The following is a 57,243-nucleotide window of genomic DNA, read 5'->3' on the forward strand; positions in this document are numbered from 1 at the left end:
CGGAAAGGGTAGATTTCGAGTGCCCCCACGCAATGCCACCCCATCGCCGAATGGCCGCCTGGACACGGGCACGCCGCCGGCGGACGGCAGGTCCGGGTCAGGCGGCCACGGAGACGGCCTGGCGCAGACCCGGGGCGGCGACGTCCGCCCAGGCCCGCACGACGCTGTCGGGCCGGCCGGTCTCGTCGTCGGCCAGGATCAGGCCGGGCTCGGCCACCCAGGCGCCCAGGTCGGCGAGCAGGATCCGCAGGTCCTCCTCGATGCCGTGGCTGTTGCGCAGGTCGTCCACGACGGCCAGCGGAACCGCGACGGTGTGGCCCAGGCCCAGCTCGGGCAGGCGGTCGAGGAACACCTTCAGCAGGCCGGTGTAGGTGCCGTGCGCCTGCGGGGACGCGACGAGCAGGACGTCGCTCCGCCGCACCGTCTCCAGTGCGGCGTCCACGGCTTCGGAGGACTCGGCGAGCAGGTCGGGGCCCAGCTCCGCGAGGTCGATGACGTCGGGGACGGAGGCGACCCCCGCGCGGGAGGCCACCTCGGAGGCGGCGCGCAGGGCGGCGTCCCGGACGGCGGAACGGGAGCGGGGGGCGGCGACGAGCACGGTGAAGCGGGTCATGCGGAACTCCTGGGTTCGGTCAGAGCGAGCCGGGATCGACCGGAGGAAACGTCGGGGGGCGGCGATCGGGGTGCTGACACCGGAGAGGACGTCGTTCCTCTTACCGACACGGGGAGTGGACATCGTCGTCCGGGACTCGGTGCGTCGGGCCTGGCAGGGAGGCTCCGCGGGCCGGGGTACGACCCGGGCCCAGAACTGGGAGTGATGAGCGTCCGGTGTCTGCGGTAGGGCACGGTCACGGGAGTACACCCGTGGCGCGGGGCTGCGGCCCCGCAAGGCACTAGCTACGACAGAGCGCGCTCGCCTGCTGTCTCAGATCGACATGCAGGCGCTGGACAAGCAGCTCACCGGCGGACATGCCTCCATCATGAGGCGCGGCGGCCGCTATCGTCAATGCGTGCCGCCCCCCGCCTCGCGACGACAGGCCCCGACGACGTACGGTCCAGCCCTCGGACAGCCGTCCCAGGGTTCGGAACGCCCCAGTTCCGCAGGGGATACGTGGCGCAACGGCGGAAGGCACACCCCCTTCCACCCGGCGCCGACGCGGCGATGTAATTTGCGCCACACAACCTTCGCCCTCCCGTTCACCGGGCGCCGCAGACGCAGAGAGAGCTCGAACATGGCCCACACCCCCGTCACGCTCACCAACGCGCGCGTCGTGACCCCCGACGGAGTCCACGACGGCTGGCTGCGGGTCGAGAACGGCCGCGTGGCCGCGCTCGGCTCGGACGCCCCCTCCTCCGGAGCCTCTCCCGGCGAGGTCCGCGACCTCGCCGGCTCGTGGGTCGTCCCCGGCCTGGTCGACACCCACATCCACGGAGGGGCCGGACACGCCTTCCCCGAGGCCGATCCGGAGGGTGTCCGCGAGATCGTCGCCTTCAACCGCCGCCACGGGGTGACCTCCCTGGTGGGGGGCCTGGTGGCCGCCACCCCCGAGGACACGGTCCGCCAGGTGGCGGCGCTCGCCGAGCTCTGCGACGCCGGGGAGCTCGCGGGGATCTACCTGGAGGGGCCGTTCATCGCCCGCTCGAAGTGCGGGGCGCACGACCCGGAGCTGCTGCGCGACCCGGACACGGCCGAGTTCGACCGCTGGCTGAAGGCCGGCCGGGGGCACGTGCGCATGGTCACGGTGGCCCCCGAACTCCCGGGCGCCCTGGACCTGATCGGCGCGGCGGTGTCCTCGGGGGTGGTGGCCGCCGTGGGGCACACCGACGCCGGCTACGAGCAGACCCTGGCGGCCTTCGACGCCGGGGCGACGGTGGCCACCCACGTGTACAACGCGATGAGGCCGCTCAACCACAGGGACCCGGGACCGATCGCGGCCGCGCTGAACGACGGCCGGGTGACCCTCGAACTGATCATGGACAACGTGCACGTCCACCCCGGCGCGGCGGCCCTGGTGTTCGCGGCCGCGGGCGCGGACCGGGTGTCCCTGGTGACGGACGCGATGTCGGCGACCGGGCTGGGCGACGGCGAGTACACGCTGGGCGACCTGCGGGTGCGCGTGAGCGGCGGAGAGGCGCGGCTGGTGGAGAACGGGGCGATCGCCTCCAGCACCATCGTGCTGCCCCGGGCCGTGCGCAACGCGGTCGAGGGGCTGGGGGTCGGCGTGCCCGAGGCGGTGCGGTCCGCGTCGTCGGTCCCCGCGGCGGCGCTGGGCCTGGCCGGCGCGGGGCGGATCGAGGTCGGGGGCCACGCCGACCTCGTCGTCATGTCGGAGGGGCTCACCGTGTCCGACGTGATGTACCGGGGGGCCTGGACGGCATGACGGCGTGTCGCCATCCGGGTGCGTAACGGTATTATAACCTTGGGTCACAATGGCGGCAGGGCATCGAGGAGAGCACCCGCGCTCGACACGAAAGGATCTGCGCCATGGCCCAGTCGAGACAGACCGAGGACGAGCAGCCGACCCAGGAGGCCTCCGAGGAACACGGGCACCTCGGCAAACTCGCCGGCGAACTGTCCCGTTACTCCGTCCGGGCGGACGTGGTCGACGGCCGCTCGCCCTACCTTCGGGTGAGCAATCCGGCGTCCACCTGCGCGGTCGAGGACGTGATCTGTGAACGCAGGGAATTCGACTACGCGTTCCTCGCCTCGTTCGGGGTCCACCTCGGCAGCAGCGGGAGCCTCGGGGTCACGGCCCACAAGGTCGCCTGGCTGGTGGGGGCCACCGAGGCGTGAGGACCGCGCGTCCGCGCCGACGGGGGCGGCGCCGCTCGGCGCCGCCCCCGTCCGTGCCCGGGACCGGGCCGCCGGGAGGCGCCGCGGCGACGCGTCCGCGCCGCACGTGGGTACGCACCGGGACCGGCCGCCCCATCGGAACGGGGCATGGCATCCCCTGCGTCCTTTACGACGTAGATTCAGCAGGAGCGGACGGCTCGGGACGGCGGACAGCGGCCGCCGGGCCCCGGCGGCGCGGACAGGACCCCTGCCTCAGCCTGCCTCGGACCGGGGCCCACGGGCGGTGACGCGGATCTTGGACTGGCCGTGCGGCCGTTCCTCCCAGTCCTCCATGAAGCGCGCGTCGAGCCCGTGCTTCTCCGCCAGGGCGATCAGCGTGTCGGTGCGGTAGTAGAAGTCCTCGCGCAGCACCTGGTGCTCCTCGCCCTCGGTCCGGTCGAACGTGAAGTCGAAGAACCCGCCCGGCGCCAGGATCCTCTCCACGTTCGCCAGGGCCTCGTCGATCACCTCGATCGGCGAGTGGGAGAACACGCTGTGCGCGTGCACCACGTCGAAGCGGCCCTCGGGCAGGAACGAGAACGTCAGGTCCCGCGTGATCGCCAGGTGCGGCAGCTTGGACTGGAGCCCCCGCTCCACGAGGACCCCCTTGGCGGCGATGAGGATGTCCGGGGAGATGTCGATCCCGTAGTAGCCCCCCTCGTCCAGGTAGTCGATCAGCCGCCACCCCGCCCGCAGGTTGCCACAGCCGATGTCCAGCATCCGGTGCCCGGGTTCGAGGCCGTGCTCGACCAGGTAGTCGAACTGCATCCGCCCCAGGGCCAGCCAGCGTTCCTCGTTCCGGCTGCCCACCGCGGCCCTGGGGTCCCTGGCCGCGTCGGAGGCCATCACCGCCCGGTAGTAGTCCACGTGGTCGCGGTGGGTCATCCGCAGTCTCCAGTCCCGGACGGACCGGCGCACGTGGGGCACCACCCTCCCGGGGTTGCGCAACGCGTAGCGCACCTTGTGCGCCAGGGACGAACGGTTCGCGTTGAGGGACTCGGCTGTCTTGTTCGGCATCGGCAGAACTCTCGTGTCGAAGGCGCTCCGCCTGCCCGACGGGGCGCGGGCCAGGGGACCACGAGGCTACTTCTTCCGACCCGGCGGCGGAAGGGAGGCCGGGGCGCCGCGGGCACGCGCCCGGGAGCACCCTCAGCCTCCGGAGCGCTCCCGCCGGACCGCCGCCAGGCGGACGGCGCCCCAGAGCAGGAGGAGGACGGCGATCGCCCCCACCACGGCCCCGGTGGCGAACCCGGCCAGGTCCGCGGCGCCCTCCGCGTCGGCGACGCCGGACACCAGGTTCAGCACCGACCACCCGCCCGCGACGAGGGCGACCGTGAGGGAGGCTCCGATGACGAGCACCCCCTTGCGGCCGAAGAAGTAGCGGCGTCCGCCGGGCGCCGGCGGGGAGTCCAACTCCGCGCCGGGCCCCGCGGTGACCGCACCGGGACGCTTGAAGTAGGAGAGGACGGACCAGCGCCCGCACGGCTCCCAGCCCCCGGGCGCCAGCCGCTCCCCGAGGATTTCACGGTCCGCGCGCCCGGAGCCGACCTCCTGGCGGTACTCCCACGTCTGGGGCCGTTCCGCGGACCTCCGGCTGACGAAGCGGCCGAACCTGTCCACCCGCTCCACCTCCCATCCCTGGGCACCCATCTCGTTGAGCCGGGCGGGCGCCTCGAAGGCGTCTGCGGTCCACACGAGGGCCTCGTCCTCCGGGTCGGCCCCGGTACCGCCGGGGTCCACCTCGCCGGAGGCGCGGGTCAGCGCCGAGGCGAACTCCTCCACCGGGCCGAACTCCTCCTCGGGGTCCGCACCGCTCTCCGCCGCGTGGGCGGAGAGGTCGTCCAGCAGCGCCCGGGACCGCTCACCGTCCACGCCGTGCTCCCGCAGCCGTGCGGCGAGGGCTCCGAAGTAGTCGCTCATGCAGTCTCTCCGTCCACGAGTACCGAGCGCACCGAGGCGTCGAACTCCATCCAGGCCGCGCCCTGCTCCCGCAGGAAGGCGCGTCCACCGTCGGTCAGTGTGTAGTAGCGGCGGCCGGGCCCCTTCGGCGCGGCGCGATACTCCGCGACGACCAGCCCGGCCTCTTCCAACCGGTTGAGCACCGGGTAGAGCGTGCCTCCGCGGATCCTGCCGAACCCGCTCCCGTCCAAGCGCTTGGAGATCTCGTAGCCGTAGCTCTCCCCCTCGGTCAGGGTGGCCAGGACCAGGAGGTCCAGCACCCCCTTGAGCCAGCTCGCGCGGCGGTCCATGCGTGCGTCCTCCTTCGTCGGGAACCGCACGCACCGGTCACCCGGAACCTGCGGCCCCTCGCCTCCGCCACCAGCAGTGGCTCGACTTCACTACCTAGACAGTATCGCCACCTAGTCAGGATAGCAATCTAGGTGGCATCGCCGCACGGATACGGGTCCGGGCACACGAAGGGCCCCGGCCCGCCGACTGCGGCGGACCGGGGCCCGGAACGACGGACGGCCCCGCGAGCGCGATCACGCGCGGGCGGGGCCGTGCCGTCATGGAACAGGGGTGACGCGAACCGGCCGCGAACCGCGAGGCGAAGCCTCGCGCCGGGTCCGGGAAGGCGTCCACGGACACAACGACGGGACGGCCCCGCGCGGCGGCACGAGCCGTCGCACGGGACCGTCCCGTCATCGAGTGGAGGTGGCGGGAATCGAACCCGCGTCCTTCAGCACCGAGCCAGGGCTTCTCCGGGTGCAGTCTGCGCTGTCGTTCTACTCGGCCCCAGCGCTTGCACAGACACATCGCTGACAGGCCCAGCCACGAAAATGTCCCGCTCAGGCCCCGTGGCCTGATCTGAGCGGTAAGTCACCTTGTTGATGCCGAGTCCTGGGCCGATGACATGCTCAGGTCGACAGAGACGCTATCGCTTAGGCAGCGAGAGCGAACTCAGTGCGCTTAGAATTGGCACTTGTGTTTATGCGAATGCAGGATTAACGAGGTCACAAACGCAACCCTCGACCCGCTTCCCCTGGAACGACTACCGAAGTCGAAACCGATCACCCCCTGTGAAATTGTCAAAGCCTCCCGTCAGACGGTCGGCCGACACGCGAGCGTCGAACGCCCGTGCGTCCGTCACTCTACCCTTACAACGGCACGGGGGCCAAGCTGATTCCCGTCCGGGGCCCCGAATCCTCCCGGACGCGGAGAACCCCCGTGAGCGCGGACGCGAGAAGTGGTCGACGCGGCTCACGGGGGGCGGTCGGCAGGGTCCGGCCGACCTCGTGGGAACCGGCAGGATCTCCCCCGAGATGAGGTCCTGCCCCACGTACTGGTCCGCTACCCCCGTGGCGGTCCCAGTCACAGGGGAAGACGCGAGCGGTCCCCCCGGGAGTTGCCCGGGGGGACCGTTCTTTGCCGCTCCTTGGCCCGCGCGGACCCGCCGGCCGGCCGCGACAGGGCGGGGCCTGCGCCCCGCCGACCGCTACCAGCCGACCTGCTCCTCGCCGCCGGTGAGCTCGGCCCCGTCCAGCGGGACCGTCCCCTCCGCGGGAACGCCGGAGGCCAGGGTGTTGAGGAAGACGTTCGTGGCGTCCACCGCGTACTGCGACCACGCGGTCATGCTCGGGTCCACCTCGGCCAGGACCGCGAAGGCGATCCCGTCCTTGTAGCCCACGAACCAGTGCAGCGCGGTGCCGTCCTGCTCGGTGCGGGCGGCCTGCCCGTACACCTCTCCCCCGCCGGCGAGCAGTTCGGGCATCCGGTTGACGACGGCGTCGCGCATCCCCGTGCGCACCACCTCGAGGTGGGCCTCGTCCAGGGCCTCGGCCCCGGCCGGGGACGGGCCCTCCTGCCGGACCAGGGTGGGGGCGTGCCAGGTGCCGTCGGCGACGGCGCCCGCCGCGAGCGCCATGCTCAGCGGGCTCACCCGGACGCCGTGCTCGCCGATCATGGCGGAGGCGACGTCCTCGTCGGCGCCGCCGATGGAGACGGCACCGGAGGACGCGGGGACGGGCAGCTGCCACTCGGCGCCGATGCCCAGCTTCTGCGACGTCTCCGCCAGGGCGTCGGCCCCCACCTCGGAGCCGAGTTCCACGAACCCGACGTTGCAGATGAAGGCCAGGTTGCGGGCCAGGTCCGGTTCCCCGGACAGGAACCCGCTGCTGGGGTTGACGTAGGTCCGTCCGCCGACCTCGGCCGAGAAACCGCACGGCACGACGCCGTCGGGCGTGGTGGCGCCGGACTCCAGCGCCGCCAGGGCCGACACCATCGTGAAGGCTCCCCCTGGCTCGTAGGAGCCCGTGAGGGCCGCGTCGTCGGTGGTGTTGCCGGAGGCGTTGGCGGCTGCCAGGACCTCGCCGCTGGCGGCGTCCACGGCCACCAGGTAGCCGTTGTCGGGCAGGGTCTCCAGGGCCGTCTCCGCGGCGCGCTGCACGCCCGAGTCCAGGGTCGTGTCGATGACCCCGCTGAGCTCCCCCGCCCACGAGTCGAGGACGTCGGTGACCTCTCCGCCGTCGTCCAGGGAGACGACCTGGGTGGTGCCGGAGCCCGCCAGCTCGTGCTGGAAGATGTTCTGGAGGCCGCTCAGCCCGATCGTGTCGCCCGCCTGGTAGGGGCCCGGCACACGGGCGGACACCCGGTGCTCGGACGTGCCGGCGACCTCGCCCAGCAGGAACGGCGCCATCGACGGCGTCAGGTTGATCTCGACCTCCTGCGTGTCGACGCCGGAGATCCTCCCGGCCTCGCTCAGCAGGTTCTCGTCGACGCTGGAGCCGCGCATGAGCACGAGCGGCTGGAACTGCTCGGGCGGGGCGGAGCGCACGCGGTTGAGGAGCGGGTCGGGGTCCTCCTCCAGGAGTTCGGCGAGCTGGGTGACCCCGGCCTCCTTGTCCTCCATCTCGGCGGGGAACACGCCGAACGCGGTCACGCTGTCCGCGGAGACCAGCGGCTCGCCCTCGCGGTCGAGGATCTGCCCGCGCTCCTGGCTCTCGTAGCTGACCGCCAGCCGCTCGTTCTCGCTGAGGTCGGGGTGCAGGACGCTCGACGACCAGCTGATCTTCCAGCCGTCCGCGCCCCACACCAGGGGCATGCGGCCGGTGTAGTTCCATGTCGGGTCGCCGATGCCGAGGTCCGCGTGCACCTCGAACTCGGCGTCGGCCGCGTCGCCCTCACGGGTGATGGGGCCCAGGCCGAAGCGCAGGGACGCCAGGTCGAGCTGTTCGCGCATGTCCGTGAGCGCGCCCGCGACCTCTTCGGGGTCGCCGTCGGTGTACGCCGCGGCCCCCTCGTGGTCCCCGTCCTGCCAGGCGAGCAGGAAGGACCTGACCGCCACCTCCGGACTGGGGTTCGGTGTGCAGGCGGCCAGGGTGGCGGCGAGGATCAGTGCGCTGCCGACGGCCGTGAACCGGCCAAGGGGACGGGGGGACACCGTGTGTGTTCCTTTCGGGCGCCTCATCGGTTGCGGCGGCGGAGCGCGCGTTCCATGTCCCGCTTCGCCTCGCGCTCGGCGATGTCGTGGCGCTTGTCGTACTCACGCTTACCGCGGGCCAGAGCGATCTCGACCTTGGCCCGGCCGTCGCTGAAGTACAGGGAAAGCGGTACCAGCGTGTGACCGGGCTCCCGGGTCTTCCCGATGAGCCGGGAGATCTGCTCGCGGTGCAGGAGTAGCTTACGCGATCGCCGGGCCGCGTGGTTGGTCCAGGTTCCCTGCGAGTACTCCGGGATGTGCACGTTCTCCAGCCACACCTCGCCGTCGTTGATGTGGGCGAAGCCGTCGACGAGGGAGGCCCGGCCCTGCCGGAGCGACTTGACCTCGGTGCCTGTGAGGACCAGACCCGCCTCGTAGGTCTCGTCGATGTGGTAGTCGTGCCGGGCTCGCTTGTTCTGCGCGATGAGCTTGTGCCCGGTTTCCCGTGCCACAGGTCTGTCCCTTCATACGTCCGGGGGGCACGAGGCCCCCCGGTTGTGGTCTTTCCGCCCCCCGGCGGCCGCGTCAGACCTTCAGGTAGCGGCGCAGGGTGAGGAACGAGGTCACGGCGCACAGCAGCACACCGAGGATCATCGACACGCCGATGACGTACATCAGCGCGCCCGTGCCGAGGGCGACGTCGAACTGGAACCACTCCTCGATCCGGGTGAGCAGCGTGAACCGGGTGGCCACGATGAACCCGGAGGCGATCAGACCGCCGGCGAAACCGGCGATCGCGCCCTCGAGGAGGAACGGCAGCTGGATGTAGAAGTTGGACGCGCCGACCAGCCGCATGATGCCGGTCTCCCGGCGGCGGCTGTAGGCGGAGAGCCTGATCGTGTTGCCGATCAGCAGCGCGGCCGCGGCCAGCTGCACGAGGGCGACGACCAGGGCGGCCCACTTGAGGACGTCCAGCAGACCGAAGAACTGCTCCAGCAGGCCCCTGTCGTTGGAGACGCTGTCGACGCCGGGCGACCCCTGGACCGCCGCGCGCACCGTGTCGTAGTGCGACGGGTCGGTGAGCTGCACCCGGTAGTTGTCCGGGATGTCGCCCTCCTGGGCGGCGCCGGCCAGGGCCTCGTTGGAGGCGCCGAGCCGGTCCTGGAAGTCCTGCCAGGCCTGGGCCGGGGTCAGGTACTCGTAGCCGTCGACCTCGTTCATGCCGTCCAGCTTGGCGGCCAGCTCGGCGCGGTCCTCCTCCGTCGCCGCGCCGTTCTCCTCGCAGATGCTGGTCGGCGAGATGTCGGTGCACATGTAGACGGTCAGCGTGATCCGCTCGTCCCAGTAGGTGCGCATCTCGGAGACCTGCTGGTTGACCAGCAGACCGGCACCGAACAGGCTGAGGGAGATGGCCACCGTCGTGATGACGGCGATGGTCATCGTCAGGTTTCGACGCAGGCCGATCCACGTCTCGGAGAGAACGAATTGTGCTCGCATGATCTGTTAAAGGTCCATCCTTCGGGGCTTTGCCGCGCCGGTCCTCGCAGCAAGGAGGTCAGTACGCCTGGCCGTAGACGCCGCGCGTCTGGTCGCGCACTACCAGGCCCTCTTCAAGCTCGATCACGCGCTTGCGCATCGAGTCGACGATGGCGGCGTCGTGTGTCGCCATGACGACGGTGGTGCCCGTGCGGTTGATTCGGTCCAGCACCTTCATGATGCCGATGGAGGTCGCGGGGTCGATGTTTCCGGTGGGCTCGTCGGCCAGCAGGATCTGCGGGCGGTTGACGAAGGCGCGGGCGATGGCCACGCGCTGCTGCTCACCACCGGAGAGCTCGTTGGGCATGCGCCCGGCCTTGCCCTCCAGGCCGACGAGTTCGACGACCTCGGGCACGACCTTGCGGATGAAGCGCCGCGGCTTGCCGATGACCTCCAGGGCGAAGGCGACGTTCTCGAAGACGTTCTTGTTCGGCAGGAGTCGGAAGTCCTGGAAGACGCATCCGATGCGTCGGCGCAGGTGCGGGACCTTCCAGTTGGAAAGCCGCGCGAGGTCCTTGCCGGCGACGTGGACGCGTCCCTTGTCGGGCTTCTCCTCCTTGAGCACCAAGCGGAGAAAGGTCGACTTTCCGGAGCCGGACGGGCCCACCAGGAAGACGAACTCGCCCTTGTCCACGTCGATGGAAACACCGTCGAGCGCGGGACGCTTCTGGGTCGGGTACTGCTTGGTGACGTTCTCGAAGTGGATCACAGGCGCATCACAAGGCTCTCGAAGGTATGGGCGACCTGGCGGAGGATACTCCGCTCGGGTCGTACCGGCCACATGGCCAACCGACAGTGTAGAGGGGGGAGCGGCCCGGATTGTCCAGGTCGCGTCTCGCCCGCAACGTCAGTGCACTCTCGGACAGCAGCCACGAGCATATCGGAGGTGTCAACCGATGATAACGTTCACATATAGCAACTTCGGTAAAACTGCGGAGTCGTACTCATCACCATTGGGCTACGGTGCCCCCACCGGCCCCGCCCGGACACCCGCGGTACAGGTTCCGGGACCGGGCGTGTCCCCGCCGCGGGGCGCGGCCCCGGGGCCTCCCCGGGCGCGGACCGCGGGTGACGCGGTTCGGCCCGGCGGACGCGGGCCCGGAACGGCCCGCGGACCCCGGCCTAGCCGTCCTGGCGCTCGCGGCTGCGCATCCAGCGGATCTCCGCGTCGATGAAGTCGTCGATCTCACCGTCGAGGACCGCCGACGTGTTGCCGGTCTCCATGCCGGTGCGCACGTCCTTGACGCTCTGGTAGGGCTGGAGCACGTAGTTGCGCATCTGGGTCCCCCAGCTGCTCACCGAGTCGCCGCGGATCTCGTCCAGCGCCGCCTGCTCCTCCTCGCGCTTGCGTGCGAGGAGCTTGGACTGGAGCATCGACATGGCGGTCGCCTTGTTCTGCAGCTGCGAGCGCTCGTTCTGGCAGGACACCACGATCCCGGTCGGCAGGTGGGTGATACGCACCGCCGAGTCGGTGGTGTTGACGCCCTGGCCGCCCGGACCGCTGGAGCGGTACACGTCGATGCGCAGCTCGGTCTTCTCGTCGATGTCGATGTGGTCGCTCTTCTCGACCATCGGCACGACGTCGACGCCCGCGAAGGAGGTCTGGCGCCGGTTCTGGTTGTCGAACGGCGAGATGCGCACCAGGCGGTGCGTGCCGTGCTCGCCGCGCAGGGTGCCGTAGGCGAAGGCCGACTTGACCGCGAAGGACGTGGACTTGATGCCCGCCTCCTCGGCGTAGGAGGTCTCGTAGACCTCCGTCGGGTAGCCGTGCCGCTCCGCCCAGCGCAGGTACATGCGCTGGAGCATCTGCGCCCAGTCGGCGGCGTCCACGCCGCCGGCCTGGGAGTTGATGGTGACGATGGCCTCGCTCTCGTCGTGCGGGCCGTTGAGCAGGGTCCGCACCTCCAGCTCGCCGATCTCCTTGCGCAGCTGCTCGAGCTCGCGGTCGGCCTCGTCCTTGGTGTCCGCGTCGTCCTCGATCTCGGCCAGCTCGAAGAGGACGCCGAGGTCGTCGAGCCGCTGGCTGATGCCGTTGACCTTGTTGACCGTGGACTCCAGGACGGAGAGGCGGCGCGTCACCTTCTGCGCGTTGTCCTGGTCGGCCCACAGCTCGGGGTCCGCGGACTGCTCGCGCAGCTCGGCGATCTGGGTGCCCATCGCCTCCAGGTCCAACACTGCGGAGACGCTCGCCAGGGTCGCCGCGAGTTCTTTGATCTTCTCTGCTGGGTCCATGTCTGCCACGGTCCCCAGTGTAGGTCCCCGGGACGCGGCAGGGCCCCGCGCGGCGTCGCGCGGGACCCTCGGGCACTCCGGGACCGGGGCTCCCGCCCCGGGCCGGGTCCGGCTAGTCGACCAGGGAGCGGAAGGACCGCAGGGCCACCGACAGCGTGGCCAGGTCGAACCGCTCGTGCTCCTGGATCTCCGACAGGGTGATGCCTGCGCGCTCCACCGTCTCGCTGTTCTGCGCCAGCCAGGCGGCGATCAGCTCGTCGGCGTCCTCCGACGGCCCGCTCTCCAGGACCCGGCCGGTGAGGTCGGCGTGCGCGGCGTACAGGTCGTCGCGCAGCGCCGAACGCGCCATCGTGGCCCACCTGTCGTCGCGCGGCAGGTCGATGATGCGCTCGCGCCACCAGCTGATGTTGAGCCGGTCGGCCAGGGCGAAGTACAGCTCCGCGACCTTGGCGACCGGTCGGCCGGTGCGGCGCGCGGTCTCCACCAGGTCCAGGGTGGAGTACGCGGGCACCATGGCGGCGACCCTCTCGGCGAGGCCGGAGGACACCCCCATCGCCATGTAGCGGTCGCGGCGCTCGGTGAACGCCTCGCGGTCGCGTCCGCGGAGCATCTCGACCAGGCGCGGCAGCACCTCCCCGACGCCGTCCGCGAAGAAGCCGATCTCGCTGCGGATGTCGAAGGGGAAGGTGCGGTTGCGCAGCAGCCACCGGGCGGAGCGCTCGGCCAGCTTGCGCGTCTCCAGCAGGAGGGACAGCTGGCTGTCCACCGAGATCTCGTGGTCCAGCTCCTCGACCACGCCCCAGAACCTGCGGAGCTGGAGCACCTCCTGGACCACCAGGAACGCGCGGGCGATGTCCGCGGCGCCGGATCCCAGCTCCTCGTTGAGGCGGAACGCGAACGTCACCCCGGAGCGGTTGACGAGCTGGTTGACGACCTGGTTGACGATGATCTCCCGCCTCAGCGGGTGGAAGGCCACGCCCCGGGCGAAGCGCTCCGACCGCAGGGGCGTGGGGAAGTAACCGGTCAGGGTGTCGGCCAGGTACGGGTCCTCGGCCAGGTCGGACGCGGCGATCTGGTCCTTGAGGCTGATCTTGGTGTACGACAGCAGCGTCGCGAACTCCGGCCCGGTCAGGCCCTTGCCCGCGGCGCGCCGCTCCGCGAGGGTCTTGTCCGACGGCAGGTCCTCCTGCTTGCGCTTGAGGACCTTGGTGCGCTCCAGGTGCCGCATGTACCTGCCGTGCACGTGCAGCATCTGCCGGTCCTGCTTGCGCGCGGCTCCCAGGACCGTGTTCTGGGCGTAGTTGTTGTCCAGGACCAGGTCGGCGACCTCGTCCGTCATGTCGATGAACAGCTGGTCCCGGTCGCCCTTGCCGAGGCTGCCCGCCCGCACCTCGCGGTCGAGCATGATCTTGATGTTGACCTCGTGGTCGGAGGTGTCCACACCGGCGGAGTTGTCGATGAAGTCGGTGTTGACCCGGCCGCCCTCCCGGGCGAACTCGATGCGGGCGGGCTGGGTCAGGCCCAGGTTGCCGCCCTCGCCGACCACCTTGACGCGCAGTTCCGTGGCGTCGACGCGGACCTGGTCGTTGGCCTTGTCGCCGGCGTCGGCGTGCGTCTGGGTGCTGGCCTTGACGTAGGTGCCGATGCCGCCGTTCCAGAGCAGGTCGACCGGCGAGGTGAGGATGTGCCGGATCAGCTCGTCCGGGGTGAGCGAGTCGACGTCCTCGTCGATGCCCAGGACCTCGCGCACCTGCGGGGTGACCGGCACGGACTTGGCCGTGCGCGGGTGCACTCCGCCGCCCGCGGAGAGCAGGGCGGGGTCGTAGTCCTCCCAGGTGCTCCGCGGCAGGTCGAACAGCCGCTTGCGCTCCGCCCAGGAGGTGTGCGGGTCGGGGTCCGGGTCGAGGAAGACGTGGCGGTGGTCGAACGCGGCCACCAGCTTGGTCTGCTTGCTGAGGAGCATGCCGTTGCCGAACACGTCGCCGGACATGTCGCCGACGCCGACGGCGGTGAACGGCTCCTCCTGCACGTTGACGCCCATCTCGCGGAAGTGGTACTTGACCGACTCCCAGGCGCCGCGCGCGGTGATGCCCATGGCCTTGTGGTCGTAGCCGACCGAGCCGCCCGAGGCGAAGGCGTCGCCGAGCCAGAACCCGCGCTCGGTGGAGATGGCGTTCGCCGTGTCGGAGAAGGTCGCGGTGCCCTTGTCGGCGGCCACGACCAGGTAGGAGTCGTCCCCGTCGTGCAGGACGGTGCGCTCGGGGTGCACCACCCGGCCGTCGACGAGGTTGTCGGTGACGTCGAGCAGGCCGCTGATGAAGTCCTTGTAGCAGGAGACGACCTCGGCCGTGACCTGTTCGCGGGTGCCGTTCTCGGGCAGGCGCTTGCAGACGAACCCGCCCTTGGCCCCGCTGGGGACGATCACGGAGTTCTTCACCATCTGGGCCTTGACCAGGCCGAGGACCTCGGTGCGGAAGTCCTCGAAGCGGTCGGACCAGCGCAGTCCGCCACGCGCGACCGAGCCGAAGCGCAGGTGCACGCCCTCCACCCGGGGGGAGTACACGAACATCTCGAACCGCGGCCGCGGGTGGGGCAGCTCCGGGATCGCCTGCGGGTTGAGCTTGAGCACCAGGTAGGGGCGCCCCTGGTAGTGGTTGGTGCGCAGGGTGGCGCGGATGACCGCCAGGAAGGAGCGCAGGATGCGGTCGTGGTCCAGGCTGGCCACGGCCTCCAGCTCGCCCTCGACCTTGCGGATGATCGCGTCGGCGCGCTCGTCGCGGCCCGCGTCGGACTGGTCGGGGTCGAAGCGGGCCTCGAACAGCTCGACCAGCAGGTTGGCGATCCCGACGTTGGCGACGAGGACGTCGGCCAGGTAGTCCGGGGTGAACGTGGACCCGGTCTGGCGCAGGTACTTGGCGTAGGCGCGCAGGACGGTGAGCTGGCGCCAGTCCAGCCCCGCCCGCACGACCAGGGCGTTGAACCGGTCGGACTCGCCGAGGTCGCGCCAGGAGGCGTCGAAGGCCTCCTCGAACAGCGCCTTGAGGCGGTCGGGCCGGAGGTCGGACTCGGGGATGGGGCCGAGGCCGAAGTCGTAGACCCACACCTTGCCGACGCCCTGCACGGAGATGTCGGAGGGCCACTCGTCCACGACCTCGACACCGAGGTCCTCCAGGACGGGCAGGACGCGGGACAGCGAGATGGGCTCGCCGATCCGGTAGAGCCGGAACCGCCAGGCGCGGGGACCGTCCTCCTCCCTCCGGTAGAGGCTGGCGGAGAACGCGCCGTGCCGCTCGTCGGGGTCGGTGCGCCCGATCAGCTCCTCCAGCACGCCGATGTCTCCGGCGGCCGTGGCGGGGCTGTTGTCGACCTTGTAGGCCTCGGTGATGCCGCTGCCGTAGCGCTCCTTGTACGCGGTGGCCCGGACGGGGCCGAAGGCCTCCGTGAGGGCGTCGTCGAAGTCGGCGTCCCAGGAGCGGGCGGCGTTGCGGACCTTCTCCTCGAGGGAGACCTGGTCGATGTCGGCGAGGGTCCGGCCGTGCTCCGCGCGGGCCACCAGGTACAGGCGGGCGAGCGGCGCTGCGCCGATCAGCACGTTGTGGTCCATCGTGGCGCCCTGGAAGGCGTCGGCGAGGACCTTCTGGATGTCGAGGCGCACCCGGGTGCTGTACTGGTCGCGCGGCATGTACACGAAGCAGGACATGTAGCGGCCGCCGTACGGGTCGCGGCGCATGAACAGCTTGGTCCCGCGGCGGTCGCGCAGGCGCAGGACGCCGCGGACGATGTTGTACAGCTCGTTCACGGGGATCTGGAGGAGTTCCTCCCGGGGGAAGGTCTCCAGGAGCTCGATGAGGTCGGAGCCGTCGTAGCTGTCGGCCTCGAACCCGGCCAGGGCCAGCACCTCGGCCTGCTTGCGCCGCAGGATCGGGATCTGGGCGATGCTGGTGGTGTTGGCCTGGGAGGTGAACAGCCCCAGGAACCGGCGCTCGCCGACGATGTTGCCCTGGGCGTCGAACTTCTTGACCCCGATGTAGTCCAGGTACTTGGGGCGGTGGACGGTGGCCCGCGAGTTGGCCTTGGTGAGGACCAGGATGTAGGGCTCGCGGGCCTTGCCCCGGATCTCGGGGGGCAGGGCGGCGAAGCTGGTGGAGGCGGGCGAGTCCATGCGCAGGACGCCGAGGCCGGATCCGGGCTCGGGGCGCAGGGAGTCGTCGCCGTTCTCGTCGGTGACCAGGGCGTACTCGCGGTAGCCCATGAAGGTGAAGTGGCGGCTGGCCGTCCAGCGCAGGAAGTCGACGCTCTCGCCGATCTCGCGCGGATCGACCCCTCCGGCCGCGAGGCGGTCGGGGTACGCGGCGAGCTCGTCGGCGATCCGGATGGCCCGGTTGCTCATCTTGGCGGCGTCCTCGTCCACGTAGCGGACGTCGTTGAGGACGCTCTCCACGCGGTCGGTGATCTCCTTGACCCGCTCGGGGTCGGACTGCAGGTCGATCTCGATGTGCATCCAGGACTCGTCGGTGGGGAGCAGGCCCTCCCCTCCGAGCTCCGGGTCCACCCTCACCAGGCGGCCGGCGAGGTCGCGGCCGACGGTCATCTGCGGGTGGATGATCAGCCGTGCGCCCGCGCCGAGCTCGTTGAGCGCCATGGTCACGGACGAGACGAGGAAGGGCGCGTTGTCGGTCACGACCTCGACGACGCTGGTCTGCTGCTCCCAGCCGTCGCGGTCCGCGGCGGGGGTGTACACGCGGACCTTGGCCCGCCCCGGGGTGCGCTCGGTACCGAAGGCGCGGTGGGCGCCGGCGGGACCGCAGATCTGCTCCGGGGTTCGCCCGGCGATCTCCTCGGGGTCCGTGTGGCGGTAGTAGAGGGGCAGGAAGCGCCGCACCGCGTCGGCCTCCTCGGGACTGAGTCGCGTCCCCGGGGACCACTTGGCGGCCGCCTCGCTGAGCAGCTTCTGGAGGATGACGTCGGATTGCCCGGTCATGTGGCTATCTCACTCCTTTGTGAGCAACGTCGCACGCGCACTGGGAGAACACCCGGTCATATGACCTGTGAACTTCTGTGCATAGGTGTGATTCGACGTGAGGACCTTGGGCCGCAAGGAACCCCACGACCATGGTGTTGGGTTGAGCCTGTGCGCACAGGCGGCGGAGTAGCGAGGCGCGGGACCTCGTTGTTCCGGCCTCGTCCGCTGACCAGGCTACTGCTTTTCGGACGCGAGGGCATGACCAACACCGTTACACGGTGGTTACGTACTGTTAGAACTGGATTGCGGTCGTCGTCGGCGGTACGCACGGGGGCCGTCCTGCCCCTCACGGGAACGAACATGCCGTCACCCGGCGGTCGCCTGGTGGACCGCCGCCATCACGGCCCGCGGGTCGGTCAGGTCGGGCAGCACGATGCGGGCCCCGGCGTCGCGCAGCTGCCCCTCGGTGGTCGACCCGTTGAGGACCGCCACCGGGGTGGCCCCGCCGATCACCGCGGCGCGGACGTCGGGGGCCGAGTCGGTGACGAACACCGTCTCCGCCTCCGTGTACGCCCGGCCCCCCTCGCCCGCGGCGTGCAGCCTGATGGACTGGATGAGGCTGGACTTGGGGTAGTTGACCGACCCGTACCCGCCGATGGCCAGGTTCAGGTGGGTGTCCAGGCCGAACGCGACCAGCTTGGCCGTGGCGTTCACCCGGGTGCTGCCGCTGACGACGGTCTGGACCGTGTCGGGCAGGGAGGCGACGGCGGCCAGGGAGGCCGCCGCGCCGGGCATGACCCGGCCCCGGGAGAGGAGTTCGTCGGCGCGGTTGCCGAAGGACTCCTCCAGCGAGGCGAGGAACTCGCCCAGGACCGCCGTGTCGGGTTCGACGTCGACGTAGTTGCGGGCGCAGAACTCGAAGAACATCTCCGAGTCGGTCCGGCCCGCCGACGAGGTCAGGTAGACCAGCGGCTCGCCGGTGACCTTCTCGAAGGCCTCGGCGTAGGCCGCCCTCATCACCTGGCCCGCGTCGAGGAGGGTGAGGTCGATGTTCCATAGCACCAGGCGGCTGATGGCTGACTCCTCGGCGTTCGGGGATGGAGGGACGGGCCCATTTTGCCGTATGGGCGTTTCCCGGCGAAAACCACGCCCGCTCCCGGCCAGGGTGCCAGAGCGGGACCTCCGTCCGAAACCCCGCCGTGCCGCCGGTCTCAGGCGGGCGAAGCCCGTCCACAGAGGAGTTTGCACCGCCACCCCTTGGCGGTTGAAGGTGGGCGGTGCTGGAGGGCGCGACCGCTCGGCCTCAACCACCGGGGCGACCGAAGGCCTCAGCCCCCACGGCTCCGGAACAGCGGGACCCCCAATACCCCGCGATCCGGTGGAGGAGTTGGCGAAGGCCTACGCCGCACTGGAGGACGCGGGGTGGCCCGGGCTGGACGAGGGTGCCTACACCGGGTGGTCCCAGACCCCGAACGCCGTCCGTACCCGGGCGGCGCCCTCCACGAGGCCGACCTCCAACGAGAACCTGTCCACGGCCGGCGGCCCCTCCCTCTCCAGGAGGGCGTGGGCCTCGCGCAGCTGGTCCGCGAGCGGCGTCGGGCCACCCCCGTGGACCGATCCGTCCGGCCACAGGTACGCCCAGGAGTCGTCCGGCGTGCCCATGTAGATGATCCGTCCCTGCCCGCCGCTGAAGGGGCGGCCTCCGACACCGATGCGTACCCCCGGAAGCATGAGCATGATCCGAGTAAGCAGGTCGTCCTCGACCAGGCCGTCCGAGGTGAACGGCACGACGGAAGTCGACTCCGGGTCGCGCCCCATACCCGGGAAACCGCCGGGCGGCACTCGCTGGGTGCGGTCCCGCATGAAGAACGCCTCGCACACGAACGTGCCTGCGGCGCTCCCGGGTCCGGTCCGGCGAAGGGAGGCGACCGGGCTGGAGTGGGATCCGGAGAAGGGTCCCCACGGGACCACGATCGCCGCCTCCGGCTCCGCCTGCCTGATCCACGCGGACGGAATCCGGGTGACGGCGCACGTGGCGATGATCGCGTCGTAGACGGCTCCATCGGGGGGCTCGACGCCGTGCACCACCTCCACTCGGTCGGCCTCCAGGCGCCTGCGCGCGGCTTCGGCGACCCGGGCGTCGATCTCCAGCGAGGTCACCGAACCCGTGGGACCGACGAGCGAGGAGAGGATGGCCGCGTTCCAACCGGTTCCGGTGCCGATCTCCAGCACGCGCATCCCTGGTTCGATCCCCGCGGCTCCGATCATGTCCGCCATCAGCTGCGGGGCCGACGAGGAGGAGGTGGGGGTGTTGACCGCTCCGCTTCCCCCGTCATTGGCCTGGGTGACCACGGCGTCGCTGTCGTAGACGTAGGAGGCCCAACGTTCCGGAGCGGCCGACCGGATGAGCGGCAACCCCTGGATTTCGGGCCACACCAGGTCCGGGATGAAGCGGTGCCTGGGGTGATCGGCGAATGCCGCGCGGATCGCGTCGCCCGCGTCGAGCCGGTCGACGAGTTCGGCGTGCAGCCGCACGAAATCCGTCACTTGCGCACCTTCCCGGTACCGCTGCACTGCTGACAGGTGTGGACCTCCTTGTCCTGCCCCCACCCTTTCTTCTGCCCGTCGGATGTGACGACAAAGCTTCCGGTACCACCGCAAGCCGCGCAGTCGGACTCGGCCATACGCACTCTCCTCAGCACAGGGGGAACAGGACGACAGGCGTCCGGTCCCGGGGAAGTCTTCCGAGAACCGATACTCCGTCACGGATCGGGGACTCTGTGTCACAGTGGAGCACAACTGGCTTGAGCCAGTCAAGATCTGGCTCAAGCCAGTTGTGTAAGGTGGCTGCCATGAATGAGGAGGACACCGGGCGGCGCCTGCCCAGCCGCCGTGTCGCCGACGGCCTTCGGTCGGCGATCGCCGCAGGAGAACTGGCCGAGGGCGAGAAGCTTCCGTCGGAGCGCGCACTGGCCGACAGGTTCGGTATCGCCCGCAACACCGTCAGGGAGGCCGTCCGACTCCTCTCCGAGGAGGGACTGGTGGACGTCCGGCACGGACGCGGCGTCTTCGTCCGGAGGAGAAGGCGCCTGCTGAGGTTCGGCGGCGCCCGGTACTCGCGAACGACGAGGCAGGAGACCGGTCTCTCCCCCTACCGTGCGGAGCTGGCCGAACAGGGCCTCACACCCCGGGTGGAGTGCACGTCCATCGAACGGGTCGCACCACCGGCCGACGTCGCCGAGAGGCTCGGGGCGACCACGGACGCGCCCTCCGTGGTCCGCCGGGAGAACTGGTACTTCGCCTCCGACGGCACGGAGGAGTACCCCGTACAGGTCGGAGTCACGTACATCCCCTGGGAGGTGGCCGACGGAAGCGTCCTCGCGACGTCGGCGGACCTGGGCCGAGAGAGCCTGTACGGACGCTTCGAGGAACGCGGTCACCGCATCTCCCGGAGCCGCGAGGAGGTCTCGGCGCGGATGCCCACGCCACAGGAGGCTTCCGGCCTCCGCATACCCGCCGGGGTCCCTGTTCTGGAGGTCCTGCACACCGGGATCGATCACAACGGTCTGCCCTTCGAGGTCACGCGGTTCACCATGCGCGCCGACCTCGGAGGACTGGACTACGACATGCCGATCGAGGACTGAGGATGACGAGCGACGACGTGACGGTACGGGTGCGCGAGGAGGCCGACCTCGCGGTGGCGGCAGCTGCCCTGGTCGAGGTGCACGCCAGGGACGGCTATCCGGTCGAGGGCGTGGCCGATCCCCGGGCCTGGCTGACGCACCCAGGACTCCTGCGCTCCTGGGTTGCCGAACTCGACCGTGAGGTCGTCGGGCACGTCGGCGTCGGACGCGCCGACGGTGGGGACGCCGTACTGAAAGGGGCCGAGGCCCTCGGCGGATCCGGGGAGCGGATCGCCGTGCTGGCTCGGCTGTTCGTCCTGCCCAAGGCGCGGCGGCGCGCAGTCGGGGAACGTCTGACCGTGGCGGCAACGGAGTTCGCCCGGACCTCGGGGCTTCGCCTGGTCCTCGACGTCATGGCCAAGGACCGGGCCGCGATCCGCCTCTACGAACGCCTCGGCTGGGAGCGCACCGGGGAGGTCCGGCACGCGGTGGAGGGCGCGGAGGCCGTTCCGGCCTACTGCTACCTCGCGCCTTCGGGAGGATGACGCGCCCAGGAGGGCGGGACGGACCCGCCCTGCCGGGTGCTCCCGTCACTCCCCGGACACGAGGTGGCGGAGCTCCTGGACGGCGAACCACATGAGCTCGTGGTCGTCGGCGGCTCCGGACCCGGGCTCCGCCGCGGCGGCGGCGACGTCGGCGGACGCGGCGGGGTCGTCGACGTGCGCCGAGGCCAGCTTCTTGTAAGGGACGGCGGCGGTGACCCGCACGCGGACCACCCCGTCGGCCGCGCCGCCCTCCCGCTCGACCACGGCGTCGGGCATGTTCGCGGCCAGCACCACCCGGCGGCGGGGCGCGGCGGGGTCGGCGGCCAGCAGGGCCAGGGACTCCTCCGCGGCGGCGTACATGGCCTCGTACTCGGCCTCCTCGGTGTCGCCCTCCGGGCCGGGGTCGGCCGCGAACGCCGTCAGGGGGGCGCCCTCCAGGCGGCCCTCCTCCAGGAGCGCGGCGAGGGCGGGGACGGTGCTGGGCAGGAAGACGTACATGGGCGCGGCTGCTCTCCTGGATGTGGGCGGGACCCCTCGAGTCTGCCAAGGAACCTGAGGTGGACGCGCCGGGGGGCGCGGCGCCGCCGCCCGGTCAGGCCGCCGCGCGCCCCCGGCGGTCGGCCGCGGGCGGCGCGCCGTCGCCGTCCGGCTCCAGGAAGCGGTCGAGCGCCCGCTGCGTCTGCGCCACGTCGGTGTGCAGGATCCCGGTCATGCCGAGTTCCTCGGCGGTGCGGACGTTGTGCTCCAGGTCGTCGATGAACACGCAGTCCTCGGGCCGGAGCCCCAGGAGGTCGCAGGTGTGCAGGTAGATGCGGTGCTCGGGTTTGCGCATGCCCACCTCGCCCGAGATCACCACGGCGTCGAAGGTCGACTCGAAGTGCTCGCGCGGGTAGCCGTTGCCCCACGAGTTGGACAGGAGGGCGGTGCCGGCACCGCCGAGCCGGGCCCCGCGCAGCGCCTCGTACATGGCGTGCACGGGGTCGAAGTTGGAGAACATGCGGTGGATCAGCCCCTCGGCCACGACCGGGCCGCCGTGGGTGGAGCGCAGCAGCGCCGCGATGGCGCGCTCGAACTCCCGCGTGTCGACCTCGCCCCGTTCCAGGGCGTGCACGGGGTTGGCGTCCGCGAGGCTGCCGTCGAAGTAGGGGCGCATGACCTCGTAGTAGTGCTCCACGTCGATCCGGTCGGCGTGCAGCCAGGCCCGGATCCCCTCCGCGAGGGGCGGGGTGAGCACGCCTCCCCAGTCGGAGATGACCCCTCGCCGGGTGCCGTTGGTCCGGCCGTCCATCCGATCGCCTCCTTGGCCGTCCGTGTGCCGGGACACCGCCCGGCCTCCCGGACGCACGGAGGGCCGGGCGGGGAACGGTTCTTCCCGTTCCCCGCCCGCTTCAACCACTGCGGTGCTCCCCGGGCCACCAGGTCCGGGGCGGGATCAGAGGGTGAGGCCGGTTCCGGCGTCGACCCCGGCCCCGGGGATGTCCACGGGCAGCTTGCCGGTCGGCTTCACCCGGCCCCCGATCACGCGTGCGGCGGCGTTCGCCGACACGTCCACGGCGGAGTAGACGGCCAGGAAGCCCTCCACCTCGGGGAAGGCCTCCAGGTCGTAGGGGCCGCCCTGGGAGACCACGACGACGGGGAGGCCCCGGCCGCGGGCGGACTCGACCATCCCGCGCTGCTCCTGGGAGCCGCGTGCGCCGTTGGTGCCCACGACCACCACGTCGGCGCCGTCGGCCACGACGTTCATCCCGGCCTCGGTGAGCCCTTCGGAGAGGACGTCCGAGCCGACGCCCTGCACGCTCACGGCGGTCCCCTCTGAGAGGGGCAGCAGGTCGCCCTCGTTGCGCACCAGGGTCGCCGAGGCGTCGGCCACCCGTTGGGCGGCCTCCACGTGGGAGGGGTCGTCCACGACCTCGCCCGCGGCGGCCGGGTCGACGGGGCCGGCCTCCAGCACGCCCCGCTTCTCCTTGAGCGCGAGCACCCGCAGCACGGACTCGTCGATGCGCTCCTCGGTCAGGCGGCCCTCCTCGACGGCGGTCCTGATCGCGGCGACGGCGGCGGCCGGGTCCGGCGGCATGAGCAGCTGGTCCACGCCCGCCTCCAGGACGCGGACGGCGATCTCGCCGTCGTCGTGCCTCTGGCGCACGCCCTCCATGTTGAGGGCGTCGGTGGTGACCACGCCGTCGTAGCCGAGCTCGTCGCGGAGGATGCCGTCGATGAGCGCCGGGGAGAGGGTGGCCGGCTCGGGGTCCTCCCCGCCGTCCAGCCGGGGCATGAGGACGTGCGCGGTCATGATCATGTCGACGTCGGCCTCGACGGCGGCCCTGAACGGGGGCAGGTGCTCGGCCTCCCACTGCTCGCGCGGCAGGTCGATGACGGGCAGGCCGCTGTGGCTGTCGACGTCGGTGTCCCCGTGGCCGGGGAAGTGCTTGACGGCCGAGGCCACGCCGTTCTCGGAGTAGGCGTTCGCCTCGGTGACGGCCATCTCCGCGACCAGGTCCGGGTCGGATCCGAACGAGCGGATGCCGATGACCGGGTTGTTCGGGTCGGTGTTGACGTCCGCGTCGGGCGCGTAGTTGAGGTTGACGCCCAGGGCCGACAGCTCGGCGGCGGTGGTGGACGCGCGCAGGGCCGCCAGCTCGGGGTCCCCGGTGGCGCCGACCGCCATGGCGTCGGGGAACCGGGTGCCGACGGGCAGCCTGACGACGAGGCCCTGCTCCTGGTCGATGCCGACGAACAGGGGGATGCCCTGCCCCTGTTCGGCGGCGAGCTCCTGCACCCCGGCGGACATGGTCGCGATCTGCTGGGTGTCGGTGAGGTTCGCGTCGAAGTAGATGACCCCGCCGGGGCGGTAGGTCTCGATCATGAGGGCGTTCTCGGCGGCCGAGGTGCCCTGCGCCGTCAGGACGAGGAGCTGGCCGATCTTGTCGTCCAGGTCCATGTCCGCGAGGAGCCGCGGCGCGAGCACCGGCTCGAAGGGCTCGGCGCTGGGCGACGGCTGGGGTTCGTTGTCCTCCGGCGAGGAACCCACCTCCTCTGTGGAACATGCGGTGGCGATCAGGGCTAGTCCCACGCAGGCCGGGGCCAGGGCGTGCGGAACGGGCAGTTTCATGGCGGGCTTCATCTCCGGCGGATCATGGGGTTCGCCGCCGGAGACTACCCCCTCCCGGCCGGGGCGGGGCCGAGGCTCCACCGCGGGCGGCCGGGGAAGTTCGGCGCGCGGGCCGTTCCGCCCGCGCGCCGGGTGTTCATCCCCACGTGAAGAGGAGGTCTCCCAGGGCGACCCCGCCGCTCGCGACGTCGCCGAGGTCGCCGGGCCGCGCGTCCAGGGCGACCACCGGCACCACCGACGGCTTGCCCTGGGCCGCGACGCTCCCCGGCGACCAGCGGACGACCGGTGTGCCCGCCTCGACCGCGTCCCCCTCGGCGGCGAGGAGCGTGAACCCCTCCCCCGCGAGCTGGACCGTGTCGATGCCCAGGTGGACGAGCACGCCCCTGCCCTGGTCGTGGGAGAGCACGACGAAGGCGTGGGGGTGCAGTTTCACCAGGGTTCCGGCGATGGGGGCGACGGCCTCCTGCCGCCCCTCCTGTCCGCCCTCCTGCCCGGGTTCGGGGTGGATGGCGACCCCCGGACCGACCATGGCCTGGGAGAACACCGGGTCGGGCACGGTGGAGAGGGGTAGCGCGGTTCCGGGCACGGGGGAGAGCACGCGGAGCGCGCCGATCACGTCTGACATGGGGTTTCCCTTCCCTCACGGGGAGAGTTAATCCAGGATGTCGCGGATGTCGTCGGTGAGGGCGTCGGCTTCGGGGCCGACCACCACCTGGACGACGTTGCCCGAGACGAGGACCCCGTGGGCGCCGGACGCCCGCAGGGCGATCTCGTTCACGAGGGAGGGGTCGGCCACCTCGGTGCGCAGGCGGGTGATGCAGGCCTCGATGTCCTCGATGTTGCCCGCGCCGCCCAACCCGGCGACGATCGCCGCTGCCTTGTCCGCCATGTGTCCTCCGTGCTGTGCCGTGGGAACGGGGATGTCCCCGGGACCTGAGGCGAGCTTAGGGGTGGCGCAGGCCACACACCAGTGCCCGGGAGCGGACCGGGGTGTTGGGGCGGCGCCCGGACCGCGGCGCCGCCCCCGCACCGGGAGGGTCAGCCGGTCTGGGTGACCTTGTTGAGGCCCCGCGGGACGTCCGGGTTGTAGCCCAGGCGCCGGGCCAGGCGCTCGGTGAGCAGCTGGGCGGGCACGATGAGGTTCATCGGCGACACCCACTCGGGGACGTCCGGGACGGGCACGGACACGTCGCTGGCGGCGGCGAGGGAGGTCCCGCCCCCGAAGCCGAACACGGGCGCCCCGGCGGAGCGGGCCCGCTCGGCGAGGGCGACCGTGCCCTCCAGGGTCGGCCCGGTGGGGGCGGCGATCAGCAGTGCGGGGGTCCGCGGGTCCACGACCGCGATGGGGCCGTGCAGGAGGTCGGCGTAGGAGAGGCCCATCGCGTGGAGGTAGCAGGCCTCCTTGAGCTTCAGCGCGGACTCCAGCGCCGTGGAGAAGGCCATGCCCCGCCCGGAGATGACCGCTCCCTGCACGGCGACCATCCGCTCGACGATCTCCTCCAGGGCGTCGGCGGGGGCCGCCAGGGTCTCCTCGATGGCGTCGGGCACGCGCGACAGGTCCGCGGGGTCCAGGTCGGCGCCCAGGCCCAGGGCGAGGACCGCGAGAGCGGCCAGCTGGGTGTTGTAGGTCTTGGTGGCGGGCACCGCCACCTCGCTCCCCGCGCGGGTGACCAGGGCGACGTCCGCCTCGGCGGCCAGGGGGGAGTCGGCGCCGTTGGTGACGCCGACGGTGCGTGCGCCGCAGTCGGCGGCCCAGCGCATGGTCTCGACGATCTCCTCGGTCTTCCCGGACTGGGAGATCGCGACGGCCAGGACGTCGGACAGGTCGATCCTGGCGCCGTAGGCGGTGGCGATGGAGGGCGAGCCGAGGGTCGCGAGGCGGCCCGCGTGCGCCTGGAGGAGGTAGCTGCCGTAGACGGCGGCGTTGTCGGAGGAGCCGCGCGCGATGAACAGCACGTGCTTGGTGGTGCGGCCCAGCGCCTCGACCTCGGAGCGCAGCGGCAGCAGCTCCGCGAAGGTCCGGCGCAGCGCCTCGGGCTGCTCGGCGATCTCGGAGCGCATCACGCTCGTCGTGGTGGTGGTCATGCGGAACCTTCCCCTGATGTGACGGGCGGTCCGGGTCTTGCGCCGGGGGCCGCGCTGGACGCTCCGCACCGGGTGGGCCGCGGCCTGCCGCGATACCGGTTCACACCGCTTGCCGTTGGGTGGATTGACACGCGGATGGAGCTATGGTCTAGTCCGGACTATACCAGTCATGTCCGGCTTCGACCGATGTTCGGGCGGGCCTCCCGCGCTAAGGTTCTGACGCCGACCCCACCCGCCTACCGAGAAGGCCGCTCGCCATGTCGATCGACCCCAACAACCCGCTGCCCAAGTACAGCCAACTCCGCGACCTCCTCCTGGACTGGATCACCGCGGCGGGTCTGGGCGTGGACGACATGATCCCCTCCGAACGGGAGCTCAGCGCGACGTACTCGCTGTCGCGGATGACCGTCCGCCAGACCATCGACCTGCTGGTGGCCGAGGGGCGGCTCTACCGGGTCCCCGGCAAGGGGACCTTCATCGCCCGGCCCAAGATCGAGATGTCCCTGGTCCTGGCCTCCTTCAGCGAGGACATGCGCGCACGCGGCTTCGAGCCGGGCGCGCGCGAGCTGATCCGCCAGGTCATCCCGGCCAGCGGGCACACCGCGCGCATGCTCGACATCGCACCGGGCACCCTGGTCCACCACATCGAGCGCATGCGCACCGCCGACGACGAGCCCATGGCCGTGGAGCGCTCCAACATCCCCGCCGCCATGGTTCCGGGGCTGGAGGACTTCGACCTCGCCGAGCGCTCCCTCTACGAAGTGCTGGAAAACGAGTTCGACATCCTGTTGGATTCCGGGGAACAGACCATCGAGGCCGGGATCTGCGACTCGGCCGACTCCCGGCTCCTCGGTCTGCCAGCCGGAAGCCCGGTGCTGGTGATGCAGCGCCGCAGCTTCGCCAAGGGACAGTGCGTGGAACTGGCACTGTCCACCTACCGTGCCGACCGCTACCAGCTGCACTCCCGCCTGGACCCGCGCCGGCACGGCGACTGACCGCCCCGCGCCCGCGGGGCGCGCGTCCGAGGGAGGACCCCCCACCATGAGTTCGGACCAGACCCCGGCACCACCCGCCCCCGCGGGCGGTGCACGGACCCGCAAGACCGGTTCCTCGGCCCTCGCCGTCTTCCAACGGCTCGGCCGCAGCCTGATGATGCCCATCGCGGTGCTGCCCGCCGCCGCCATCCTGCTCCGGCTGGGCCAGCCGGACCTGCTCGGCGCGGACGGCCTGGCCGGGCTCCGGGGCATGGGATGGATGGTCCCCGTCGCCGGGGCCATCGGCACCGCGGGCGACGCGGTGTTCCAGGCCCTGCCCCTCCTCTTCGCCGTGGGCGTCGCGATCGGCTTCGCCAAGCGCGCGGACGGCTCCACCGCCCTGGCCGCGGTCGTCGGCTACCTGGTGTTCGACCGGGTGGCCACGTGGACGATGGTCACCTTCGACGGCCCCACGGGCGACCTGGGGTCGCGACTGGTCACGTACCCGCTCCCGGTCGACCCGGTGACGCGGCAACCGCTCACCGACCCCGACGCGGTGGCCGGTGTGGGCGAGATGATCAACCACGCGGTCAAGAACCCCACCGACGTGCTGGGCGGTATCGCCGTCGGCCTGATCGCCGCCGTGCTGTGGCAGCGCTACCACCGGATCCAGCTGCCCACCTGGCTCGGCTTCTTCGGCGGACGCCGCTTCGTCCCCATCGTGACGGCGCTGGCCGGCCTGTTCCTGGGCGTGGCGCTGGGGCTGCTCTGGCCGGTCGTGGGCGGATGGATCCAGAGCCTCGGCGAGAGCATCGTCGGAGCGGGCGCCCTGGGCGCGGGCATCTACGGCGTCGTCAACCGCATCCTGCTGCCGCTGGGCCTGCACCACGTGGTGAACTCGTTCATCTGGTTCGTGTCGGGCACGTACGAGGGCCCCGACGGGATCGTCCAGGGGGAGATCACCCGGTACTTCGCCGGTGACCCCGACGCCGGGGGCCTGCTGTCCGGCTTCTTCCCGGTCCTCATGTTCGGCCTGCCCGGGGCCGCGCTCGCCATGTGGCTGGCCGCGCACCGGGAGCGCCGCGCCCAGATCGGGTCGATCATGATCCCGGCCGCGCTGACCGCCTTCGCGACGGGGATCACCGAACCCGTCGAGTTCGCCTTCATCTTCGTCGCGCCCGCCCTGTTCGTGGTGCACATCGTCCTCACCGGGCTCTCGATGGCGATCCTGAACGCGCTGGACGCCCAACTGGGGTTCGGGTTCTCAGCGGGACTCATCGACATGCTGCTGAACGCGTCCAAGGACAACACGGAGGGCCTGGGGCTGATCCTGCTCCTGGGACTGCTGTACTTCGTGGCGTACTTCGCGATCTTCTACGTGCTGATCACGCGCCTGCGCCTGCCCACGCCGGGGCGTGAGGCGGACCCGGAGGAGAACGCGGCGGCGCCCACCGTGCCGGGTGCGGCCGGGGAGGCCTCCGGCTCCGGCGCGGACGGCCCCTCCCCCGGGAGCGGCGGACGGGGCTGACCCGTTTCGCGGAGCACGAACGCGTGCGGGCGCGCCCCCGAGGGGGCGCGCCCGCACGCGTGTCGGCGGCCGGGGCCTACCTGGCGGCCGCCGGGTCGCCGTGGCACTTCTTGTACTTCTTGCCCGAGCCGCACGGGCAGGGCGCGTTGCGCGCCGTGCCGGCGAACTCGTCGACCGTCTCGCTGTGGCGCTCGACGGTGCCGTCCTCGCTGGGAGCGGAGTACTGGAGCCTGTCCGGCTGGCCCTCGCCGAACCCGGGGACGACCACGTCCTCGGCCGGCTCCGCCTCCTCGTCCGGGGACGCCGCGTCGGCGGCCTCCTCGTCCTCCTCGACCGCGGTCGCGAGGGCCGTGGCGCCCGTGGCGCCGCCCACGCCCGCCGCGGTCCTGGCCGCGGCCGTGGCGGTGAGGGCGGGCTCCTCCTTCTTGCGCACCTGCACCTCGACGTTGAACAGGTAGCCGACGGCCTCTTCCTTGATGGCCTCCAGCATCTGCTGGAACATGTCGAAGCCCTCGCGCTGGAACTCGATCAGCGGGTTGCGCTGAGCCATCGCGCGGAGGCCGATGCCCTCCTGGAGGTAGTCCATCTCGTAGAGGTGCTCACGCCACTTGCGGTCCATGACCTGCAGCAGGACCCTGCGCTCGACCTCGCGCATGGCTTCCTCGCCGAGGTCGGCCTCGCGGGTCTCGTAGGCGGCCCTGGCGTCCTCGACCACGCGTTCGGCGATCATCTCGCCGGTCAGCGTCTGGAGGTCGCCGTTCTCCTCCACGAACTCGTCGACGGTGAAGCTGATCGGGTAGACCTGCTTGAACGCGCGCCAGAGCTTGTCCAGGTCCCACTCGTCGGGGTCGCCCTGGGAGGTCTCCTCGACCACGTAGCCCCGCAGGACCTCCTCCAGCATGCCGATGATCTGCTCGCGCAGGTCCTGGCCCTCCAGGACCTTGCGGCGCTCGGCGTAGATGACCTTGCGCTGCCGGTTGAGGACCTCGTCGTACTTGAGGACGTTCTTGCGGATCTCGAAGTTCTGCGTCTCGACCTGGCCCTGCGCCGAGGCGATGGCCTTGCTGACCATGCCGGACTCGATGGGCTGGTCGTCGGGGATGTTCAGCTGGTTCATGAACACCTCCAGACGGCTGCTGTTGAACAGTCGCAGCAGGTCGTCCTGGAGGGAGAGGTAGAACCGGGAGATGCCCGGGTCGCCCTGGCGGCCGGAGCGGCCGCGCAGCTGGTTGTCGATGCGCCGCGACTCGTGCCGCTCGGTTCCGAGCACGTACAGGCCGCCGGCCTCGACGACCTTCTCGTGCTCCTCCTCGTAGTCGGCCTGGGCCTTCTCCAGGGCCGCCGGCCAGGCGGCCTCGTACTCCTCCGGGGTCTCCAGCGGGCTCAGGCCGCGCCCCTGGAGCTCCTCGTCCGCGAGGAAGTCGGGGTTGCCGCCCAGCATGATGTCGGTACCGCGGCCGGCCATGTTGGTGGCGACGGTGACGCCGCCGAGCTTGCCCGCCCGGGCGATGATCGCCGCCTCACGGGCGTGGTTCTTGGCGTTGAGGACCTCGTGCGGGACGCCCTCGCGCTTGAGCATCCGCGACAGCAGCTCGGACTTCTCGACGCTGGTGGTGCCGACCAGCACGGGCTGCCCGGCCTCGTGGCGCTCGGCGATGTCCTCGGCGACCGCCTGGAACTTGGCGTCCTCGTGCTTGTAGACGACGTCCTTGACGTCCTGGCGCACCATCGGCTTGTTGGTGGGGATGGGCACCACGCCGACGTTGTAGGTCTGGGTGAACTCCGCCGCCTCGGTCTGGGCGGTACCGGTCATGCCGGCGAGCTTCTCGTAGAGGCGGAAGTAGTTCTGGAGGGTGACCTTGGCGAGAGTCTGGTTCTCGTCCTTGATCTTGACGCGCTCCTTGGCCTCGATGGCCTGGTGCATGCCCTCGTTGTAGCGGCGCCCGGCGAGGACGCGGCCGGTGAACTCGTCGACGATGAGGACCTCACCGTCCTTGACGATGTACTCCTTGTCCCTCTTGTACAGCTCCTTCGCCTTGAGGGAGTTGTTGAGGAAGCTGATGAGCGGGGTGTTGACCGCCTCGTAGAGGTTGTCGATGCCCAGGTAGTCCTCGACCTTGGCCACACCGGCCTCGGTGATGCCGACGGTGCGCTTCTTCTCGTCGACCTCGTAGTCGACCTCGCGCTTGAGGCGCGGGGCGATCTTGGCGAACTCCGCGTACCAGCGGGAGTTCTGCTCCGAGGGACCGCTGATGATCAGCGGGGTGCGGGCCTCGTCGATGAGGATGGAGTCGACCTCGTCGACCAGGGCGAAGTAGTGCTCGCGCTGGACCGTGTCCTTGAGCGACAGCGCCATGTTGTCGCGCAGGTAGTCGAAACCGAACTCGTTGTTCGTCCCGTAGGTGATGTCGGCCTTGTAGGCCTCGCGCCGGGCGGCCGCGGTCATCTGGGGGCTGATGACGCCGACCTCGAGCCCGAGGAAGTGGAAGATGCGGCCGAGGTTCTGGGCGTCTCGGCGGGCCAGGTAGTCGTTGGTCGTGATGACGTGGACGCCCCTGCCCGCGAGGGCGTTGAGGTAGACCGCGAGGCTTCCGGTCAGGGTCTTGCCCTCACCGGTCTTCATCTCGGCGATGTTGCCCAGGTGGAGCGCGGCGCCGCCCATGATCTGGACGTCGAAGGGACGCTGCCCCAGGGTGCGCTTGGCGGCCTCGCGGACGGTCGCGAAAGCCTCTGGGAGCAGGTCGTCCAGAGACTCGCCGTCCTCGTAGCGGTCCTTGTACTCCTGGGTGAGGTCGCGCAGTTCCTCGTCGGTGAGCTCGACGTAGTCGTCCTCGAGGGAGTTGACCTGGTCCTTGAGCTTGTTCAGCCGGCGCAGGATCTTTCCCTCACCCGCGCGCAGGAGCTTGTTGAGTATCCCTGGCACTTCCTATGCGCTCCTCGCAGATCGCGGTTTGCTCCACACACGTGGAGATCAGATCTAGGCCCGCCTGACCGCTTTCCCGTGGCCGCGGAGGGCGGCGGGGGTTCCTGGGCCCTCGGGCCTACATCCTAGAGGACCCGAACTATACGCCCGCCCTCCGCGGGAGGGGGCGCTCGCACGCCTTTCCCCCAGGGGAACGGATGAAACGCCCCCGAATGTTCCCGCACGTCACCCCCGGTACGGCGGGAAGGCCCGGGACGGAGCCCGGCGCCGGGCTCCGGGGGCGCCCGCAAACGCGTTCCACGGGTTTTCCGTCAAGGCGACCGCGAACCGGCCCGCACCGCCGCCGGTCAAAGGCGGGACCGATCGTTGATCGGCTTTTCTTACCCTTTTCCTACGATTCATGAAGCCTCGACCCGGTCCCCGGGTACGCCATTCGTAGAAGGTCACGCCGTGGATCCGAACCACGGCCCGCCGAACGCGAACGCGATCGAGGGAGCGACCATGAGGGGAAGCAAGCGGGAGACCGCCGGGGAGGCGACCGGCGCGGGGGAGGCCCGCCCGGCGTCACCGACGCGCAGTCCGGTGGAGGTGCTCGACGACCTGATCACCAGGAGGCGCCACCCGACACCGGACCCCGACGACGCCGACGACCCGGGCCTGGCCTGGGAACGGCACCGCCCCAGCGACGACGAGCAGCGGCGGAACGGCCGCATACGCGGGTTCCAGCGCCAGGGCGGCAGCCTGGCGCCCACCAGCAACCACCGGGGGCGCGCGGTCTCCTGGGTGGCGGTGGTACTCGCCTGCGCCGGGTTCGCCGTGGGCGGGGTCGGCATCGCCCTGGGGATGTCCGCGGTGCTCCTGGCGGTCGGAGGTGTGCTGCTCGTCGTGGCGGCGGTCGTGGCCATGCGCTACGACCTCCTGAGCGACGTGGTGCTGGACTCGCCGCGCGTGGAGTCCGAGGAGCCGCACGACACACCGCTGCACCGCATCCGGAAGGAAGACCGGGCGGGGTCCTGAGCGGCGCGCGCACGACCGCGGCGGGTCCGGACGGACCCGCCGCGGCGCTGTGTTGTCGGTGGTGCCGGGTCGGTGGTGCAGATTCGCCCGGGACGGCACCCGGAGCCCGCCCTCCCGGACGGAACCGGGCCCGCGCCCCGTGCGGAGGTCCGCGGGGGGAGGCGCGCACCGTGCTGTGCCCGCCGGGGCGCCGTCGGCTCCCGGACCGGCCCGGAGGGGGCGTGTGCCCGACCGCGGGCCGCCCCTAGTCGACCAGGCGGAGAACGCCGTAGTCGAAGCCCTTGCGGCGGTAGACGACGCTCGGCGCGTCCTTGACCTCGTCGTGGAAGAGGTAGAAGTCGTGGCCGACGAGTTCCATCTCCATCAGGGCCTGGTCGATGCTCATGGGCTTGGCCCGGTGGAACTTCTCGCGGACGACGATGGGAGCCTCGCCCTGGGTGTCGAGCTCGACGAACTCGTCGGTGAACTTGCCGTCCACCGCGGCGCCGTCGATCTCCTCCTCCCCGCTCCGCTGGGCCGGGGGCGCCTGCGTCGCGGTCGCTGTGGCTGAGGGCAGGTCCCCGGGAAGGCCGGCGGTGGCGGCCGCGACGGAGACGGGAGTGTGGTTTCCGCGGTGGACCTTGCGGCGGTCCGCGGACTTGCGAAGACGGGCCTCGATCTTGTCGATCGCGAGGTCGAGGGCTCCGTACCGGTCTGAGGTCGCTGCCTCGCTCCGGATGACCGGGCCGTTGGAGTGGATGGTCAGCTCAACCCTCTCGCAGACGTCGGCGAGCTTGGGGTTGCGCTCCTGGGACACCTCCACATCGACGGTCATCCCCTTGCGCTCCCACTTGGAGAGCCTGTCGAGCTTGTTCTCGACGTGCTGTCGGAACTTGTCACTCACACCGGTGCGTCGACCCTTGACGATGATGTCCATAGGACCCCCTTCATCGCGTGACCGCCGTGAAGGCGACGGCCAGGCTGGCTCTGCATCCCTTCCGCCGTCGGGGGGCGGAGGGGTGTCGCGCGCGTCAACCCCCTTCCGCTCGTGACCTGATCCTGAACGGATCACGTCTCGCTTGGAAGTGCGTATACCCACCAGGGGCACGGTCCTCACCCGCCACAGGGACCCGATTGGTCGGGCCTCTCAGGGCAGGGAGGAGGACTTCTGCCGTGTTCGCGACAAGACGCCCGTGACTCGGCCGCTGACGCCCCGGTCGGCCGTGCCTCGGGGGCATGCGCCGGGCGCCGAGCGGTACGGGGACACCTCGGGGGGCGCTACCCCCGGAGAGGTGGGGCGGTGCCCCCGGGAGCCCGCCGGTGAAGGCGAACTCCCGGAGTATGGCATGCCACCCGTCCGGCCGACCTGGTCTTCGTCCCCACATCCGCCTGCTGAGAGTGTCGCCGCTCTTAGACGCGACTACTGCTCTTCTCCCTGTCATGAGGGACATCTGGACCCTCCGCGGGGCAGGGCTTACCTCTAAGGCGCACCGTGATCGGTCGACGAAAAGTCGCCTTACGTGGGCCGTTTCGCCTGCGCCTGGCATCGGCTTGCCGAAGGGGCGCCCTGGGGTTTCCCAGGGCTCCTGATCTCCGGCGCAACCACGGACCCGGACGGGTGCCATACGGTGACCGTAACCTGTCCTGGCGAGGATGTCAGGTAGCGGCCGGTCTCCCAACCCGCTGACAACTACCGCAAAGCCTTGCATACGTGGACTTTTCACCTGTTCACGAGGGTTCGTAAAACCTTCTTGCCCCCTCGGCCCGAATTCCCTCGCCGTGCGCGGCGAGGCGTTCGGCGAGGACCACCGCCCCCGTCACCCGGATCCCCGCGGCCCTCAGCGCACGGGTCGCCTCGGCCGCCGTCGCGCCCGTGGTGAGGACGTCGTCCACGACGACCGCCGCTCCCCCGGCCCGGTCCCGGGAGGGGGGAACGGCGACCAGGGTCCCCTCGCGGTTGGCGAGCCTCTCGGCCCGTCCCAGGCCGGCCTGGCGCCTGGGCCTGCCCCGGTGGCGCAGGAGCGGCAGGACGGTCCCCGCCGCCGGACCGCCCGCGCGGGCCAGGCAGGCGAGCGCCAGCCGGGTGACGGGGGCGTGCGGGTCGCGCGGCAGTCCGCGGCCCGGCACGGGCACGAGGAGCGTGTCCGGGCCCGCCAGCCCCGACGCCTCGTAGGCGGACGCCAGGCGTCCGCCCAGGACCTGGGCCAGGGAGTCGGCCCGGCCCTCCTTGTAGGCGAGCAGCACCCGGCGGTGGTGTCCGGCGTAGGGGCCCGCCGCCCACACGGGCGGACACCCCGGCCTCGGCGCGCAGCGGTGGGGCCGGCGCTGCAGCAGGGTGAGGCAGCCCGCGCACAGGGGCCCCGAGGGGCCCGCGCACCCGGCGCAGAGTTGGGGAAGGACCAGGTCGAGCAGTGCCGAGAACGCGTCGCGCACCGCGCCGGCCAGGGGTGTCGTGTGGTTCACCCCTCCAGGATCCGGCCCGGCCGGGGCCGGCGCCAGCCCCTCCCCGGACCTGTGGACAGGCCCCGGGGGACGCCCGCGCCGGGGCGGCGCGCGGGGCCCGAGGAGCCCGGGCCGGAGGGTCCCGGGCCGCACCGCCCGAGCGGGGCGCGGGCCTCCGGCCACGAGGCGGGCGCGGGCCCCGGCCCCGGCCCGGCAGGGCTCCGTGCGGGCCCGGAGGCCCCCGGGACGCTCAGAGGACCCCGGACGCTCGGCGGGTCCCGGCCAGGCAGGGTCCCGTGCGGACCCGGAGGGGCCCGGGGCTACCGGCGGGCCCCGGCCCGGCAGGGCTCCGTGCGGGCCCGGCCCCGGGTCACCCCGGGAAGGTGGGCGCTCCGCCCTCCACCACGTTCTGCCAGTTCAGGGGATCGTTGGAGATCCAGATGTTGCCGTCGTCGGAACCGGCGACCAGGGGCTGCCCGGGAGCTCCGGAGATGGTCATCATGCTCGCGACCGGGGTCCCGGCGCTGGCGGGCGGGGTCCCGCCGTCCAGCGAGACCAGGAACGCCTGCGCGGTGCCGCCGTCACGGCCGCCCAGGACCACCAGCTGGTCGGAGCTGCGCCACGCGACGTCGGTGAGGTCCTGCAGCTCCCTGGCGAGGGTGACGAACGACCCCAGCACGACCTGCCCGTCGGCGTCCTCCACGACCCGGCCCACCTGCAGCGACCGCTCTCCGTCCTCCTCCGTGACCAGCGCGGCCCGGGTGCCGTCGCGGGAGATCTGGAAGTGCACCACGGAGGTGTCGCGCAGCCCGGACACGTCCACGCGCACCACCTCCTCGCCGCCGCGCAGGAGCCACAGCGCGGTCGTCCCCGGGGCGGGGGGCGGCCCCTCCTCGACCGGGTCCTCGGTGTCGGCCTCCTCCTCGGCCGTCTCCTCCGCGTCCGGGTCGCGCTCCGCCGACCCGGCGTCCTCGGTCTCCTCGACCACCCACAGGTTGCCGTTGACGTCCCAGGACAGCTCCGTGAAGACCCCGTCCGAGAGGACCTCCTCGATCTGCGCTCCCGGGCTGGTGAAGCTCGTCACGACTTCGCCCCCGCCCTGGGTGATCCCCGCGACGGTGCTCTCGTCGACGGACACCGCGAACCGCTCCAGGAGGCTGTCGCCGGCCCCCAGGGGGCCCGGCACCCGCTCGACCTCCTCGAAGACGCCCTCGTCCCAGTCCTCCGCGGACCAGAGCTGTCCCTCGTGCGTGTAGTAGGCGCGGACCCCACCAGTGATCGCGCCGGGGTTCACCCGGGACCAGTGGTCACTGCCGGGGCGCGGCCGGTCGGCGCTCTCGCCGTCGGAGCCCGGGAAGTCCACCTCCGAGCCGTTCACCTTCAGCGTGAACTCCTGGATCTCCGGCAGCTGGCGGAGCGTCCAGGCGATCTGCGCCCCCATGGCGAACTCGTCGACCTCCCCGGAGGCGCCCACGTCGATGACCGCGTGTTCGGCGTCGACCTCCAGGGAGGGCGTGGCCCCCCGGGGGAAGGCGGACTCCACCGCGGGGTCCAGCCACTCGCTGGGGCCGCCGATGAGCTTGCGGAGCAGGCGTTCCGGCAGCTGCTCGTTGCTCACCGGCAGGTAGACCGGGTCCGGGACCAGCGCGCTCCGCGCGGGGTTGAAGAAGTACAGGTTGAAGGGCCGGTGCGTGCGCTCCACGTCGAGCTGGCTGAGGATGAGCTCGTCCGGCAGGCTCCGGATGCGCCAGTCGCCGTCGGGGTCGCCGTTCTCGCGCGCGAGCAGGAACGGCTCGTCGAGCAGGCGCCCGCTGTCGCTGGAGACGTACTTGCCGCTCTCGTCGATCGTGGCGACGAGGGAGCTGCGCATCCGCACGGTCGCGGTGAGCCCGTCGGCGCTGATCTCGGCGTCGAGGTCGACGGTGTCGAGGTCGGCGAAGACCTTGACCGTGCCGTCGGGCGACCAGGTCTCCCCCGTCTCGGGCAGCATGTAGCTGCGCGCCGCCTTGTGCTCCTCCTCGAAGCTGCCCATGTCCTTGAGGAAGCCGCTGACGAGGCCCTCCGGATCGACCCCGGGCTGCGGGCCGGCGGGCAGCAGCCGCACGTAGCCGCCGTAGGGGTCGCCCGCGGAGTCCCCCCCGGCGCCCGGGACGACGGGGCCCGTCGTCGGAACGGAGGCGCAGGCCGCCATGGCCGCGCACACCGCCGCGGCCGCCAGCGAGGCGCGCACGGCACGGCCGATCAGGCCCGGTCCTGTCATGACCCGTCCTCCCCACCCTCGCGCGGGTCGCGTTCGGAACGTACGGCCGTGTCGTCGGCGGCGCCGGACCGCGTGCCCTCCCGGTCGCCCCGGCCCGGGATCCGCTCGGGGCGGGCGTGGCCGTTGGCCGCGGGCTTGGGCCCGGCCGCGCCGTCCTTGTCCCCGAACGCCGGGAAGGTGCGGCCGAGCGCGATCTCGGGCGGTACCAGGGGCAGGGGGGAGCCGCGCAGCTCGCTGCCGGAGCGGCGGGGCAGGGACAGCCGGAACTGGGACCCCTGTCCGGGCAGGCCCCAGGCCTGGAGCCAGCCGCCGTGCAGGACGGCGTCCTCCTTGGCGATGGACAGGCCGAGGCCCGTGCCCCCGGTGGTGCGCACGCGGGCGGGGTCGGCGCGCCAGAAGCGGTCGAAGCACAGGTGCTCCTCCCCCTCCTTGAGCCCCACCCCGTAGTCGCGCACCGCCACGGCGACCGCGTCGCGGTCCCCGGCGGCGGTGACCACCACGTCCCGGCCCTCGCTGTGCTCGATGGCGTTGACGACGAGGTTGCGCAGGATGCGGTTGATCCGCCGTGTGTCGAACTCCGCCAGGCAGGGCTCGGCGGGAAGGCGCAGCACCACCTTGATGCCCCGGCGCTCGGCGATCTGCTCGGCGTCGCCCACGGCCCTCATGACGGCGTCGCGGACGTCCGCCGACTCGATGCCGAGCGTGGCGGCGCCCGCGTCGTGGCGGCTGATCTCCAGCAGGTCGGCGAGGAGCTCCTCGAAGCGCTCGACCTGGCTCTGCAGCAGCTCGACGGAGCGGCGCATGGTGGGGTCGAGCTCGTCCCGGTCGTCGAAGAGCAGGTCACCGGCCATCTTGATGGTGGTCAGCGGGGTGCGCAGCTCGTGGGAGACGTCGGAGACGAACTGGCGCTGGAGCTTGGACAGCTCCTCCAGCTCCTTGATCTTCTCCTCCAGGTTGCCCGCCATGTCGTTGAAGGAGACGGCCAGCCTGGCCAGGTCGTCCTCGCCCTGCACGGTCATGCGCTCGGTGAGGTCGCCGGCGGCCAGCCGCTCCGCGGACTGGGCTGCGGAGCGGACCGGGCTCACCACCTGCCGGGTGATGACGAACGCGATCAGCCCGAGGAGTATGACCAGCAGGACCGCGACCAGCGCGACCGTGTTCTGGACGAGGTCGAGGATCTCCTGCTCGTGCTGGAGCGGGAACAGGTAGTACAGCTCGTAGGCGTGCGTGAGCTGGGCGCCGACGACCAGCGCGGGCTCCTCCTCGCCCTGCTCGGTGGTGACCCGCGTGTACGTGTGGTACTGCTGGTCGTTCGCCTCGGACTGGCGGACCTGCTCGATCAGGCGCGGCGGGACGCTGCCCTCGCCGGTCGCCCACCCGAGCTCGTCGCTCACCGAGGGCAGGATGACCACGCTGTAGAGACCGGTGTCGCCGCTGCGGCTGGTGAGCTCGCTGGCGAGGTTGTACAGGAGCCGGTCGCGGTCGCCCCCGTCGTTCTCCTGGAGCTCGGCGAGGGCGTAGTTGAGCCCGGCCCGGTGGTCGGTGACCGCGGTGGTGATCTTGGCGTCGAGCAGCCCGCCGCGCACCTGGGAGATCATCGCGTACCCGAGCCCCACCATGACCAGCAGGGACAGCACCAGCGTGGTGGAGATGACCCGCAGGTGGAGCGAGCGGCGCCAGTTGGTGTGCACGCCGCGCACCAGGGCGCGGGCGGCCCTCTGGGCGAACAGGTAGGTGCGGGTCAGGCCGGTCTCGCCGTCACGCCACCGCCCTCCGGGCGCGGGCAGCCCGGAGGGCGGGACGGACCGTTGCCCCTCGGAGTCGGCCCCCCGCTCCTCCTCGGGTGTACCTGCGGTCATGTGCGGCCCTGCGGTATCAGGCGGTTCCGGCCTTGTAGCCGACACCGCGGACGGTCACGACGACCTCGGGGTGCTCGGGGTCCTTCTCGATCTTGGCGCGCAGGCGCTGGACGTGGACGTTGACCAGACGGGTGTCCGCCGCGTGGCGGTAGCCCCACACCTGCTCCAGCAGGACCTCGCGGGTGAAGACCTGGCGCGGCTTGCGTGCCAGGGCGACCAGGAGGTCGAACTCCAGGGGGGTGAGGCTGATCTGCTCGCCGTCGCGGCGCACGGCGTGCCCGGCGACGTCGATGGTGATGTCACCGATCTGGAGGACCTCGGGAGCGGGCTCCTCGGTGCGGCGCAGCCGCACGCGGACCCTGGCCACCAGCTCCTTGGGCTTGAACGGCTTGACGATGTAGTCGTCGGCCCCCGACTCCAGGCCCAGGACGACGTCGATGGTGTCGCTCTTGGCGGTGAGCATGACGATGGGCACGCCCGACTCCGCGCGGATCTGGCGGCACACGTCGATCCCGTCGGCCCCGGGCAGCATCAGGTCGAGGAGGACCAGGTCGGGCTTGGTTTCGCGGAAGGCCTCCAGGGCCTTGTCCCCGTCATGCACGAACGAGGGCTCGAATCCCTCACCCCGCAGCACGATGCCCAGCATCTCGGCGAGGGCGAGGTCATCGTCGACAACCAGTACACGTCCCTTCATGTGTGTGTCCGGCGCCGGGCGTCAGCACCGCCTCGCGGGCGGATTTCGCGGCGCCTACTCCTCTCTCTGGAACACTCAAGCGGCGTAAACGGTCGGTGCGCCCCTGCTCCTCGACGCAAGGAACTGCTTTGTCCCCCCAACCTTGCCACCTTCGGACGGGGTTGGGAGAGTGGTCGATGCATTTCGCTCCGTGCGGACCGATTTCGACCACCGGCGGTGTCGGCCCTGGCTGCGCCGGTCCGAAAACCTTCGCGACTTGGCCTGTTGGTAACAGAAAGCATACAAAAGGAATGAAGTGCGTCGGTTGTTGCTGGACGCGCGCCAGGGCCGCCGGGCACTGGTGGAACCGGCCGGTAGGTTGGATTCCAACACGGTAGAAATCGCGCGGATCCGCTCGCGCAGCGTAACCGAACACCACGGAGGGCGGAGCACATGACCCAGGAGGACGACCACCGGGACACGTCGGGAAGCAGTCCCGGCGCCCCTGGCGATGGCGGTTCCTCCGGGGGTGCACCTTCGGAGCCGGGCGGCTGGGCCGCCCCCGGGAGCGCGCCGTCCGCGCCCGAGCCCCCCGCGGGCGGACCGGCGGTCCCGTCCGGCCCGCAGGAGCGGCCGGGCTTCGCCGCGCCGGGTTCGGGCGGGCCCGCCCACGGGGACGTGCCGCCGCAGGACCCGTACGGGGCGCCCGGCTCCGGACCGCAGTCGTACGGGCAGCAGGGCTACGGCCCCCAGCCCGGCTACGGACAGCAGGGCTACGGCCCCCCGTCCGGATACGGGCCTCAGGGCTACGCGCCCCAGCCCGGCTACGGACAGCAGGGCCACGGGCCCCAGCCCGGCTACGGTCCCCAGGGCCACGGACAGCCGGGGTACGGTCAGCCGCCCGGCTACGGGCCGCAGGGGTACGCTCCCCAGCCCGGATACGGCTCGCCCCTCCCCCCCGGGATCCCCCGCGCACCCAAGCCCGGTGTCGTCCCGCTCCGCCCCCTGGCCCTCGGCGACATCTTCAACGGCGCGTTCAGCCTCATCCGGAGCAACCCGAGGACCACCGTCGGCCTCTCCCTGGTCGTCATGGCCATCGCCGCCGTGCTGACCTCGCTGGCCTCGGCCTGGTACCTGGACGACTACACGGCCTGGATGGACGAGGTCCTCGTCGATCCGGCCGCCGTCGACCCGAACGCCCCGCTGTTCCCCGGCTCCCCGCTGACCTTCGTCCTGATGTTCGCGGGCGAGCTCATCGTCTACCTCGGCGGATTCGTCCTCCTAGGCCTGCTCGCCGCCGCCATCGGCATGGCCGTGCTCGGGCACCGCCTCACGCCCCGCCAGGCGTGGGAGGCAGCCCGCGGACGGATCGGGGCCATCATCGGCCTCGCGCTCGTCAAGCTGGCCATCCAGTTCGTCATGTGGACCGCCTTCGTGGTGGCGGCGACCCTCTCGTTCGTGCTCGGCATCGTCGTGGGCGTCGAGGGGGGGCCGGCCGCCGGCATCGTCGTCGGCCTCCTGGTGTTCCTGCTGGCCACCGCCGTCGTCGTGGCGCCGAGCACGTGGATCTGGGTCCGGCTCTACTACGCCATGCCGATGATCGTGCTCGAACGCCTCGGCCCGGGACAGGCCATGGCCCGCTCCTGGCGCCTGTCCCAGGGGCAGTGGTGGCGCACGTGCGGCTACTGGCTGCTGACGCTGGTGATCGTCCTCCTCGTCGGCTCGATCCTCAACATGCCGTTCGGCATCGCCGCCGGGGTGTTCACCTTCATCGACGCGACCGCGACCTGGACCGTCGTCGCCTCCGCCGCCCTCACCTACGTGGGCACGGTGCTGGTCTACGCGGTCACCCAGCCCTTCTCGGCCGGCGTCACCACCCTGCTCTACGTCGACCTGCGCATGCGCCGTGAGGGCCTCGACCTGAAGCTGCACGAGGCGGCCCGGGCCGGCTACGAGGCCGGGCCGGAGATCTACCTGCCGGAGCCGCGGACGTGAGCCTCCACCTCTCGGCCGCCGGCGAGGTCAGCCGGGACGAGGGCCGCAGGCGCGCCGTCGAGGAGCTGAGCGACCCCCTGTACGGGGAGCAGGAGCCGGGCCTCCTCGACCGCTTCCTCGACTGGCTCTCCGGCCTCATCGACGGGCTCGCCGAGGCGGGCTCCGGGGTCTTCGGGGGCTGGGTGGTCCTCGCCCCGCTCCTGCTGGTCGTCGCCGCCCTGGCGGTCTGGCTGATCGTCTGGCTGCGGCCCTCGCGGAGCCGCGCCGCCGGGCCGCCCGTGCACGAGGGCGCGGTCCTGTCCGCGACCGACCACCGGGCCGCCGCCGACCGCCACGAGGCCGCGGGCGAGTACGCCGCGGCCGTCGCCGAGCGCCTGCGCGCCATCAGCGTCGACCTCGAGGACCGGGTGATCGTCGCGCCGCGCGCCGGGCGCACGGCCACGGAACTGGCCGCCGAGGCCTCCGTGCTGCTGCCCGGCGAGGCGGACGGACTGCGCGAGGGCGCCCGGATCTTCAACGACGTGGCGTACGGCGACCGCTCCGCGACCGCCGACTCGGCGCGGACCATGCGCGAACTGGACACGCGGCTCAGGGCCGCCCGCCCCGCCGAGGAGGCGCGAGGATGACGGCCACAGCCCCCGCCGCGCCGCCCCGGACCGGCGCCCCCGGGGACGGCGGCCCGGACGTCCCCCGCGCACTCCGCGTGTGGCGTTCCGCGCGCACGCCCGTCGCCGTGGTCACCGCCCTCGTCGTCGTCTCGGTGCTGCTCTCCCTGGGTACCGAGCGGTTCCCCACCGGCTACCTGGAACCCGGCTCCGTGTCCCCCGACGGCACACGCGCCCTGGTCGAGGTCCTGGGCGAGGACCGCGACGTCGACGTCGTCCGCTCCTCGGCCGCCGCGGGCGGGGCCGTCGCGCGGGCCGGCGGCGACGCCGTGCTCGTGGTGACCCTCGACCACCGGCTGCTGCCCTCCGAACTGGAGGAGCTGGCCGCCCTCGACACGGACACCGTCCTGGTGCAGCCCTCCGTGGCCTCCCTCTCGGCGTTCGCGCCCGGGGTCGAGGTGACCGGGCGGGAGGTGCCCGACAACATCCTGGAGTACGGCTTCGCCCCCGAGTGCGGCCTCCCCGCCGCGGAGGCCGCGGGGAACGCCACCGTCGGCGGCGAGCTCTACACGGCTCCGGCGGGGGCCGACGCCACCGGGTGCTACCCGGGCGGGAGCGGCGACGCCCTCCTCCGCCTGGAGGACGGCGGAACGGCCACCACCGTCCTCGGCACGGGGACCCCCCTGACCAACACCGCCCTCGACACCGGGGGCAACGCCGCGCTCGCGATGAACCTCATGGCAGCGGACGACGTGGTGTGGCTCCGTCCCGACCCGCCTCGGCAGGAGGGCAGCGCCACCCTGTGGGAGCTCGTCCCGCCGGGCCTGCGCTGGTCCCTGGTCCCCCTGGTCGCCACCCTGCTGCTCCTCGCCCTGTGGCGGGGCCGCCGGATGGGCGCCCTGGTCCCCGAGGCCCTCCCCGTCGTCGTGCGCGCCTCGGAGACCACGGAGGGGCGCGCCGGGCTGTACCAGGCGCGCAAGGCGCGGGACAGGGCCGCGTACGCCCTGCGTTCGGGCTTCCTGGAGCGCACGGTGCCCAAGCTCGGCCTCAGCGCGGAGACGGCGCCGGAGGCGGTCGTGGAGACCGTCGCCGCCAGGACCGGGGACGACCCCGGCCACCTGCGCGCCCTCCTCTACCCGGACGGCCACGACCCCTACGCGGCCGACGACGACGCGCTCGTCCGGCTCGCCGACGAACTCGACGAGCGCACCCGGAGGCTGAGGTGACCCCCGCGGCGCCCCGCCGGGCGCCCTCCCCCCGCCACGACACAGTGAACGACCAGGTATCGAGAGAGGTAGACGGCACGTGAGCGCCTTCACACCCGAGGCACCGCCATCCGCCGACGAGGCACGCGCGGCGCTGGTCGCCCTGCGCCGCGAGGTGGCCAAGGCGGTCGTGGGCCAGGACGAGACGGTGACCGGCCTGGTCGTGGCACTACTGTGCCGCGGCCACGTCCTGATGGAGGGTGTGCCCGGCGTCGCCAAGACGCTGCTGGTGCGCACCCTCTCCGCGGCCCTGTCCCTGGACCACAAGCGGGTGCAGTTCACGCCCGACCTGATGCCGGGCGACGTGACGGGCTCGCTCGTCTACGACCAGCACACCGCGAAGTTCGAGTTCCTCAAGGGGCCGGTCTTCACCAACCTGCTGCTGGCCGACGAGATCAACCGGACCCCGCCCAAGACCCAGGCCTCGCTGCTGGAGGCCATGGAGGAGCGGCAGGTGACGGTGGAGGGCAGCCCGGTCGCGCTGCCGGACCCGTTCATGGTGGCGGCCACCCAGAACCCGGTGGAGTACGAGGGCACCTACCCGCTGCCCGAGGCGCAGCTGGACCGGTTCCTGCTCAAGGTCACCGTCCCGCTGCCCGAGCGGGCCGCCGAGGTGGAGATGCTGGGCCGGCACGCGGCCGGTTTCGACCCGGGCGACCTGGCCGCCGCCGGGGTGGTCCCGGTGGCGGGCGCCGCCGAACTGCGGGCGGCCCGCGAGGCCGTGCAGCGGGTGCGGATCGCGCCCGAGGTGCTCGGCTACATCGTCGACCTGTGCAGGGCCACGCGGCACTCGCCGTCCCTGCAGCTGGGCGCGTCCCCCCGCGGCGCCACGGCGCTGCTGCGCACCAGCCGCGCGTGGGCGTGGCTGTCGGGCCGCGACTACGTGATCCCCGACGACGTGAAGGCCCTCGCCAAGGGAACCCTGCGGCACCGGATCGCCCTGCGCCCGGAGGCCGAGCTGGAGGGCGCGACCACCGACGGAATCCTGGACGGTGTGCTCGCCTCCGTCCCGGTACCGCGCTGATGGTGGTCACCGGCAGGGCGGTCCTGCTGGCGTTCCTCGCGACGGTCGCGGTGGCGCTGTCCGGCCTGGTCGGCGCCTGGGCCGCCGTCGCGGCCCTGGTGCTGCTGGCGCTGCTGCTCGTCGCCGACGTGTGCCTCGCCGCGAGCCCTGCGGCGCTGCGGCTCTCCCGGGACGGGGACTCCTCGCTGCGCCTGGGCGACTCCGCGGTGGTGCACGTGACCCTCGCCAACCCGACCCGGCGCAGGCTGCGCGGCTCGGTGCGGGACGCGTGGCCGCCGAGCTCGCACGCGGCGCCGCGCAGGCAGCCGGTCCGGGTGGGCGCGGGCGAGAGGCGCCGGGTGACGACGACCCTGACCCCGAGCCGGCGCGGTGACGCCCGGGCCGCCGGGGTGACCGTGCGCACCATCGGCCCGCTGGGACTGGCGGGCAGGCAGCGGACGCTGACCGCGCCGTGGACCGTGCGGACCCTGCCGCCGTTCCACAGCCGCCGCCACCTGCCGGGCAAGCTCTCGCGGCTGCGCGAGCTGGAGGGCCAGCACACGGCGATGGTGCGTGGGCAGGGCAGCGAGTTCGACTCGTTGCGCGACTACGTGCCCGGCGACGACGTGCGGTCGATCGACTGGCGGGCCACCGCCCGCAACGACGGCGTGGTGGTGCGGACGTGGCGCCCCGAACGGGACCGGCGCATCCTCATCGTGCTGGACACGGGGCGCACCTCGGCGGGCCGGGTGGGCGACACCCCGCGGCTGGACCACGCCATGGACGCCGCCCTGCTGCTGGCCGCGCTGGCGGGCCGGGCGGGCGACCGGGTGGACTTCATGGCCTACGACCGGCGCACGCGCGCCCAGGTGCGGTCGTCCGGCAAGGGCAGCCAGGTGAACCGGATCGTGGAGGCCATGGCCCCGCTGGAGGCGGAGCTGGTGGAGTCCGATCCGGCCGGGCTCGTCGGAACCGTCCTGGGCACCCAGGGGCGGTCCAGGCGGCTCGTGGTACTGCTCACCGACCTGAACGCGGCGGCGCTGGAGGAGGGGCTGCTGCCGAGGCTGCCCCTGCTGACGTCGCGCCACCTGCTGCTGGTCGCGGCCGTGCGGGACCCCGCGGTCGACGGGATGGCGGGGGAGCGCGGCGGCGCCGACGCCCTGTACCGGGCCGCGGCGGCCGAGCGGACGCTGAGCGAGCGGCGGCGGGTGACCGCCGAGCTGCGCCGGTTGGGCGTGGAGGTGGTCGACGCCGACCCCGAGCACATCGCTCCCGCGCTCGCGGACGCGTACATCAACCTGAAGGCGCAGGGGCGGCTGTAGGGGCCTCCCACGCGCCCGTGGTGCCCGCCCGGGCCCTCCGTCCCCCTTCACGGGACGGCCTCCGGACGGGCACCATGGCCGTATGCCCCTCTCCCCCGGAGCCGCCGACGGCTCGTGCGACGACAGGTCCGCCAACGCCCTCCGGGGCGACGTCCACGGCCAGCTGGTGCAGGCCCGCGACATCCACGGCGGCGTCACGATCCACGCGTCGCAGGCGCCTCCCCCGCCCCCGCCCCTGGTCGACGTGTCGCTGGACGCCCCGCGCCCGGCGACCGCCGTGCGCGGGCGCGAGGAGCTGCTGGCGGCCCTGGGCTCGGCCATGCGGGCCGGGGCGCCGGTCCCCCACGTGCTGACCGGTCCCGGCGGGTTCGGCAAGACCACGGTGGCGGCGGCGCTGGCCGAACGGGCGCGGGCCGACGGGTGGACGGTGTTCTGGGTGCGGCCGGGGGACGTGGCGGCGGGCATGGTCGAGGCCGCCGTGGAGGCGGGCGGCCCGCGGCGGGAGGCGGAACAGGTCAGGGCCACCCGGCACCGGGCCGTCCGATGGGCGTGGCGGCACCTGGACGCGGCGCCCCGGCCCTGGCTGCTGGTCATCGACAACGCCGACCGGCCCGCGGAACTGGACCCGGAGAACCGCCCCGGGGACCAGCTGGGGTGGATGCGGTCGAGCCCGGGAGGGTTCGTCCTGGTGACCAGCCGGGTGGACGACCCCCTGCTGTGGTCCCCCGCGCGGGTGCACCGGGTGGGTGAGCTGGACGCCCCTGCGGCGGCCGCCGCGCTGGCCGACCACGCGGGCCTCGCGGAGCTCGCCGGGGCGGAGGAGCTGGCTGTGCGGCTGGGAGGGGTGCCGCTGGCCCTGTCCCTGGCCGGGCGCATCCTCGCCACGCACGGCGTGCTGTTCCCCGACGCGCACGCGCTCCTGGACGGGCTGCGCGAGGACGTCGGCGCGCTGGACGAGCTGGCCGCGCCCTTCGTCCCCGTGGCCGACGCGGACCGCGGGCTGCTGTCGGGCGTGTGGGAGCTGTCCCTGCGGCTGGTCGCGGAGAGGGAGCCGAAGGCCGCGCCGCTGCTGCGGATCCTGGCCGTCCTGGGCTCCGGCACGGTGCCCGTCCCCCTGCGCAGGCTGCCGCTGTCCGAGCTCGCCGTAGGCGCCCTCGGGCCGCTGGGCGAGGCCTCGTTCGCCCGCGCGGTCAACGCCCTCGTCGTCCACGGCCTGGTCACCGTGGAGCGGCGGGAGGCGGAGGCCTTCCTGCGCCTGCACCCGCTGGTGGCGGAGACCGTCCGGGCCGGTCTCACCGACGCCGACCTGCCCCTGGTCGAACTCGCCGAACGGCTGCTCGACCACCAACGGCACAGGGACCTCCGGTTCGAGCTCCAGGCCCTCGTGGCGATCGTCTCCCTCCGCGTCCGCATGCACCCCGCCGACGAGGACGCGGCCACAGCACGCGTCGGAGACCTGTCGGTCTCGCTCACCGCACTGCCTCCGGCAACGTTGCAGACCGTCGTCTCGGCCGGAGGAACACTCCTGCGCCTCGGCCGCCCCGAGGACGCGGAGGCCGCCCTCGCCCCCGTCGTGGCCGCCGCGGAGGAACAGTTCGGCCGGGCCCACCCCACCGCGCTCTCCGGGCGCCACCTGCTCGCCGAGGCCCGGCTGCACCAGGGCCGCGTGGACGAGGCCGAGCGGTCCTTCCGGGAGCTGCACGCGGACCGGGCCGGGACCCTGGGCCCCGAGCACCCCGACACCCTGGACACCGCCTATCAGCTCGGTCTGATCGCGATCCGCCGCGAGCGCTGGGACGAGGCCGGGGAGATCCTGTCGGAGGTGAGGGAGGCGTGCCTCCGGACAGCCGGGGAGGAGGACCCCCTCCACCTGTTCGCCGCCCAGAACCTCGCCTACGTGACCATGCGCCTCGGGGACCCCGCCGCGGCGGAGACCGGGTTCCGCCGTGTGCACCGCGTGCGCGAACGCGTGCTGGGGGCCGGGCACCACCTCACCGCGGACGCGGCCTTCTACGTGGGCCGCGCGGCACAGGAGCGGGGGGAGTGCGCCGAGGCGCTCAGGATCTTCACCGACGTCCTCCGGAACTGGGAGGAGCAGCTGGGCGAGGAGCACCCCCAGGTGGAGACGGTCAAAAGGCGCATCGCTGAGGTCGCGGAACCCGGACCCGGGACGACCCGCTGAGCCTCCGTCTCAGGAGCCGTTGACCGCACGCACCAGGGCCGTCCACTCCGGTGCGTCGAGCCCGAGCGTCCCCGCCTCCCTGTGGGCGGAGTCCCGCACGCGAACGGCGGACGCGGTGACCGCCACCTCCACGCAGCAGGTCTCGGCGGCGCTGTGGGAGCTCGTGAACCACGCGGGCACGGCGGGCACCGCCTCCCGGTGCCGGCTTCCCCGGACGCCGCCGCGCGGGCCGTGCCGGGGGGTGTCGGTGTCCATGTCCCGATGGTCGCACGGGCACCCCGGCGGTGTCAGGGGCTCAGGCCACCGGGACGGCCTGCGGGGCGTTCCTGATGTCTCCGGTCTCGCCCGCCAGGTACGCCCTGCGGCCCACCGTGAACACGTAGAGCACGAACAGCGCCTCGGCGACCACGCCGATGCCGATCCTCTGCCAGGTGACGTGCACCCAGCCGGTCACGAAGCCCTCGATCAGGCCCGAGACGAACAGCACGACCACCAGGCCCAGCACCACGGCGATGGCGGCGCGGGCCTCCTCGCCCAGGGCGCGCATGCGGGTGCGGTCCCCCGGGGAGATGATCGTCCAGCCGAGCTTGAGGCCCACGCCCCCGGCCACGAACACGGCCGTCATCTCCAGCAGGCCGTGCGGGAGGATCAGCCCGAAGAACACGTCGCCGCGCCCGTGGGCGATCATCATGCCCGCCGCCATGCCGATGTTGATCCCGTTCATGGCCAGCACCGCGATGGTGGGCAGGCCGAACGCCACCCCGAAGATGACCGCCTGGGCGGCCACCCACGCGTTGTTCGTCCACACCTGGGCGGCGAACGAGCCCGCGGGGTTCTCGACGTAGTAGTTGGCGAAGTCGTGCTCGACGTACCGGGCCATCGACTCCGGGGTGCCGAGGGCGTGGAGCACGTCGGGGTCGTTGACGATCCACGCGGCCGTGACCGCGGCGACCGCGACCGTGCCCGCGGACGTCCCGATCCACCACCACCGGAGCCGGTACAGCACCGCCGGGAACACCCGGGTGAAGAAGCCCCCGACGTCCCGCCATGCGGACGCGTGGGCGCCGGTCACCGCCGACCGGGCGCGCGCCACCAGTGCCGACAGCCTGCCGACGAGGGCCGGGTCCTGGCCGGAGGAGCGCACGACCGACAGGTGGGTGGACACCCTCTGGTAGAGCTCGACGAGTTCGTCGATCTCCTCACCGTCCAGCGAACGGCGCCTGCGCACCAGCTCGTCCAGCCGTTCCCAGTCCCGGGCGTGCACCGCGGCGAACACGTCGATATCCACGCATGGGACCCTATCGGTTCGGCTCGGGGCGGTGCCCGCGAGGCGAACCCGCCGTCCCATGTGGCGGGTAATGTCATGGGGACGGTTTCAGACAGCCCTGAGGGAGCGTGTGCTGGTGTCCTATCCCGGCAACGGTGACACCCGCGGCGACGTGTACGGCGTGACACCACTGGTCACCGGTGACGCGGTGGTGCTCGACCTGCGTCCGGCGGGCTTCGCCACGAGGGCCGCGGCCCTGGCCATCGACGTCATCGTCCAGATCATCGCGCTGATCGCGCTCGGCATCCTGACGTCGTGGATCAGCACCGGCATCGACGCGGCGGCGACGGCCGCGGTCTCGCTGGCGGGCCTCGTCCTGGTCCTGGTCGGCTACCCGACCGTCTTCGAGACGGTCTCGCGCGGGCGCTCGCTCGGGAAGATGGCGCTGGGCCTGCGGGTGGTCGGCACCGACGGCTCGCCCGAGCGGTTCCGGCAGGCGCTGGCGCGCGGGCTGGCGTCGTTCGTGGAGATCTGGATGACGACGGGCACGGTCGCGCTCATCACGTCGATGGTCAACCGGGACGGCCGCCGGGTGGGCGACTTCGTCGCCGGGACCATGGTGGTGGAGGAGCGCGGCGGCAGCCGCCGCGACGAGGTCGTCCCCATGCCGCAGCACCTGGCCGGGTGGGCGGCGGGCGTCGAGCTGTCCCGGCTGTCCGCGGAGACGGCGGCCGCCGCCCGCCAGTACGTGCTCCGCTACGGCGAGCTGGCCGAGCACACCCGCCACGAGATGGGGATCAGGCTGGCCGACGCCGTCGCCGCGCAGGTCAGCCCGCCTCCGCCGCCCGGCACCACCCCTCCGTACTTCCTGGCCGCCGTGCTCGCCGAGCGCCGCCGGCGCCACGAGGCCGCCGCGCAGCCGCCCGACCACGCACAGCAGCCCCCGCAGGGGTATCCGGGACGGCCGGACGGCCACGCGCAGCAGTACGGCGGGTTCGGACAGGCCCCGGGCCACCCGCACCGGCCGGGGTACACGCAGCAGTACGGCGGCCACCCCCAGCAGTACGGCGGCCACCCGCAGGCGGGGCCCCCGCAGGGCGGCCCGTACCCCCACCGCTGACGGGCCCGGGTGCGCCGCGGCCCCGGAGCCGCGGCGCACCGGGGGCTCAGGGGCGCCAGGAGCGCAGGTAGTCCTCCTGGCCCGGGGTGAGCGAGTCGATCCGCACCCCGAGCGAGGCCAGTTCCAGCCGGGCCACCTCCGTGTCGATGCCCGCGGGCACCTCCAGTACCCCCGGCCCCATGTCGGCGTGGTTCGCCGCCAGCCACTCCGTGGTCAGGGCCTGCACCGCGAACGACATGTCCATGACGGCCGCGGGGTGCCCCTCGGCGGCGCCGAGGTTGACCAGGCGCCCCTCCGACAGGAGCAGGACGCGGCGCCCGTCCGCGAACACGTACTCCTCGGCCTGGTCGCGGACCCCGCGGTCGACCGCGACGGCCAGCCGCTCCAGGGCGGCCAGGTCGATCTCCAGGTCGAAGTGGCCCGAATTGGCGAGGATGGCGCCGTCCTTCATCCGCTCCAGGTGCTCGGCCCGGACCACGTCGCGGTTCCCGGTCACGGTGACGAACACGTCACCGACCGGGGCGGCCTCCTCCATCGTCGTGACGGTGTAGCCCTGCATGACCGCGTCCAGGGCCTTGACCGGGTCGACCTCGGTGACGACCACCCTGGCCCCCATGCCGCGGGCCCGCTCCGCGAGCCCCCGTCCGCAGTAGCCGAACCCGGCGACCACGACCGTGCGCCCGGCGAGCAGCGCGTTGGTCGCCCGCAGGATGCCGTCGATGGTGGACTGGCCGGTGCCGTACCGGTTGTCGAACATGCGCTTGGTGGCGGTGTCGTTGACCGCCACCATCGGCAGGCGCAGCTCGCCCTCGGCGCTCATCCTGCGCAGCCTGATGACGCCGGTGGTGGTCTGCTCGCAGCCGCCCAGCACGCCCTCCAGCAGGTCGGGCCGGTCCGCGTGCGCGGTGTTGACCAGGTCGCACCCGTCGTCCAGGATCAGGTGCGGACGCGTCTCCAGGACCGTCACCAGGTTTCGGTCGTAGGATGCCGGATCCATTCCGGCCCATGCGTAGACCGAAACACCGTACTCGGCGACCAGGGCCGCCGCGGTGTCGTCCTGGGTGGACAGCGGGTTGGACGCCGCCAGCGCCACCTCGGCGCCGCCCGCGCGCAGGGCGCGCAGCAGGTTCGCGGTCTCGGCCGTCACGTGCAGGCACGCGGCCACGCGCAGCCCCTCCAGGGGGCGTTCCGACGCGAAGCGCTCGCGCACGCTGCGCAGCACCGGCATCGAGTGCTCCGCCCAGTCCACGCGGCGGATCCCGGCACGGGCCAGGCCGAGGTCGGCCACCTCGTGCGCGGTGTCGGTCATGTGCTCACCAGAGTCCCTTCGCCGGTCCGGTCCCCGTTCCCGACCGGGGCCGGAACAGGCCGCGGGCGCCGCCGGGGGTCCCGGCGGCGCCCGGTCGTCCGGCCTCCCGGCCGGCGCCCGGCACTAGTAGCGGTAGTGGTCGGCCTTGTACGGGCCGGCGACGTCCACCCCGATGTAGGCGGCCTGCTCCTTGGTGAGCGTGGTCAGCTTGACGCCGAGGGCGTCCAGGTGCAGGCGGGCGACCTTCTCGTCCAGGATCTTCGGCAGCGTGTACACGCCGATCGGGTACTCGTCGGGCTTGGTGAAGAGCTCGATCTGCGCGATGACCTGGTTCGTGAAGCTGTTGGACATCACGAAGCTGGGGTGGCCGGTGGCGTTGCCCAGGTTGAGCAGGCGGCCCTCGGACAGCACCAGGACGGACTTGCCGTCGGGGAGGGTCCACTCGTGGACCTGCGGCTTGATCTCCTTCTTCACGATGCCGGGGACCCTCGCCAGGCCGGCCATGTCGATCTCGTTGTCGAAGTGGCCGACGTTGCCGATGATCGCCTGGTGCTTCATGCGGGTGATCTGGTCGGCCATGATGACGTTGAAGTTGCCGGTGGTGGTGATGAAGATGTCACCGGTCTCCAGCACGTCCTCCAGGGTGGTCACCTGGAATCCGTCCATGGCGGCCTGGAGGGCGTTGATCGGGTCGATCTCGGTGATGATGACGCGGGCGCCCTGGCCGCGCAGCGCCTCGGCCGCGCCCTTGCCGACGTCGCCGTAGCCGCAGACCACGGCGACCTTGCCGCCGATGAGCACGTCGGTGGCGCGCATGATGCCGTCCGGCAGCGAGTGGCGGATGCCGTACTTGTTGTCGAACTTGCTCTTGGTGACGGAGTCGTTGACGTTGATCGCCGGGAAGGCGAGGGTGCCGTCACGCTGCATCTCGTACAGGCGGAGCACACCGGTGGTGGTCTCCTCGGTGACGCCCTTGATGCCCTCGGCGATCCCGGTCCACTTGGCGGGGTCCTCGGCCAGGCTCCTCTGGAGCAGGGACAGGACGACCGCGAACTCCTCGCTCTCCGCCGTGGAGGGGTCGGGGACGGACCCGAGCGACTCGAATCCGGCGCCCTTGAGGACGAGCATGGTGGCGTCGCCGCCGTCGTCCAGGATCATGTTGGGGCCGTCGGCGCCGGGCCAGGTCAGCGCCTGCTCCGTGCACCACCAGTACTCCTCCAGCGTCTCGCCCTTCCAGGCGAAGACCGGGACGCCCCTGGGGTCCTCGGGGGTGCCGTCGGGGCCGACGACGACCGCCGCCGCGGCGTGGTCCTGGGTGGAGAAGATGTTGCAGCTGACCCAGCGGACCTCGGCGCCCAGGGCGACGAGGGTCTCGATGAGGACCGCGGTCTGCACCGTCATGTGCAGCGAGCCCATGATGCGGGCCCCGCTCAGCGGCTTGCTGTCCCCGTACTCGGCGCGGGTGGCCATGAGACCGGGCATCTCGTGCTCGGCGAGTCGGATCTCGTCGCGGCCGAAGGAAGCCAGGGAAAGATCGGCGACCTTGAAGTCGAAAGCCATGCGTTCCTCACTCGTGGTGGTCGTTGCGACCACGATTCTAGGCCCGCAGGCCCGGCACCAGCACAAAGCTGACAAAGTCCTGTCAGATTCGCGCCGACCGGTGGCGGCGTTCGGTTAGGGTCGCGTGCATGGCCGCCCTCGACGACGCACCGCCCGCCCCCGACCGGACCACCTGGCCGACGGGCCCCGTGCCGATCTCCGCCGCCGCGGAGCGGGTGGGCACCACGGCCCGGATGCTCCGCTACCGCGAGGGGCTGGGGCTGCTGCCCCGCACCCAGGAGCAGCCGACCGGGCGGGGGCACCGGCACCGCCGCTTCACCGAGGAGGACCTGCGCACGATCGGCGTCGGCCTGGAGCTGGAGCGGGAGTTCGACATCCCTCCCGCCGCCCTGGCGTTCGCCCTGCGCGTGCTCGCCGAGCCCGACGTCCTCGCCCGTGTGCGCGCGCACGGGGAGCGGCTGGGCAGGCTCGCGGCCGCCCCCGCGCGAGCCCTCGACTTCGAGAAGCAGAAGGCCATGCGTCTGCTCGACGGCCGCCGGTCCTGATGTGACGGGTGTGGACGCGCGTGAACACGAAGGGTTCACACGCGCGTGCGTCCGGTCACGGCCACAGGTGAAGGCGTTCGGCATGTTTTGGCAAACTGCCCACGGGCTACGGAGAGGACGTGGATACCCTACGCAGCGGCGCGGCTCTGGACCGGCTCCCGAACCCCGTGCGCGAAGACCTGATGGACGTCGACCGGCTGCGGGTGATCTGGGCCCAGCACCGCCAGGACCGTCCCCGCGACGCGCGCGGGGAGGCGCGGCGGGAGCTCACCCGGCGCCGTGTCCGGGCGCTGGGCGGCGGTCCGGCCCTGGAGGAGCTCGTCGAGTCCGCCTCGGAGGACCGGAGGTGGGGTGAGCCGGTCACGGCCGCCCACGTCGCGGAACTCGCCGAGCGCGCACGCGCCCTGCCCGGGGACGGTCCCACCCGCTCCCCCGGCCTCGCCCTGGACTCCGAGCACGCGCTCCGCCTGGCCGGGGCCGCCTCCGCCCCCGTGCACCCGGTGGTGCGCGCGGCCCACACGTTCGCGGAGTGCTCCGCGGTCCTGGACGAACTCGCCTCGGCCGCCTCCGGAGACGGCCCCCGGCAGCGGGCGGACCCCGACGACCGGCCCTGGGCCCTGCCCTGGGTGCTGGCCTCGCTGGTGCTGCGGAGGGCGGACTTCCCCCCGCTGGTGCCCGACCGCCTCACGGAGCCCCCGTCCTCGGGCGCGGACCCCGAGCAGCGCCTCGCCGGGTTGGTGCGGCACTTCGCCAAGCTGGTCAAACGGTCCCTGCGCGAGGAGCTGAGCTGGTCGTCCGACAGCACCGCCCCGGCGCCGCGTTCGCCGGTCTCGCCGCTGGCCGCCGTGACCCGCCGCCGCGTCCAGGACTACGTGCGGTCGCGCAGGGAGCCCGTCGCCCTGATCCTGCGGGCCCTGGACCCCGGCGCCCGGGCCATCGTGCACTCGGGCGGCTCCGACGCCCCGGCCCCGGAGAGCCCGGTCGCGGCGACCGCGGTCCGGGCCGTGCTCACCCCGGGCGCGGCGCACTGGTGGACGGCCCTCGAACTGGTGGTGGGCGAGGCCTCGCTGTCGCTGTGCGTGGTCGTGCAGGAGATCGGGCGGCCCCGGACCGGTGTCCTGGCGGTGTCCGCCGACGGGCGCCTGACCACGCCGGACGGGGTGAGGGACGCGCTGGGCATGTCGGGGACCGACAGCGTGACCGTGATGCCGACCGACTGCGTGGACGACCGCTGGCCCCAGGTGCGCGACCTCGTGGACGAGGCCGTGTCCCGCGCCATGAACGAGCTCACGCGGGTGTGACGCGCGACCGCGTCCCTCCCCGGAGGGAGGCGGGAGAGGCTCGCGCGTGCGCCGCCGCGGGCCCCCGGTCCCCGGGGATCCGGTCGCGACGCCGGCCCGTCCGGCGGCCTCGGTCCGCGCGGGGCCGTGGCGGCCGCGCCGGACTCCCGGGACGGTGTGGCGCGGGGTCGGGTCGCGGCGGGGGCCCGGAGGACGCGCGCGGCCGCGGTGGGACGGTTTCGCCGGGGCGGTCGGCACGCGGGCGCCGCGACCGGCGCCGCCCCCGCGGGCGGATCAGCCTCCGCCGAGGGCGATCAGGATCAGGAGCAGCAGGAGGATCACGATGGTGATGAGGACCGCCGGGATGACCCAGCTCTGCTGGAGCACGGAGTTCTGCTCGACCGGGCGCGGCATGGGCTGCCGACCGCCGGGGCGGGCGTAGGACTGGTTGGGGGCCATGCCCGTGAGCATCGGGTTGCCCGCGTTGTGCACGCCGTGGTGCATGGCGTGCGGCTGCTGGTGCTGCGGGTACCCCGGACGCGGGTTGGACGTGCCGGGGTGGCCTGGCCGCGGGCCGGAGGCGCCCGGGTGGCCGAACCCGTGCCGGGGGTCGGGGCCCCCGGGGTAGCCCGGCATGCCGGGGCGCGGGTTGGAGGAGACGGGCGTGTAGCCGACGGCGCCGGCCTGGGGGCCCGTCGGCGGCTGGGGCCGGTACGGCGTCTGGCCGCCGGTGGCCGGGGTCGCCTGGGCGATCTGCTCGCCCTGCCTGACGACGTCGTCGGTGGACGGGCCGCTCGTCTCCGGTCCGTCGTGGCCGAGCAGGCGCATCAGCAGCGTCTGGGCGTTGGGCCGGTTGGCGGGGTTCTTGTCCAGGCACGACTCGACGACGGGGCGCAGCGCCTCGTCGACGCCGTCCAGGTCCGGGGGCGCGCTGACCACGCGGTGCACCACGGCGGGGACGGTGTCCGAGCCGAACGGGGCGCGTCCGGAGGACGCGAACGCGATCACGCACCCCCACGCGAAGATGTCGCACTTGTCGGTGATGCCGCGACCCTCGATCTGCTCGGGGGCCATGTAGGAGGGCGTGCCGACGATCGAGTTGGTCATGGTGGCGGTGCCGTCGTCGACCCGGGCGATGCCGAAGTCGATCACGCGCGGCCCGTCCGGGCCGAGCAGCACGTTGCCGGGCTTGAAGTCGCGGTGGACGATGCCCGCCCTGTGGATCGCGACCAGGGCGGTCGCGGTGGAGACCGCGAGCCGCTGGAGCGTGGACCCGCGCAGGACCGCGCCCTTGGCCACGGTCTCCTGGAGGTCCTTGCCCGGGACGAACTCGCTGACCACGTACGGGGGGTCGCTGTCGAGCTGGGCGTCGATGATCGCGGCCGTGCAGAAGGAGGCGACCTTCTGGGCCGCGCGGACCTCCTTCTCGAACCGCTTGCGCAGGTCCGAGTCCTGCGACCACTGGTCGTTGAGGACCTTGACCGCGACCTCCCCGCCGTCCGCGTCCTCCGCGAGGTAGACGACGCCCTGCCCGCCCTTGCCCAGCCGTCCGGTCACGCTGTACTCGCCGAACGAGGAGGGGTCGCTCGGAAGCAGCGATTCGGAACCGGGCATCGGGGTCCTCCAGGGAGGTCGTCTTGAGCGGGGCGCGCAGGAACAGGGTACGGGTTGCGGGGAATGCGGGGGTGCGTCCCGTCATGCCCCCAGGAGGGACCTCATCCCCTGCCGCACACGATATGACTGCCGGAACAGCCGTGCCGTTCCATCCGACCTCAACCGATTTTTCGCGCCTCGTCGACGAGCAGGACCGGGATGCCGTCCCGGATGGGGTAGGCGAGGCCGCTCTCGTC

General features: G+C 72.3%; 47 protein-coding genes and 1 other RNA gene (1 of these 48 only partly in view). 16 read left to right on the forward strand and 32 right to left on the reverse strand.

The features are described 5' to 3' along the window. Positions 1-97: 97 nt before the first annotated feature. Complete coding sequence (locus ABZ234_RS12120; protein ID WP_267948338.1) at positions 98-613, reverse strand: NAD(P)H-dependent oxidoreductase; 516 nt, start codon at positions 611-613, stop codon at positions 98-100. Positions 614-1,232: 619 nt separating this feature from the next. Between ABZ234_RS12120 and nagA the strand changes: the two genes are divergently transcribed. Together nagA and ABZ234_RS12130 are read left to right on the forward strand one after the other, a co-directional pair. Beyond that, entirely contained in the window at positions 1,233-2,381 is a 1,149-nt protein-coding gene (gene nagA / locus ABZ234_RS12125) for an N-acetylglucosamine-6-phosphate deacetylase (protein WP_352984408.1), read from the forward strand. Positions 2,382-2,485: 104 nt separating this feature from the next. Then, positions 2,486-2,794 carry a hypothetical protein gene (locus ABZ234_RS12130; protein WP_330158937.1) on the forward strand — a complete coding sequence of 103 codons (309 nt, stop codon included), beginning with the start codon at positions 2,486-2,488 and terminating at the stop codon, positions 2,792-2,794. Positions 2,795-3,046: 252 nt separating this feature from the next. Here ABZ234_RS12130 and ABZ234_RS12135 read toward each other — a convergent pair whose 3' ends face one another. The 13 genes from ABZ234_RS12135 to ABZ234_RS12195 all read right to left on the reverse strand — a co-directional run bounded on the left by ABZ234_RS12135 (position 3,047) and on the right by ABZ234_RS12195 (position 19,607). Then, positions 3,047-3,850 carry a class I SAM-dependent methyltransferase gene (locus ABZ234_RS12135; RefSeq protein WP_355012022.1) on the reverse strand — a complete coding sequence of 268 codons (804 nt, stop codon included), beginning with the start codon at positions 3,848-3,850 and terminating at the stop codon, positions 3,047-3,049. Between the two features lie 132 nt (positions 3,851-3,982). Beyond that, positions 3,983-4,753 carry a DUF2812 domain-containing protein gene (locus ABZ234_RS12140; protein ID WP_355012023.1) on the reverse strand — a complete coding sequence of 257 codons (771 nt, stop codon included), beginning with the start codon at positions 4,751-4,753 and terminating at the stop codon, positions 3,983-3,985. After that, positions 4,750-5,082 (reverse strand): PadR family transcriptional regulator, encoded by a 333-nt coding sequence (locus ABZ234_RS12145; RefSeq protein ID WP_267948333.1) that lies wholly within the window; start codon positions 5,080-5,082, stop codon positions 4,750-4,752. Before ABZ234_RS12145 ends, ABZ234_RS12140 begins: the two co-directional genes overlap by 4 nt. A 398-nt stretch (positions 5,083-5,480) precedes the next feature. Continuing rightward, positions 5,481-5,852: a transfer-messenger RNA gene (gene ssrA, locus ABZ234_RS12150) on the reverse strand. A gap of 417 nt (positions 5,853-6,269) precedes the next feature. Beyond that, positions 6,270-8,213: a penicillin-binding transpeptidase domain-containing protein gene (locus ABZ234_RS12155; protein ID WP_355012024.1), complete on the reverse strand. Its 1,944-nt coding sequence runs from the start codon at positions 8,211-8,213 to the stop codon at positions 6,270-6,272. 23 nt (positions 8,214-8,236) lie between these two features. After that, complete coding sequence (gene smpB / locus ABZ234_RS12160) at positions 8,237-8,704, reverse strand: SsrA-binding protein SmpB (protein ID WP_267948331.1); 468 nt, start codon at positions 8,702-8,704, stop codon at positions 8,237-8,239. 73 nt (positions 8,705-8,777) lie between these two features. Continuing rightward, entirely contained in the window at positions 8,778-9,689 is a 912-nt protein-coding gene (ftsX, locus tag ABZ234_RS12165) for a permease-like cell division protein FtsX (RefSeq protein WP_344182442.1), read from the reverse strand. A gap of 58 nt (positions 9,690-9,747) precedes the next feature. Beyond that, positions 9,748-10,437: a cell division ATP-binding protein FtsE gene (gene ftsE / locus ABZ234_RS12170; protein ID WP_267948329.1), complete on the reverse strand. Its 690-nt coding sequence runs from the start codon at positions 10,435-10,437 to the stop codon at positions 9,748-9,750. Between the two features lie 413 nt (positions 10,438-10,850). After that, positions 10,851-11,969 carry a peptide chain release factor 2 gene (prfB, locus tag ABZ234_RS12175; protein WP_267948328.1) on the reverse strand — a complete coding sequence of 373 codons (1,119 nt, stop codon included), beginning with the start codon at positions 11,967-11,969 and terminating at the stop codon, positions 10,851-10,853. Positions 11,970-12,072: 103 nt separating this feature from the next. Next, on the reverse strand, positions 12,073-16,941 hold the full coding sequence (locus tag ABZ234_RS12180; protein ID WP_355012025.1) for an NAD-glutamate dehydrogenase: 4,869 nt from the start codon (positions 16,939-16,941) through the stop codon (positions 12,073-12,075). 348 nt (positions 16,942-17,289) lie between these two features. Continuing rightward, positions 17,290-17,985: a haloacid dehalogenase-like hydrolase gene (locus tag ABZ234_RS12185; RefSeq protein ID WP_355012026.1), complete on the reverse strand. Its 696-nt coding sequence runs from the start codon at positions 17,983-17,985 to the stop codon at positions 17,290-17,292. 384 nt (positions 17,986-18,369) lie between these two features. Beyond that, positions 18,370-19,470 carry an rRNA adenine N-6-methyltransferase family protein gene (locus tag ABZ234_RS12190; protein WP_355012027.1) on the reverse strand — a complete coding sequence of 367 codons (1,101 nt, stop codon included), beginning with the start codon at positions 19,468-19,470 and terminating at the stop codon, positions 18,370-18,372. After that, a complete protein-coding gene (locus tag ABZ234_RS12195) occupies positions 19,467-19,607 on the reverse strand; it encodes a hypothetical protein (protein WP_355012028.1) in 141 nt (46 codons plus the stop codon). Before ABZ234_RS12195 ends, ABZ234_RS12190 begins: the two co-directional genes overlap by 4 nt. 168 nt (positions 19,608-19,775) lie before the next feature. Here ABZ234_RS12195 and ABZ234_RS12200 point away from each other — a divergent pair, with 168 nt between their 5' ends. Together ABZ234_RS12200 and ABZ234_RS12205 are read left to right on the forward strand one after the other, a co-directional pair. Then, a complete protein-coding gene (locus ABZ234_RS12200; RefSeq protein WP_355012029.1) occupies positions 19,776-20,567 on the forward strand; it encodes a GntR family transcriptional regulator in 792 nt (263 codons plus the stop codon). Positions 20,568-20,569: 2 nt separating this feature from the next. Further along, positions 20,570-21,091: a GNAT family N-acetyltransferase gene (locus ABZ234_RS12205; RefSeq protein WP_355012030.1), complete on the forward strand. Its 522-nt coding sequence runs from the start codon at positions 20,570-20,572 to the stop codon at positions 21,089-21,091. A gap of 45 nt (positions 21,092-21,136) precedes the next feature. On the opposite strand, the gene ABZ234_RS12210 is transcribed toward ABZ234_RS12205, so the two are convergent. From ABZ234_RS12210 to ABZ234_RS12235, 6 genes are all read right to left on the reverse strand, one after another. After that, positions 21,137-21,589 carry a hypothetical protein gene (locus tag ABZ234_RS12210; RefSeq protein WP_355012031.1) on the reverse strand — a complete coding sequence of 151 codons (453 nt, stop codon included), beginning with the start codon at positions 21,587-21,589 and terminating at the stop codon, positions 21,137-21,139. A gap of 94 nt (positions 21,590-21,683) precedes the next feature. Continuing rightward, positions 21,684-22,379, reverse strand: a complete 696-nt coding sequence (locus ABZ234_RS12215) for an HAD family phosphatase (protein WP_267948324.1) — start codon at positions 22,377-22,379, stop codon at positions 21,684-21,686. Between the two features lie 144 nt (positions 22,380-22,523). Further along, positions 22,524-24,200: a glycoside hydrolase family 3 N-terminal domain-containing protein gene (locus tag ABZ234_RS12220; RefSeq protein ID WP_355012032.1), complete on the reverse strand. Its 1,677-nt coding sequence runs from the start codon at positions 24,198-24,200 to the stop codon at positions 22,524-22,526. A gap of 136 nt (positions 24,201-24,336) precedes the next feature. Then, complete coding sequence (locus tag ABZ234_RS12225; RefSeq protein ID WP_355012033.1) at positions 24,337-24,825, reverse strand: PTS glucose transporter subunit IIA; 489 nt, start codon at positions 24,823-24,825, stop codon at positions 24,337-24,339. Positions 24,826-24,852: 27 nt separating this feature from the next. Beyond that, positions 24,853-25,122 (reverse strand): glucose PTS transporter subunit EIIB, encoded by a 270-nt coding sequence (locus ABZ234_RS12230; RefSeq protein WP_267950263.1) that lies wholly within the window; start codon positions 25,120-25,122, stop codon positions 24,853-24,855. 116 nt (positions 25,123-25,238) lie between these two features. Continuing rightward, positions 25,239-26,261 carry an SIS domain-containing protein gene (locus ABZ234_RS12235; protein ID WP_355012073.1) on the reverse strand — a complete coding sequence of 341 codons (1,023 nt, stop codon included), beginning with the start codon at positions 26,259-26,261 and terminating at the stop codon, positions 25,239-25,241. 281 nt (positions 26,262-26,542) lie between these two features. Here ABZ234_RS12235 and ABZ234_RS12240 point away from each other — a divergent pair, with 281 nt between their 5' ends. Together ABZ234_RS12240 and ABZ234_RS12245 are read left to right on the forward strand one after the other, a co-directional pair. Next, positions 26,543-27,280, forward strand: a complete 738-nt coding sequence (locus ABZ234_RS12240) for a GntR family transcriptional regulator (RefSeq protein ID WP_267948321.1) — start codon at positions 26,543-26,545, stop codon at positions 27,278-27,280. Positions 27,281-27,326: 46 nt separating this feature from the next. Continuing rightward, a complete protein-coding gene (locus ABZ234_RS12245; RefSeq protein ID WP_267948320.1) occupies positions 27,327-28,787 on the forward strand; it encodes a PTS transporter subunit EIIC in 1,461 nt (486 codons plus the stop codon). A 76-nt stretch (positions 28,788-28,863) separates the two neighbouring features. Here ABZ234_RS12245 and secA read toward each other — a convergent pair whose 3' ends face one another. Further along, the gene (gene secA, locus ABZ234_RS12250; protein WP_355012034.1) at positions 28,864-31,710 is read right to left on the reverse strand and encodes a preprotein translocase subunit SecA; all 2,847 of its coding nucleotides are present in this window, start codon (positions 31,708-31,710) and stop codon (positions 28,864-28,866) included. 501 nt (positions 31,711-32,211) lie between these two features. Here secA and ABZ234_RS12255 point away from each other — a divergent pair. Further along, positions 32,212-32,727 (forward strand): hypothetical protein, encoded by a 516-nt coding sequence (locus ABZ234_RS12255; protein ID WP_344182183.1) that lies wholly within the window; start codon positions 32,212-32,214, stop codon positions 32,725-32,727. A gap of 244 nt (positions 32,728-32,971) precedes the next feature. Here ABZ234_RS12255 and raiA read toward each other — a convergent pair whose 3' ends face one another. The 5 genes from raiA to mtrA form a co-directional block, all read right to left on the reverse strand. Further along, positions 32,972-33,643 (reverse strand): ribosome-associated translation inhibitor RaiA, encoded by a 672-nt coding sequence (gene raiA / locus ABZ234_RS12260; RefSeq protein ID WP_344182180.1) that lies wholly within the window; start codon positions 33,641-33,643, stop codon positions 32,972-32,974. Between the two features lie 791 nt (positions 33,644-34,434). Further along, positions 34,435-35,169, reverse strand: a complete 735-nt coding sequence (locus ABZ234_RS12265) for a phosphoribosyltransferase family protein (RefSeq protein ID WP_355012035.1) — start codon at positions 35,167-35,169, stop codon at positions 34,435-34,437. A 349-nt stretch (positions 35,170-35,518) separates the two neighbouring features. Then, on the reverse strand, positions 35,519-37,408 hold the full coding sequence (locus ABZ234_RS12270; RefSeq protein ID WP_344182176.1) for an LpqB family beta-propeller domain-containing protein: 1,890 nt from the start codon (positions 37,406-37,408) through the stop codon (positions 35,519-35,521). Then, complete coding sequence (gene mtrB / locus ABZ234_RS12275) at positions 37,405-39,267, reverse strand: MtrAB system histidine kinase MtrB (protein ID WP_267948314.1); 1,863 nt, start codon at positions 39,265-39,267, stop codon at positions 37,405-37,407. Before mtrB ends, ABZ234_RS12270 begins: the two co-directional genes overlap by 4 nt. Positions 39,268-39,283: 16 nt before the next feature. Further along, positions 39,284-39,961: an MtrAB system response regulator MtrA gene (mtrA, locus tag ABZ234_RS12280; RefSeq protein WP_017570965.1), complete on the reverse strand. Its 678-nt coding sequence runs from the start codon at positions 39,959-39,961 to the stop codon at positions 39,284-39,286. 432 nt (positions 39,962-40,393) lie between these two features. Here mtrA and ABZ234_RS12285 point away from each other — a divergent pair, with 432 nt between their 5' ends. The 6 genes from ABZ234_RS12285 to ABZ234_RS12310 all read left to right on the forward strand — a co-directional run bounded on the left by ABZ234_RS12285 (position 40,394) and on the right by ABZ234_RS12310 (position 48,312). Then, positions 40,394-41,935, forward strand: coding sequence for a glycerophosphoryl diester phosphodiesterase membrane domain-containing protein (locus ABZ234_RS12285; protein ID WP_355012036.1), 1,542 nt, complete (start codon positions 40,394-40,396; stop codon positions 41,933-41,935). After that, positions 41,932-42,561, forward strand: a complete 630-nt coding sequence (locus tag ABZ234_RS12290; protein ID WP_267948312.1) for a DUF4129 domain-containing protein — start codon at positions 41,932-41,934, stop codon at positions 42,559-42,561. The genes ABZ234_RS12285 and ABZ234_RS12290 overlap by 4 nt, the downstream gene beginning before the upstream one ends. Then, positions 42,558-43,766, forward strand: coding sequence for a DUF4350 domain-containing protein (locus tag ABZ234_RS12295; protein WP_355012037.1), 1,209 nt, complete (start codon positions 42,558-42,560; stop codon positions 43,764-43,766). The genes ABZ234_RS12290 and ABZ234_RS12295 overlap by 4 nt, the downstream gene beginning before the upstream one ends. Positions 43,767-43,845: 79 nt before the next feature. Further along, the gene (locus tag ABZ234_RS12300; RefSeq protein ID WP_267948310.1) at positions 43,846-44,829 is read left to right on the forward strand and encodes a MoxR family ATPase; all 984 of its coding nucleotides are present in this window, start codon (positions 43,846-43,848) and stop codon (positions 44,827-44,829) included. Beyond that, a complete protein-coding gene (locus tag ABZ234_RS12305) occupies positions 44,829-46,130 on the forward strand; it encodes a DUF58 domain-containing protein (protein ID WP_355012038.1) in 1,302 nt (433 codons plus the stop codon). Before ABZ234_RS12300 ends, ABZ234_RS12305 begins: the two co-directional genes overlap by 1 nt. An 82-nt stretch (positions 46,131-46,212) precedes the next feature. Further along, positions 46,213-48,312 (forward strand): tetratricopeptide repeat protein, encoded by a 2,100-nt coding sequence (locus ABZ234_RS12310; RefSeq protein ID WP_355012039.1) that lies wholly within the window; start codon positions 46,213-46,215, stop codon positions 48,310-48,312. Positions 48,313-48,321: 9 nt separating this feature from the next. Here ABZ234_RS12310 and ABZ234_RS12315 read toward each other — a convergent pair whose 3' ends face one another. Both ABZ234_RS12315 and ABZ234_RS12320 read right to left on the reverse strand, forming a co-directional pair. After that, positions 48,322-48,567, reverse strand: coding sequence for a DUF397 domain-containing protein (locus ABZ234_RS12315; RefSeq protein WP_355012040.1), 246 nt, complete (start codon positions 48,565-48,567; stop codon positions 48,322-48,324). Positions 48,568-48,607: 40 nt separating this feature from the next. Next, on the reverse strand, positions 48,608-49,600 hold the full coding sequence (locus ABZ234_RS12320) for a stage II sporulation protein M (RefSeq protein ID WP_355012041.1): 993 nt from the start codon (positions 49,598-49,600) through the stop codon (positions 48,608-48,610). A 109-nt stretch (positions 49,601-49,709) separates the two neighbouring features. Between ABZ234_RS12320 and ABZ234_RS12325 the strand changes: the two genes are divergently transcribed. Further along, the gene (locus tag ABZ234_RS12325; protein ID WP_355012042.1) at positions 49,710-50,699 is read left to right on the forward strand and encodes an RDD family protein; all 990 of its coding nucleotides are present in this window, start codon (positions 49,710-49,712) and stop codon (positions 50,697-50,699) included. Positions 50,700-50,745: 46 nt separating this feature from the next. Here the strand turns inward: ABZ234_RS12325 and ahcY (ABZ234_RS12330) are convergent, their stop codons facing one another. Both ahcY (ABZ234_RS12330) and ahcY (ABZ234_RS12335) read right to left on the reverse strand, forming a co-directional pair. Beyond that, positions 50,746-52,008 (reverse strand): adenosylhomocysteinase, encoded by a 1,263-nt coding sequence (gene ahcY, locus ABZ234_RS12330; RefSeq protein WP_267948304.1) that lies wholly within the window; start codon positions 52,006-52,008, stop codon positions 50,746-50,748. 123 nt (positions 52,009-52,131) lie between these two features. Continuing rightward, on the reverse strand, positions 52,132-53,568 hold the full coding sequence (gene ahcY, locus ABZ234_RS12335) for an adenosylhomocysteinase (protein ID WP_267948303.1): 1,437 nt from the start codon (positions 53,566-53,568) through the stop codon (positions 52,132-52,134). 128 nt (positions 53,569-53,696) lie between these two features. On the opposite strand from ahcY (ABZ234_RS12335), the gene ABZ234_RS12340 reads away from it, so the two are divergent. Both ABZ234_RS12340 and ABZ234_RS12345 read left to right on the forward strand, forming a co-directional pair. Beyond that, positions 53,697-54,113: a MerR family transcriptional regulator gene (locus ABZ234_RS12340; RefSeq protein ID WP_330158902.1), complete on the forward strand. Its 417-nt coding sequence runs from the start codon at positions 53,697-53,699 to the stop codon at positions 54,111-54,113. A gap of 119 nt (positions 54,114-54,232) precedes the next feature. Then, positions 54,233-55,414 (forward strand): hypothetical protein, encoded by a 1,182-nt coding sequence (locus ABZ234_RS12345; protein WP_344182155.1) that lies wholly within the window; start codon positions 54,233-54,235, stop codon positions 55,412-55,414. A gap of 273 nt (positions 55,415-55,687) precedes the next feature. On the opposite strand, the gene ABZ234_RS12350 is transcribed toward ABZ234_RS12345, so the two are convergent. Together ABZ234_RS12350 and ABZ234_RS12355 are read right to left on the reverse strand one after the other, a co-directional pair. Next, complete coding sequence (locus ABZ234_RS12350; RefSeq protein ID WP_344182153.1) at positions 55,688-57,007, reverse strand: protein kinase; 1,320 nt, start codon at positions 57,005-57,007, stop codon at positions 55,688-55,690. Between the two features lie 158 nt (positions 57,008-57,165). Continuing rightward, positions 57,166-57,243, reverse strand: the 3' portion of a protein-coding gene (locus ABZ234_RS12355; RefSeq protein ID WP_082376097.1) for a Trm112 family protein. It continues 99 nt past the right edge of the window; only the last 78 of its 177 coding nucleotides appear in the window; its start codon lies off the right edge, out of view — the gene reads right to left on this strand; the stop codon is at positions 57,166-57,168.

The sequence above is a fragment of the Nocardiopsis sp. NPDC006198 genome (assembly GCF_040613895.1).
Lineage (GTDB): Bacteria > Actinomycetota > Actinomycetes > Streptosporangiales > Streptosporangiaceae > Nocardiopsis > Nocardiopsis tropica.

What these genes read in the sequence shown, in the direction of transcription:
- ABZ234_RS12315 (WP_355012040.1), bottom strand. Translation starts at nt 48,567, where the DNA reads ATGGACACCGACACCCCCCGGCACGGCCCGCGCGGCGGCGTCCGGGGA.
- ABZ234_RS12340 (WP_330158902.1), top strand. Translation starts at nt 53,697, where the DNA reads ATGGCCGCCCTCGACGACGCACCGCCCGCCCCCGACCGGACCACCTGG.
- ABZ234_RS12195 (WP_355012028.1), bottom strand. Translation starts at nt 19,607, where the DNA reads ATGGCCGAGTCCGACTGCGCGGCTTGCGGTGGTACCGGAAGCTTTGTC.
- raiA (WP_344182180.1), bottom strand. Translation starts at nt 33,643, where the DNA reads ATGGACATCATCGTCAAGGGTCGACGCACCGGTGTGAGTGACAAGTTC.
- ABZ234_RS12350 (WP_344182153.1), bottom strand. Translation starts at nt 57,007, where the DNA reads ATGCCCGGTTCCGAATCGCTGCTTCCGAGCGACCCCTCCTCGTTCGGC.
- ABZ234_RS12180 (WP_355012025.1), bottom strand. Translation starts at nt 16,941, where the DNA reads ATGACCGGGCAATCCGACGTCATCCTCCAGAAGCTGCTCAGCGAGGCG.
- ftsX (WP_344182442.1), bottom strand. Translation starts at nt 9,689, where the DNA reads ATGCGAGCACAATTCGTTCTCTCCGAGACGTGGATCGGCCTGCGTCGA.
- ABZ234_RS12130 (WP_330158937.1), top strand. Translation starts at nt 2,486, where the DNA reads ATGGCCCAGTCGAGACAGACCGAGGACGAGCAGCCGACCCAGGAGGCC.
- ABZ234_RS12210 (WP_355012031.1), bottom strand. Translation starts at nt 21,589, where the DNA reads ATGTACGTCTTCCTGCCCAGCACCGTCCCCGCCCTCGCCGCGCTCCTG.
- ABZ234_RS12270 (WP_344182176.1), bottom strand. Translation starts at nt 37,408, where the DNA reads ATGACAGGACCGGGCCTGATCGGCCGTGCCGTGCGCGCCTCGCTGGCG.
- ABZ234_RS12240 (WP_267948321.1), top strand. Translation starts at nt 26,543, where the DNA reads ATGTCGATCGACCCCAACAACCCGCTGCCCAAGTACAGCCAACTCCGC.
- mtrB (WP_267948314.1), bottom strand. Translation starts at nt 39,267, where the DNA reads ATGACCGCAGGTACACCCGAGGAGGAGCGGGGGGCCGACTCCGAGGGG.
- ABZ234_RS12135 (WP_355012022.1), bottom strand. Translation starts at nt 3,850, where the DNA reads ATGCCGAACAAGACAGCCGAGTCCCTCAACGCGAACCGTTCGTCCCTG.
- ABZ234_RS12310 (WP_355012039.1), top strand. Translation starts at nt 46,213, where the DNA reads ATGCCCCTCTCCCCCGGAGCCGCCGACGGCTCGTGCGACGACAGGTCC.
- ABZ234_RS12220 (WP_355012032.1), bottom strand. Translation starts at nt 24,200, where the DNA reads ATGAAACTGCCCGTTCCGCACGCCCTGGCCCCGGCCTGCGTGGGACTA.
- ahcY (WP_267948304.1), bottom strand. Translation starts at nt 52,008, where the DNA reads ATGACCGACACCGCGCACGAGGTGGCCGACCTCGGCCTGGCCCGTGCC.
- ahcY (WP_267948303.1), bottom strand. Translation starts at nt 53,568, where the DNA reads ATGGCTTTCGACTTCAAGGTCGCCGATCTTTCCCTGGCTTCCTTCGGC.
- ABZ234_RS12245 (WP_267948320.1), top strand. Translation starts at nt 27,327, where the DNA reads ATGAGTTCGGACCAGACCCCGGCACCACCCGCCCCCGCGGGCGGTGCA.
- ABZ234_RS12200 (WP_355012029.1), top strand. Translation starts at nt 19,776, where the DNA reads ATGAATGAGGAGGACACCGGGCGGCGCCTGCCCAGCCGCCGTGTCGCC.
- ABZ234_RS12145 (WP_267948333.1), bottom strand. Translation starts at nt 5,082, where the DNA reads ATGGACCGCCGCGCGAGCTGGCTCAAGGGGGTGCTGGACCTCCTGGTC.
- ABZ234_RS12120 (WP_267948338.1), bottom strand. Translation starts at nt 613, where the DNA reads ATGACCCGCTTCACCGTGCTCGTCGCCGCCCCCCGCTCCCGTTCCGCC.
- ABZ234_RS12205 (WP_355012030.1), top strand. Translation starts at nt 20,570, where the DNA reads ATGACGAGCGACGACGTGACGGTACGGGTGCGCGAGGAGGCCGACCTC.
- ABZ234_RS12225 (WP_355012033.1), bottom strand. Translation starts at nt 24,825, where the DNA reads ATGTCAGACGTGATCGGCGCGCTCCGCGTGCTCTCCCCCGTGCCCGGA.
- mtrA (WP_017570965.1), bottom strand. Translation starts at nt 39,961, where the DNA reads ATGAAGGGACGTGTACTGGTTGTCGACGATGACCTCGCCCTCGCCGAG.
- ABZ234_RS12235 (WP_355012073.1), bottom strand. Translation starts at nt 26,261, where the DNA reads ATGCGCTCCGAGATCGCCGAGCAGCCCGAGGCGCTGCGCCGGACCTTC.
- ABZ234_RS12305 (WP_355012038.1), top strand. Translation starts at nt 44,829, where the DNA reads ATGGTGGTCACCGGCAGGGCGGTCCTGCTGGCGTTCCTCGCGACGGTC.
- nagA (WP_352984408.1), top strand. Translation starts at nt 1,233, where the DNA reads ATGGCCCACACCCCCGTCACGCTCACCAACGCGCGCGTCGTGACCCCC.
- ABZ234_RS12295 (WP_355012037.1), top strand. Translation starts at nt 42,558, where the DNA reads ATGACGGCCACAGCCCCCGCCGCGCCGCCCCGGACCGGCGCCCCCGGG.
- ABZ234_RS12140 (WP_355012023.1), bottom strand. Translation starts at nt 4,753, where the DNA reads ATGAGCGACTACTTCGGAGCCCTCGCCGCACGGCTGCGGGAGCACGGC.
- ABZ234_RS12255 (WP_344182183.1), top strand. Translation starts at nt 32,212, where the DNA reads ATGAGGGGAAGCAAGCGGGAGACCGCCGGGGAGGCGACCGGCGCGGGG.
- ABZ234_RS12215 (WP_267948324.1), bottom strand. Translation starts at nt 22,379, where the DNA reads ATGGACGGCCGGACCAACGGCACCCGGCGAGGGGTCATCTCCGACTGG.
- ABZ234_RS12285 (WP_355012036.1), top strand. Translation starts at nt 40,394, where the DNA reads ATGACCCAGGAGGACGACCACCGGGACACGTCGGGAAGCAGTCCCGGC.